Source organism: Hymenobacter psychrotolerans DSM 18569, from assembly GCF_900142395.1.
Taxonomy (GTDB): Bacteria; Bacteroidota; Bacteroidia; order Cytophagales; family Hymenobacteraceae; genus Hymenobacter; species Hymenobacter psychrotolerans.
Genome location: NZ_FRAS01000016.1, coordinates 1 through 57,671, shown reverse-complemented (window position 1 = coordinate 57,671; position 57,671 = coordinate 1). Strand labels below are relative to the sequence as shown.

52 protein-coding genes and 1 tRNA gene (1 of these 53 running past the window's edge) are annotated in these 57,671 nt (G+C 56.5%); 8 read left to right on the top strand and 45 right to left on the bottom strand.

All coding sequences use genetic code 11. The features are described 5' to 3' along the window. Together BUE15_RS14565 and BUE15_RS14560 are read right to left on the bottom strand one after the other, a co-directional pair. Positions 1 to 1,445, bottom strand: partial view of a glycoside hydrolase family 97 protein gene (locus BUE15_RS14565; protein ID WP_073286573.1) — the 5' portion only. Its footprint begins 664 nt before the window's first position; only the first 1,445 of its 2,109 coding nucleotides appear in the window; the start codon lies at positions 1,443 to 1,445; its stop codon lies off the left edge, out of view. 95 nt (positions 1,446 to 1,540) lie between these two features. Next, positions 1,541 to 1,963 (bottom strand): GNAT family N-acetyltransferase, encoded by a 423-nt coding sequence (locus tag BUE15_RS14560; protein WP_073286570.1) that lies wholly within the window; start codon positions 1,961 to 1,963, stop codon positions 1,541 to 1,543. Between the two features lie 129 nt (positions 1,964 to 2,092). On the opposite strand from BUE15_RS14560, the gene BUE15_RS14555 reads away from it, so the two are divergent. Beyond that, positions 2,093 to 3,679: a glycerol-3-phosphate dehydrogenase/oxidase gene (locus BUE15_RS14555; RefSeq protein ID WP_073286568.1), complete on the top strand. Its 1,587-nt coding sequence runs from the start codon at positions 2,093 to 2,095 to the stop codon at positions 3,677 to 3,679. A 2-nt stretch (positions 3,680 to 3,681) separates the two neighbouring features. Here the strand turns inward: BUE15_RS14555 and BUE15_RS14550 are convergent, their stop codons facing one another. From BUE15_RS14550 to BUE15_RS14490, 13 genes are all read right to left on the bottom strand, one after another. Beyond that, positions 3,682 to 4,317: a hypothetical protein gene (locus tag BUE15_RS14550; RefSeq protein ID WP_073286565.1), complete on the bottom strand. Its 636-nt coding sequence runs from the start codon at positions 4,315 to 4,317 to the stop codon at positions 3,682 to 3,684. 25 nt (positions 4,318 to 4,342) lie between these two features. Beyond that, entirely contained in the window at positions 4,343 to 5,224 is an 882-nt protein-coding gene (locus tag BUE15_RS14545; protein ID WP_073286562.1) for a ChaN family lipoprotein, read from the bottom strand. 102 nt (positions 5,225 to 5,326) lie between these two features. Next, entirely contained in the window at positions 5,327 to 6,694 is a 1,368-nt protein-coding gene (locus BUE15_RS14540; RefSeq protein ID WP_073286559.1) for an ABC transporter permease, read from the bottom strand. A gap of 39 nt (positions 6,695 to 6,733) precedes the next feature. Next, the gene (locus tag BUE15_RS14535; RefSeq protein WP_073286556.1) at positions 6,734 to 7,675 is read right to left on the bottom strand and encodes an ABC transporter ATP-binding protein; all 942 of its coding nucleotides are present in this window, start codon (positions 7,673 to 7,675) and stop codon (positions 6,734 to 6,736) included. A gap of 123 nt (positions 7,676 to 7,798) precedes the next feature. Continuing rightward, positions 7,799 to 8,362, bottom strand: a complete 564-nt coding sequence (locus BUE15_RS14530; protein ID WP_073286553.1) for a hypothetical protein — start codon at positions 8,360 to 8,362, stop codon at positions 7,799 to 7,801. Between the two features lie 86 nt (positions 8,363 to 8,448). Next, entirely contained in the window at positions 8,449 to 8,955 is a 507-nt protein-coding gene (locus BUE15_RS14525) for an RNA polymerase sigma factor (protein WP_073286550.1), read from the bottom strand. 268 nt (positions 8,956 to 9,223) lie between these two features. Beyond that, positions 9,224 to 10,363, bottom strand: coding sequence for a molecular chaperone DnaJ (gene dnaJ / locus BUE15_RS14520; protein WP_073286547.1), 1,140 nt, complete (start codon positions 10,361 to 10,363; stop codon positions 9,224 to 9,226). A 93-nt stretch (positions 10,364 to 10,456) separates the two neighbouring features. Then, the gene (locus tag BUE15_RS14515) at positions 10,457 to 11,053 is read right to left on the bottom strand and encodes a nucleotide exchange factor GrpE (protein WP_073286544.1); all 597 of its coding nucleotides are present in this window, start codon (positions 11,051 to 11,053) and stop codon (positions 10,457 to 10,459) included. A gap of 208 nt (positions 11,054 to 11,261) precedes the next feature. Then, entirely contained in the window at positions 11,262 to 12,338 is a 1,077-nt protein-coding gene (gene obgE / locus BUE15_RS14510; RefSeq protein ID WP_170865272.1) for a GTPase ObgE, read from the bottom strand. A gap of 230 nt (positions 12,339 to 12,568) precedes the next feature. After that, positions 12,569 to 13,192, bottom strand: coding sequence for an adenylate kinase (locus BUE15_RS14505; RefSeq protein ID WP_073286541.1), 624 nt, complete (start codon positions 13,190 to 13,192; stop codon positions 12,569 to 12,571). 120 nt (positions 13,193 to 13,312) lie between these two features. After that, positions 13,313 to 13,852 (bottom strand): hypoxanthine phosphoribosyltransferase, encoded by a 540-nt coding sequence (gene hpt / locus BUE15_RS14500; protein ID WP_073286538.1) that lies wholly within the window; start codon positions 13,850 to 13,852, stop codon positions 13,313 to 13,315. 147 nt (positions 13,853 to 13,999) lie between these two features. Further along, the gene (locus tag BUE15_RS14495; RefSeq protein WP_073286535.1) at positions 14,000 to 16,231 is read right to left on the bottom strand and encodes a sodium-translocating pyrophosphatase; all 2,232 of its coding nucleotides are present in this window, start codon (positions 16,229 to 16,231) and stop codon (positions 14,000 to 14,002) included. Positions 16,232 to 16,455: 224 nt separating this feature from the next. Further along, positions 16,456 to 17,370, bottom strand: coding sequence for a M20/M25/M40 family metallo-hydrolase (locus BUE15_RS14490; RefSeq protein ID WP_073286532.1), 915 nt, complete (start codon positions 17,368 to 17,370; stop codon positions 16,456 to 16,458). Between the two features lie 109 nt (positions 17,371 to 17,479). Between BUE15_RS14490 and BUE15_RS14485 the strand changes: the two genes are divergently transcribed. Further along, a complete protein-coding gene (locus BUE15_RS14485) occupies positions 17,480 to 18,721 on the top strand; it encodes a tetratricopeptide repeat protein (RefSeq protein WP_073286530.1) in 1,242 nt (413 codons plus the stop codon). 10 nt (positions 18,722 to 18,731) lie between these two features. Then, positions 18,732 to 20,066, top strand: a complete 1,335-nt coding sequence (locus BUE15_RS14480) for a hypothetical protein (protein WP_073286527.1) — start codon at positions 18,732 to 18,734, stop codon at positions 20,064 to 20,066. A gap of 14 nt (positions 20,067 to 20,080) precedes the next feature. Here BUE15_RS14480 and BUE15_RS14475 read toward each other — a convergent pair whose 3' ends face one another. The 26 genes from BUE15_RS14475 to asnB all read right to left on the bottom strand — a co-directional run bounded on the left by BUE15_RS14475 (position 20,081) and on the right by asnB (position 47,670). Then, entirely contained in the window at positions 20,081 to 21,148 is a 1,068-nt protein-coding gene (locus BUE15_RS14475; RefSeq protein WP_073286524.1) for a glycosyltransferase family 4 protein, read from the bottom strand. 41 nt (positions 21,149 to 21,189) lie between these two features. After that, positions 21,190 to 22,317 (bottom strand): dTDP-4-amino-4,6-dideoxygalactose transaminase, encoded by a 1,128-nt coding sequence (rffA, locus tag BUE15_RS14470; protein ID WP_073286521.1) that lies wholly within the window; start codon positions 22,315 to 22,317, stop codon positions 21,190 to 21,192. Between the two features lie 93 nt (positions 22,318 to 22,410). Then, a complete protein-coding gene (locus BUE15_RS14465; RefSeq protein ID WP_073286518.1) occupies positions 22,411 to 23,052 on the bottom strand; it encodes a NeuD/PglB/VioB family sugar acetyltransferase in 642 nt (213 codons plus the stop codon). 7 nt (positions 23,053 to 23,059) lie between these two features. Then, positions 23,060 to 23,989, bottom strand: a complete 930-nt coding sequence (locus BUE15_RS14460) for a glycosyltransferase family 2 protein (protein WP_073286516.1) — start codon at positions 23,987 to 23,989, stop codon at positions 23,060 to 23,062. Continuing rightward, a complete protein-coding gene (locus tag BUE15_RS14455) occupies positions 23,986 to 24,693 on the bottom strand; it encodes a WbqC family protein (RefSeq protein WP_073286513.1) in 708 nt (235 codons plus the stop codon). The genes BUE15_RS14460 and BUE15_RS14455 overlap by 4 nt, the downstream gene beginning before the upstream one ends. Positions 24,694 to 24,720: 27 nt before the next feature. Beyond that, complete coding sequence (locus BUE15_RS14450; protein ID WP_073286510.1) at positions 24,721 to 25,920, bottom strand: glycosyltransferase; 1,200 nt, start codon at positions 25,918 to 25,920, stop codon at positions 24,721 to 24,723. Between the two features lie 40 nt (positions 25,921 to 25,960). Continuing rightward, entirely contained in the window at positions 25,961 to 26,863 is a 903-nt protein-coding gene (locus BUE15_RS14445) for a glycosyltransferase family 2 protein (RefSeq protein WP_073286507.1), read from the bottom strand. A 20-nt stretch (positions 26,864 to 26,883) separates the two neighbouring features. Further along, positions 26,884 to 28,299, bottom strand: a complete 1,416-nt coding sequence (locus BUE15_RS14440) for a lipopolysaccharide biosynthesis protein (RefSeq protein ID WP_073286504.1) — start codon at positions 28,297 to 28,299, stop codon at positions 26,884 to 26,886. A gap of 174 nt (positions 28,300 to 28,473) precedes the next feature. After that, positions 28,474 to 29,586 (bottom strand): GDP-mannose 4,6-dehydratase, encoded by a 1,113-nt coding sequence (gene gmd, locus BUE15_RS14435; protein WP_073286501.1) that lies wholly within the window; start codon positions 29,584 to 29,586, stop codon positions 28,474 to 28,476. A 37-nt stretch (positions 29,587 to 29,623) separates the two neighbouring features. Then, positions 29,624 to 30,574, bottom strand: a complete 951-nt coding sequence (locus tag BUE15_RS14430; protein WP_073286498.1) for a GDP-L-fucose synthase family protein — start codon at positions 30,572 to 30,574, stop codon at positions 29,624 to 29,626. Positions 30,575 to 30,609: 35 nt separating this feature from the next. After that, positions 30,610 to 31,608, bottom strand: coding sequence for a glycosyltransferase family 2 protein (locus tag BUE15_RS14425; protein ID WP_073286496.1), 999 nt, complete (start codon positions 31,606 to 31,608; stop codon positions 30,610 to 30,612). 16 nt (positions 31,609 to 31,624) lie between these two features. Continuing rightward, entirely contained in the window at positions 31,625 to 32,629 is a 1,005-nt protein-coding gene (locus BUE15_RS14420; protein WP_073286493.1) for an STELLO glycosyltransferase family protein, read from the bottom strand. A 142-nt stretch (positions 32,630 to 32,771) separates the two neighbouring features. After that, complete coding sequence (locus BUE15_RS14415) at positions 32,772 to 33,968, bottom strand: glycosyltransferase family protein (protein WP_139252315.1); 1,197 nt, start codon at positions 33,966 to 33,968, stop codon at positions 32,772 to 32,774. A 111-nt stretch (positions 33,969 to 34,079) separates the two neighbouring features. After that, positions 34,080 to 35,051: a glycosyltransferase gene (locus BUE15_RS14410; protein ID WP_073286487.1), complete on the bottom strand. Its 972-nt coding sequence runs from the start codon at positions 35,049 to 35,051 to the stop codon at positions 34,080 to 34,082. Between the two features lie 34 nt (positions 35,052 to 35,085). Further along, a complete protein-coding gene (locus BUE15_RS14405; RefSeq protein WP_073286484.1) occupies positions 35,086 to 35,646 on the bottom strand; it encodes an acyltransferase in 561 nt (186 codons plus the stop codon). Positions 35,647 to 35,676: 30 nt separating this feature from the next. After that, positions 35,677 to 36,444: an acyltransferase gene (locus BUE15_RS14400; protein ID WP_073286481.1), complete on the bottom strand. Its 768-nt coding sequence runs from the start codon at positions 36,442 to 36,444 to the stop codon at positions 35,677 to 35,679. Next, positions 36,425 to 36,841 (bottom strand): sugar 3,4-ketoisomerase, encoded by a 417-nt coding sequence (locus BUE15_RS14395; RefSeq protein WP_073286478.1) that lies wholly within the window; start codon positions 36,839 to 36,841, stop codon positions 36,425 to 36,427. The genes BUE15_RS14400 and BUE15_RS14395 overlap by 20 nt, the downstream gene beginning before the upstream one ends. A gap of 122 nt (positions 36,842 to 36,963) precedes the next feature. Further along, positions 36,964 to 37,752 (bottom strand): enoyl-CoA hydratase/isomerase family protein, encoded by a 789-nt coding sequence (locus BUE15_RS14390; RefSeq protein ID WP_073286475.1) that lies wholly within the window; start codon positions 37,750 to 37,752, stop codon positions 36,964 to 36,966. Positions 37,753 to 37,822: 70 nt separating this feature from the next. Then, on the bottom strand, positions 37,823 to 38,932 hold the full coding sequence (locus tag BUE15_RS14385; RefSeq protein ID WP_073286472.1) for a DegT/DnrJ/EryC1/StrS family aminotransferase: 1,110 nt from the start codon (positions 38,930 to 38,932) through the stop codon (positions 37,823 to 37,825). A gap of 61 nt (positions 38,933 to 38,993) precedes the next feature. Further along, positions 38,994 to 40,997 (bottom strand): hypothetical protein, encoded by a 2,004-nt coding sequence (locus BUE15_RS21640; RefSeq protein WP_139252314.1) that lies wholly within the window; start codon positions 40,995 to 40,997, stop codon positions 38,994 to 38,996. A 20-nt stretch (positions 40,998 to 41,017) separates the two neighbouring features. Continuing rightward, entirely contained in the window at positions 41,018 to 41,968 is a 951-nt protein-coding gene (locus BUE15_RS14380; RefSeq protein ID WP_073286469.1) for a glycosyltransferase family 2 protein, read from the bottom strand. A gap of 24 nt (positions 41,969 to 41,992) precedes the next feature. Beyond that, positions 41,993 to 42,949 carry a GNAT family protein gene (locus BUE15_RS14375; RefSeq protein WP_073286466.1) on the bottom strand — a complete coding sequence of 319 codons (957 nt, stop codon included), beginning with the start codon at positions 42,947 to 42,949 and terminating at the stop codon, positions 41,993 to 41,995. Next, on the bottom strand, positions 42,937 to 43,341 hold the full coding sequence (locus BUE15_RS14370; protein WP_073286463.1) for a sugar 3,4-ketoisomerase: 405 nt from the start codon (positions 43,339 to 43,341) through the stop codon (positions 42,937 to 42,939). Before BUE15_RS14370 ends, BUE15_RS14375 begins: the two co-directional genes overlap by 13 nt. Beyond that, positions 43,338 to 44,288 carry a UDP-glucuronic acid decarboxylase family protein gene (locus BUE15_RS14365; RefSeq protein WP_073286460.1) on the bottom strand — a complete coding sequence of 317 codons (951 nt, stop codon included), beginning with the start codon at positions 44,286 to 44,288 and terminating at the stop codon, positions 43,338 to 43,340. Before BUE15_RS14365 ends, BUE15_RS14370 begins: the two co-directional genes overlap by 4 nt. A gap of 79 nt (positions 44,289 to 44,367) precedes the next feature. Beyond that, complete coding sequence (locus BUE15_RS14360) at positions 44,368 to 45,705, bottom strand: UDP-glucose dehydrogenase family protein (RefSeq protein WP_073286458.1); 1,338 nt, start codon at positions 45,703 to 45,705, stop codon at positions 44,368 to 44,370. 24 nt (positions 45,706 to 45,729) lie between these two features. After that, positions 45,730 to 47,670: an asparagine synthase (glutamine-hydrolyzing) gene (gene asnB, locus BUE15_RS14355; RefSeq protein WP_073286455.1), complete on the bottom strand. Its 1,941-nt coding sequence runs from the start codon at positions 47,668 to 47,670 to the stop codon at positions 45,730 to 45,732. Between the two features lie 128 nt (positions 47,671 to 47,798). Between asnB and BUE15_RS14350 the strand changes: the two genes are divergently transcribed. Further along, entirely contained in the window at positions 47,799 to 48,302 is a 504-nt protein-coding gene (locus tag BUE15_RS14350) for an acyl-CoA-binding protein (RefSeq protein WP_073286452.1), read from the top strand. Positions 48,303 to 48,414: 112 nt separating this feature from the next. Beyond that, positions 48,415 to 50,397 carry a peptidylprolyl isomerase gene (locus tag BUE15_RS14345; protein ID WP_073286450.1) on the top strand — a complete coding sequence of 661 codons (1,983 nt, stop codon included), beginning with the start codon at positions 48,415 to 48,417 and terminating at the stop codon, positions 50,395 to 50,397. A gap of 86 nt (positions 50,398 to 50,483) precedes the next feature. On the opposite strand, the gene BUE15_RS14340 is transcribed toward BUE15_RS14345, so the two are convergent. Next, positions 50,484 to 50,822: a cupin domain-containing protein gene (locus BUE15_RS14340; RefSeq protein WP_073286447.1), complete on the bottom strand. Its 339-nt coding sequence runs from the start codon at positions 50,820 to 50,822 to the stop codon at positions 50,484 to 50,486. 190 nt (positions 50,823 to 51,012) lie between these two features. On the opposite strand from BUE15_RS14340, the gene BUE15_RS14335 reads away from it, so the two are divergent. Both BUE15_RS14335 and cysK read left to right on the top strand, forming a co-directional pair. Further along, positions 51,013 to 51,852: a serine O-acetyltransferase gene (locus BUE15_RS14335; protein WP_073286444.1), complete on the top strand. Its 840-nt coding sequence runs from the start codon at positions 51,013 to 51,015 to the stop codon at positions 51,850 to 51,852. Positions 51,853 to 51,954: 102 nt separating this feature from the next. Next, entirely contained in the window at positions 51,955 to 52,878 is a 924-nt protein-coding gene (gene cysK, locus BUE15_RS14330; protein ID WP_073286441.1) for a cysteine synthase A, read from the top strand. A gap of 132 nt (positions 52,879 to 53,010) precedes the next feature. On the opposite strand, the gene BUE15_RS14325 is transcribed toward cysK, so the two are convergent. From BUE15_RS14325 to BUE15_RS14315, 3 genes are all read right to left on the bottom strand, one after another. Next, positions 53,011 to 53,084: transfer RNA gene (locus tag BUE15_RS14325), tRNA-Ala, on the bottom strand. Positions 53,085 to 53,258: 174 nt separating this feature from the next. After that, positions 53,259 to 54,140, bottom strand: a complete 882-nt coding sequence (locus BUE15_RS14320) for a DUF4397 domain-containing protein (protein ID WP_073286438.1) — start codon at positions 54,138 to 54,140, stop codon at positions 53,259 to 53,261. Between the two features lie 36 nt (positions 54,141 to 54,176). Then, the gene (locus BUE15_RS14315) at positions 54,177 to 57,332 is read right to left on the bottom strand and encodes a TonB-dependent receptor (RefSeq protein WP_084549071.1); all 3,156 of its coding nucleotides are present in this window, start codon (positions 57,330 to 57,332) and stop codon (positions 54,177 to 54,179) included. 84 nt (positions 57,333 to 57,416) lie between these two features. Between BUE15_RS14315 and BUE15_RS14310 the strand changes: the two genes are divergently transcribed. After that, on the top strand, positions 57,417 to 57,671 hold a 255-nt coding region (locus tag BUE15_RS14310; RefSeq protein WP_139252313.1), incomplete at its 3' end, for a transposase family protein.

The window sequence follows — 57,671 nt, the reverse complement described above, 5'->3', positions numbered from 1 at the left end:
GGGCGCACCGACTCGTGCATGTCCACCATAATCTGGTTTTCGCCGGTTTTCTGGGCGGTGCGGTTGTAGTGGTTCACCATCCACTGGCCGTCGTGGTGCTCCCCTCTGGGGATAATGCGGCCCACGTAGCCGGTTTTCACGGCGTCGTAGCCGTACTGCTTCATGAAACGGTAGGCAGCATCCTGGCGGCGCTCGTAGTTCGTAACGGAAGAGCTGGTTTCGTGGTGCATCATCAGCTTCACGCCTTTGCCGGCAGCGTAGGCCTGTAGCTCGGGCACGTTGAAGTCTGGATAGGGCGTCACGAAGTCGAATACCTCTTCCTTCCAGTTGTTGGCCCAGTCCTCCCAGCCTACGTTCCAGCCTTCTACCAACACGCTGGCCAGGCCATGCTTGGCGGCGAAGTCGATGTAGCGTTTTACGTTGGCGGTGTTGGCGCCGTGGCGGCCGTTGGACTTCAGCTTGCTCCAGTCGGTGCCGGCCAGCTTGATGTTGCTGGTGTCGGCGTAGTTCCAGCTGGCTTTGTTCACGTGCATCTCCCACCACACGCCCACAAATTTCTGGGGCTTAATCCAGTCGGTGGTAGCAAAAGCAGTTGGCTCGTTGAGGTTAAGGATAAGCTTGCTGGCCAGCACTTCAGGAGCTTTGTCGCTGACCACGATGGTACGCCAGGGCGTGTGCTCGGGCGCTTGCAGATAGGCGGCGGCCCCGGTAGCGGAAGGCACCAGCTGGCTCGTCAGCCCAAAGCTCTTGGTGTCCACGTTCAGCATCATGGCCGGGTAGTTCACCAGCGCCGCCTCGTGGATGTTCACATACAGCCCATCATCCGACGTAAGCATGAGCGGCGTTTGGATGCGCTGCGCTGCCGACTTGAGCTGAATAGGCTCAATGGGCGTGGTATTGACCTCGCTCAGGCGCGTATGGCTGTAGGTGTACTCGTTGGAGTCGTAGTCGCCCGGAATCCAGAAGGCCTTGTGGTTGGCCGGCAGGTTGAACTCAGTTTTCTCCTCCTGCACCACGAAATACGTGAGGCCGGGCTGCTGGGGAAACTCGTAACGGAAGCCCATGCCATCATCGTAGAGGCGGAAGCGCACCACCACGCGGCGGCCGTTATTGGCGGGCTGCTGCAGCGTCAGGGCCAGTTCCTTGTAGCGGTTCCGGATCTGTTTTACCTCGCCCCACACCGGCGCCCACGTGTCGTCGTGCTGGCTGGAATCAACTCGGGCAATGGTCAGGCCCTTGTCGAGTGCCGGCTGGCCTTGCAGCAACATGCCGAGGCGGCTGGGCTTCAGTACTGGCCTAGCGCCGAACTGAAGCTGATAGGTTGGCTCGCCGCTGGGGCTGAGTTGAAAGCGGAGGGTGAGCTTGTTGCCGGGCGAGTGAACGGTTTGCGCCTGGGCAGCGACACCCACAAAACCGACCAACAGCAGAGAGAAAAAGCGTTTCATAAACGGGGCAGGAATGGAATAGGCAAGGTACGCCACCGCTTTCCGGGCCCGCTAGGCCGGGGTTGGCCGCTTGTGGTTGTGTATTGCTTATACACTCAGTCGGCTTCCCTTTCAAACCGGATTTTCCCGCTCTTGGTGCGGCCGGTTTCGTGCCAGCCCTGGCGGCGGTAGAATGCTGCGGCGCGGGTGCCGGGGCCGGTGCTGAGCCAGATGGCGTGCCTAGTCTGCTGGAAGTACCAACGCAGCAGCAGGTCGTGGAGGCGCTTGCCGATGCCCTGCCCCTGGTAGTCAGGGTGCACAAACAGGGCCCAGATGCTGTGGTCCTGTAAATCAGCAATGGCAAAGCCGACGACCGTGCCCCCGACCTCGCAGAGCCAGCCTTTCCCGCGCCGGCTGAGGTAGTCGTGGTAGTGTTGTGCCGTCACCAGGGCCGGGTTAGACAGGCGGTTTTCCTGCACCGACAGCCGCACTTTGCTGAGTTGCGGAATATCCGTAACCTGTGTTTCGCGGAATAGCATAGAAGTTTGGGTTAGCCTGTCATCGGGGCCAGCCAGCAGCCGGGAACGGCTGAAATTATCTATTTCCGCCGCAATCCGTTGATGCAGGAGCATGCCCTTGGCCGTCAAGCCAGGTTCACGACCTCTCTTATGCACCAAAACCCACCCGAATTTCTTTTCCAGCGCAGCACGCTTCTGCAGCAGCTTACAGAGCAGCCCGTTTGGGATGTACTGGTAATCGGGGGTGGCGCAACGGGCCTGGGCGTGGCCCTTGATGCCATCAGCCGGGGCTATAAAACGCTGCTTCTGGAGCAGGTGGATTTCGCCAAAGGTACCAGCAGCCGTAGCACCAAGCTGATACACGGCGGCGTGCGCTACCTCGCGCAGGGCGACGTAGGCTTAGTCTGGGAGGCTCTGTATGAGCGCGGGCTCCTGCTGCAGAACGCCCCCCACCTCGTCAGGAACCAGAATTTCATCATTCCTAGCTACAGCTGGTGGGGCGGGCCGTTCTACACGTTTGGGCTGAAGCTGTATGACGCGCTGGCCGGCAAGCTGAGCCTGGGGCCCTCGGTACACCTAAGCAAGGCCGAAACGCTGCGGCGCCTCAGCAATATCAAACCGGCAGGACTGCGCGGCGGCGTACTCTACCACGACGGACAGTTTGACGACGCCCGGCTGGCCATCAACCTGGCCCAGACGGCCATTGAGCGGGGCGGCACTCTGCTAAACCACCTGCCCGTAACGGGCCTGCTGAAAGACGCCGACGGCCAACTACGAGGCGTGAAAGCCACTGACGCCGAAACCGGCATTACCTACGAAGTGCGGGCCAAAGCCGTGATAAACGCCACCGGCGTATTCGTAGACGATATTCTGCAGCTCGACCAGCCCGATGCTCCTAACCTGGTACGACCGAGTCAGGGCGTGCATATCGTTGTGGACCGGTCGTTTTTGCCGGGCGAGGATGCCCTGATGATTCCCAAGACGGAAGATGGCCGCGTGCTGTTTGCGGTGCCCTGGCACGGCCGCGTGGTGCTGGGCACCACCGACACGCCGCTGCCGGCGCACAGCCAGGAGCCGCTGGCGCTGGATGAAGAAATAGAGTTTATTCTGCGCACTGCCGGCCAGTATCTGACCCGGACTCCGAAGCGGCGCGACGCTCTGAGCATTTTCGCAGGCCTGCGGCCTCTGGCAGCCCCCCAGCACGGCTCAGAAAAAACCAGGGAAATTTCCCGCAGCCACAAACTCCTGGTGTCGGCTTCGGGCCTGATTACCATCACCGGGGGCAAGTGGACCACCTACCGCCGCATGGGCCAGGATACTATTGACAAGGCCATTGCCCTGGGCAAGCTGCCCCCCGCCACCAGCCAGACGGCCACCATGCCCATTCACGGCGCGCAGCCCACGCCCGACCGTAGCAGCCACCTGTATGTGTACGGCACCGACCTGCCCGCGCTGCAGCAGCTCATCACAGACGAGCCCGCACTCGGCGAAAAGCTGGACGCGGCGCTGGAATTTGTGCTGGCCGAAGTAGTGTGGGCGGTACGCTACGAAATGGCCCGCACGGTGGAAGACGTGCTGGCGCGCCGGGTTCGGGTGCTGTTCCTGGATGCCCGCGCCGCCATTCGGATGGCCCCGACGGTAGCGGCGCTGCTGGCTCAGGAGCTAGGCCACGATGCGCAATGGCAGCAACAGCAGGTAGCCGACTTCGCGCGGCTGGCGCGCAACTACCTGCCCTGACGCTACCCGAAGCTGTACGGGTAGCCGATTTCCTGCAGGTCGGCCTCCAGCTGGGACCAGTCTTCGAGCGGGTCAATCAGGTCCTGCACCAGGGCTTTGGTGAGCGGCTCGTGTTGGTAGATGCGGGCCACTGCTTCGGTGTCTATTGGGTCCCGGTCGGTTTCGTCGATGAAGTACTCGTTGGCCCAGTCGGCGTAGGTTTCGGGGTTGTTGTCGAAGATGTACAGCAGCTCTTCGGAGCCGTCGTCTTCGCTTTCCACCACGCCGGTCTGCCAGCCGTGCGCGGGCGTGTACCACAGGCAAAACGTCGTGCCGATAGAGCTGACCGGCTCCCCGAACATGAACTCGTCAAACGCCTCCGGCAGGCCGCGCGTCACCTGGGCTTTGTCGGGCTGCTCGTACTCGGAGAGGTAGCCGCTGATGCAGCAGCCTTCGGGCCGGAACAGCACCAGCATCTGGTCCCCTTCCCCGTCGCTCATCTCAAATAGCGCCTCGCCCAGGTCCCAATTGGGGTTGTAGGTGTAATAGCGAAATTCGGGGTCCTGCGAGTTGATGGCATCCAGCACGGCCAACGACTGGCAGAGGCGTTGCAGTGTGGCCATATCGGGCAGCGCGGTGAGGTCTTGGGTGGAAATCATGGCGGGGGAAGTAGGCGAAGAACTGCTAATACGTTTTGGTCATGTCCTGGGGTACTACGAGCACGAAATCGGCTTTCCGCTCGTGCTCCTTTTCCAGCTTGCCCAGTTGCTCCTGCGAAACCGTGCTGATGGTGAGCACCTTCAGTTTCGGGTTTTGCTGCCGCTGATAGGCCAGGATACCGTCGTGGTTGTCGGAGTGGTAGGCGCCGTTGAGGTGGAGCAGCAGGTGGCCTTCGGGGCGGGCCTGGTGCAGGAAGTGGGCCATGGTGGCATCTTTCAGGGCCTGCGCCTGAATGATGTTCTGCACGCCGGCCGCGTGGGCGGCATCCCCACCAAACATTTTCGCCATGTTTTTGTAGCCGGGCAGCTCGAAATCCACGGTCAGCGGCAAGGGCGCCATCCAGGCCTTTTCTGAGGCGGGCAGCGCCTCCAGGGCCGCAAGGCTGCCTTTCGCAACCTGCGAGGCGTAGCGGCGCGGCACGTTGGTGCCCACCACCCGGAACTTCTGCTGCCGGGCCAGCTGCAGCAGCGGTTTGTAGTCGGTGGCGTAGTTGGGCCAGGGGCGGCTCTGCTCCTCAAACGCCTTGTCGTCCAGCTCGCCGGTGGTGTACTGGTCTACCAACGGCTGCACGTCGCGCTCAAACATTTCCAGCCCCAGCACCAGTTGGCCCTGTTTCAGGCGCAGCAGGTCCTTGGCAAGCTGTAGCTCCAGCCAGTGCGCAATGGGGTCGTTGTGCTGCTCCCCGAAGAATACGACATCGGCGGCGGCCAGCTCTTTCAGCATCTTGTCGTAGCTGGTGGCTTTGCCGGTGGCCGTAAACAGGCGGTAGGCGGGCTTGTCGTCGGCTTTCAGCGTGAAGCTCATCAGCACAAGCAGCAACGGGAGCAGCAGCAGTTTTGGCGTCATTGTCGGGAGCGGGTGAGGCGGGCCGCAAGGTAGCAGAAAGCCCCGGCAGCTGCTACGTCGCAACTACCGGGGCCTGCTTTGCTCAGCGGCTGAACGAACGGGTTAGCCTTTATAGAACATCCACTTCGACAGCTCGCCATAGGTGATTTTCTTGCCGTACATGAGCACGCCCACGCGGTAGATACGAGCGGCCAGCCAGGTTGTAAATATGAAACCGGCCACCAGAATCACGCCCGACAGCAGCAGCTGCCACATCGGCACCCCGAAGGGCAGGCGCATCACCATGGCAATGGGCGAAGTGAGTGGCACCATCGAGAGCCAGAAGGCCAGCGGGCCGTTCGGGTCGCCGTTGATGATGACGTTGATGCTGACGATGTAGCTCAGAATGAGCGGCACCGTAACCGGGAACATGAACTGCTGGGCGTCGGTCTGGTCGTCGACGGCGGCCCCGATGGCGGCAAACAGCGACGAATAGAGCAGGTAGCCACCCAGGAAGAAGAACAGGAAACCACCAATGATGCTGGCAATGGGCAATCCATCGAGGAAAGCCAGCGGGCTGCTGTCAGCAGCGGGCGCCGCGGTAGCCGAAGCCGTGGCCGGTGCATCGGCGGCCGGGGTTTCGCGGGCAGCGGCAGCTTCCTGCACGCCGGCCGCAGCCGCCACCGGCGGCGACTTCCGGGCCGAGTCGGTGAGCAGCGGCGCCGCTATGCTGGTCAGGCCCCACGACAGCACAGCCCACAGCGCAAACTGCGTGAACACCACGGCCGCAATGCCCAGAATCTTGCCCATCATCAGCTGAAACGGCTTCACCGAGGAGAGCATCACCTCCATAATCCGGTTGGACTTCTCTTCGCTTACGCCGCGCATCACCTGCACGCCATAGATGAAGATGAACATGTACACCAGAATCGAGAGCAGATAGGCGGCGCCGGTGGTGGCGCCCACATTGTTTTTGCGGCCGCCTTCCTGGGTCAGGTCCACGGCGCTCAGCTCCACGTTGGCCTTCAGGTTGTCGATGGTACTCTGGTTGAGGCCGGAGCGGCTCAGCTTCAGGTCGCCTACCGTTTTGTTTACGGCCTTCCTGATGGCGTTCTGCCGCTTCAGGCTCACGTTGCCGTTGGCCAGCAGCTGCACGCCCGCAGCACTATCGAGCGTGAAGTTGGGCGGGAAATACAGCAGGGCATCCTGCCTGGCTTTGTCCTTGCGGAACGCCTCGGTGGCGGCAGCCAGCGAATTGCCGGTGGCGGGCACAAATTTCAAGTCCTCGGTAGCGGCCAGGCGCGTCAGCATTTGCTGGCCGCTTTCGTCGCGCACGGCCACCACATCGGTTTTCGAGGAACTAGAGAGCATGGCAATGCCCACCATGCTGCCGGCCAGCAGCAGCGGGGCCAGCAACGACATAATCAGAAAGCTCTTTTTGCGTACCCGGGTCAGGTACTCGCGCTGCACTATCAGCCAGATTTTATCCATGAGAGGGAAGAGTAGTCGTGGGCAATAAAGTCGGTTGCGTTAGGCCGGCGTGGTTTCGAGCAGGCTTTCGGGCATGGTTTCCTGCACGCGCCGGATGAAAATGTCGTTGATGCTCGGAATCAGCTCCCGGAAAGCGTGCACCTCCACGTTGCCGATGAGGTAGCGCAGCAAGTCGTTGGGCGAGGTGCCGGCGTGCAGTCGGATAACATCGTAGAAGTGGCCGTTTTCGCGGTCCTTGTGTTCCAGCACCTCAAAATCGGGGTGCGTCACCATCAGCCGGCCGCGGCCTTCCACTTCGTAGGTCTGCGAGCGGAATGTGTTTTTGATGTCGCGCACGGAGCCGTCGAGCACCTTGTGGCTGCGGTTGATGAGGGCAATATTGTCGCAGAGCTCCTCCACCGATTCCATGCGGTGCGTGCTGAAGATAATGGTAGCGCCTTTGTCGCGCAGGGCCAGAATCTCGTCTTTGATGAGGTTGGCGTTGATGGGGTCAAAGCCCGAAAACGGCTCATCCAGAATGATGATGCTGGGCTCGTGCAGCACGGTGGCCACAAACTGCACCTTCTGCTGCATGCCTTTGCTCAGGTCTTCCACGTTTTTCTCGGCCCAGGGCTTCAGGTCGAGGCGCTCCAGCCAGCCTTTGATGCGCTGGGTGGCATCGGGGCGGCTCAGGCCGCGCAGCCGGGCCAGGTACAGCAACTGCTCCCCTACTTTCATCTTCTTGTAGAGGCCGCGCTCTTCGGGCAGATAGCCGATATCGGCAATGTGGCCGGGATGCAGCTTCTGGCCCCGCACCCGGATTTCGCCCTCATCGGCGGCCGTTATCTGCGTGATAATGCGGATGAGCGAGGTTTTGCCGGCGCCGTTGGGGCCCAGCAGTCCGAAAATGCTGCGTTCCGGAATGTCGAGGCTCACGTCGTCGAGGGCAACGTGCGCGGCGTAGGCTTTGCGCACGTTGATGGCTTGGAGAATGGGAGTCATGGGAGGAAGGAGTGGTCGTGGCGTAATATTACAGGAACCGCATAAACAAGTCACCGAAATCTTCCCCAAGCTGCAAGCTACTAGGGCCGAACGGGAATAACTACCGGCTGAACTGCAGGGCCTCTACTCGGGGCGGCCCGTTTCCTGCAGCTCCCGCAGGGCCGCTTCCAGCCGGTCAAGGTGCTGGCCGTAGCGGCGCTGGTGCTCCATTTTGCCCACGGCATACGCGGCATAGAGCAGCGCCAGCACGGCTACCGCCCCCACGCCCACAATCAGCAGGTGCCGGCCCTGGTCGGGGTTGGCGGGGCTGAGGTACTGCAGCAGGTCGGCCTGCCGCACCAGCAGCGCCGCCAGCACCAGCAGTATCAGGCCCATCACGCCCACGTAATCGTGCAACCGCATCAGGCGGCGAAACCGGGTGATACGGCCTTTCAGAGACTGAACCAGGTTGTCGTGCTGCTGCTCCATTTCGCGCAGCACCCGCAGCCGCTGATACACAATGCCGCCCACCAGCACCAGCAGCGCCATGACGGCCAGCACAAACAGCTGCAGATTAGTGGAGTTGCGGGCAAAAAACAGGGCATTGAAGCCGCTCACGGCAAAGGCGGCTATCACCCAGCGGAGCTCCAGGGAGGCATTCTTTTTCAGGCGGAGCAGCGGACTTGTGGAGGCGGAGGAAGTAAGCATGGTACGGAGTTTTTGTTCGGTTAGGGAAGATTGAGTGGGTTCAGTTGGTTGCTGCTGCCAGCGGCGGCGAAGATCATCGAGTTCCATCAGGCGGGTTGGGTTAGCAGTTGGCGAAGCTTGTCCTGCACGCGGTGCATTTTCACGCGCACATTGTTCTGGGTGATGCCGAGGATGTCGGCCATTTCCTCGTAGGTGCGCTCTTCCAGGTACAGCAGCACGAAAGCCTTTTCCACATCCGAAAGCCGCTTAATGGCCCGGTAGAGCTCGGCCAGGTCGTCGGCATCGGGGCCGGTATCGGGCGGCAGAGCCACTTCGGGCAGCGCCGGGCCCAGCCGCTCGGGCGTGGGGTGGCGGGTGCGCTGGCGCAGGTTGCTGATGGCTACGTTCAGGGCCACCCGGTAGAGCCAGGTGCTGAGCTTGGCCGCGCCGGGCTGGTACTGCGGCCACGCCCGCCACAGCTGCAGCACTATCTCCTGGTAGAGGTCCTGCTGGTCGTCGGCATCGGGGCAGTACATGCGGGCCACCCGGCGCAGCAGGGGCTGAAACTGGTTCAGGGTGGCGAGGAAGTCCGATGAGAGAGAAGCGGCAGACATGTGGCGGGGAAGTTTGCAGAATATATCGGCGCTTCCCGCCCGGCATTACAGCCGCCCGCACATATTTTTTCAGGGTCCGGCAGCTACTATCTGTTCGTAGCTTATTCTTTCATTTCTAAAAATATGCTACACCCGTTTGTAGCATATTTTTAGAAATGAAAGAATAAGCTACCGAATCGTATGGACAGGCCGCAAACAGAACCGCCCGCTTTCCTGAGACAGGAAAGCGGGCAGTTCATCTGGTGTGCCAGCGGTTTTGCGCCGGTTCTTACTGGAAGTACTCCTTCACTTTCTCGAAGAAGCCTTTCTCGTTTTTGCCGGGGTTGGGCGTGAAATTGCGGGCGTCGCGCAGCTTTTCCAGCAGCTCACGCTCCTCGCTGGTCACGTTTTTGGGTGTCCAGACGCTGAGGTGAATGAGTTGGTCGCCGCGGCCGTAGCCGTTGATGTCCTTAATGCCTTTGCCGCGCAGGCGCAGGATTTTGCCGGGCTGCGTGCCGGGGTCCACCTTGATTTTTACCTTGCCCTCGATGGTCGGCACCTCGATACTGGCGCCCAGCGCGGCATCCACGAACGAGATGTACTGCTCGAACATGATGTTGTTGCCGTCGCGCTTGAGCTGCTCGTGCGGCTCCTCCTCAATCTGAATGAGCAGGTCGCCGGGCACGCCGCCCCGCTCGGGGTAGTTGCCTTTGCCGTTCATGCTCAGCTGCATGCCCTCGGCCACCCCGGCCGGGATGTTGATCGGAATAACTTCCTCGTGCAGCTGGCGGCCGTCGCCGTGGCACACGTCGCACTTGCTGGTTACCACTTTGCCTTCGCCTTCGCAGGTGGGGCAGGTAGAGGCGCTTACCATCTGGCCGAGCATGGTGTTCACCACGCGCTTCACCTGGCCCTGGCCGTTGCAGGTGCCGCAGGTTTTGAGGTCGGTGCCGTTTTTGGCGCCAGTGCCCGAGCAGGTGTTGCAGGCCACGTAGCGCTTCACCTTGATTTTCTTCTCGACGCCGTTAGCTACTTCCTCCAGGTCCAGCTTGAGCTTGATGCGCAGGTTGGAACCCTTGCGCACGCGCCGGCCACCCTGGCCGCGCCCGCCGCCCCCGAAGAAGCCCTCGAAGCCGCCGCCCCCGAAGATGTCGCCGAACTGCGAGAAAATGTCCTCCATGTTCGGGCCGCCGCCGTTGCCGCCCATGCCCTGGTGGCCATATTGGTCGTAGCGGGCCTTCTTGTTGGCGTCCGACAGCACTTCGTAGGCCTCCGCGGCTTCCTTGAACTTGTCTTCGGCCGATGGGTCGTCGGGGTTTTTATCGGGGTGATATTTGATGGCCACCTTGCGGTACGCCTTCTTTATCTCGTCGCCCGAAGCGTTTTTGGCCACGCCCAGCACCTCGTAATAATCTCGCTTCGTTGCCATTGCAGTAGTGAGTAATAAGTATTGTGTATTGAGACAAGTATCGGGCAGCTTTCAGCGAACAGCGTCTTGCTACTCAATACCTATTACTCAATACTAAGCGCCCAGCACCACCTTCGCGTGGCGGATTACCTTGTCGCCGAGGTAGTAGCCTTTCTCCACTTCGTCCACGATTTTGCCTTTCAGCTCTTCCGACGGGGCCGGAATCTGGGTGATGGCCTCGTGCAGGTCGGGGTCGAAAGCGCCGCCCTTGGCTTCCATCGGGGCCAGGCCCTTTTGGTTCAGGGTTTTCTGGAGCTTGTTGTAGATGATGTCGATGCTTTCCCGCACGGTGTTGGCATCCTCGGTGTCCTTGGTGTGGTGGCGGGCCCGGTCGAAGTCGTCGAGCACAGGCAACAGCGCGACCATCAGCTCCTGGTTGGCGCTCTTGAACAGGTCGGCGCGCTCCTTGGTGGTGCGGCGCTTGTAGTTCTCAAACTCCGCGGCCAGGCGCAGGTACTTGTCTTTCAGATCGGCCAGCTCGGCATCGGTTTTCGAGCCGGTTGCGTGCGGAGCGCCTTCCGAACCTTCTACTTCCCCGATTTCGGGGGCAGTGGGCTCTTCGGTCAGCTCGCCGGCCACGTGGTCAGCGGGAGCACCGTTCTGGTCGAGTTGCGTGTCGTCGGCGGGTTGGGTGTTTTTATCGTCAGCCATTTTCGCTTGAAATCGTCGGAATGGGTTGAATCGGGAAGACATAGAGCCTTTGCGGATTACAAGGAGTTTGCCAAAGCGCCACCGGCTGCCATTGTGGCACGGAAACCGCAGAACCTAAGCAGTTAGTTCAGACGCCCTGACGCAAAGCAGCACCGCGGCGTCTGAGGTGAAGATGCGGCGGCCACGCCTTCGGGCCGCCCTGCTCAAGCTATGACGCCTGCTCGTCCTGGTTTTCCGGCTCGTCGTCTTCGGCTAGGTAGCCGGCGCGGGCAGACTCCGGAGCATCCCGGCGCACTTTCTGCAGCGCCTCCCAGATCAGGTCTTTCAGCTTCTGGATGTTCTTATTGGCCAGGCTGGAAATAAAGACCGTGGGCAGGTCGGTGGGCAGCGTTTCCCGGATTTCGGCTTCCAGCTCCTCGTCCAGCATGTCGGACTTGGTGATGGCCAGCAGGCGCTGTTTGTCCAGCAGCTCCGGGTTGAACTGCTCCAACTCGCTCAGCAGCACCTCGTATTCGCCGTTGATATCCGGCGAGTCACAGCTGATCATGAACAGCAGAATGGAGTTGCGCTCTACGTGGCGCAGGAAGCGGTGGCCCAGCCCCCGCCCTTCGGCCGCGCCCTCAATAATGCCCGGAATGTCGGCCATCACGAAGGACTTGTAGTCGCGGTATGCCACCACACCCAGATTGGGCGTGAGGGTCGTGAAGGCGTAGTCGGCAATCTTGGGCTTAGCGGCGGATACGACCGACAGCAGCGTGCTTTTGCCGGCGTTGGGGAAGCCTACCAGGCCCACGTCGGCCAGCAGCTTCAGCTCCAGAATCACCCACTCATCAATGCCGGGCTCGCCGGGCTGGGCGTAGCTCGGGGCCTGGTTGGTCGCCGATTTGAAATGGTCGTTGCCGAGGCCGCCGCGGCCGCCGGGCGTCAGGATGAGGCGCTGGCCATGCTCGGTGATTTCCAGCTTTTTCTCGCCGGTTTCCGCATCGCGCGCTACCGTGCCGAGGGGCACCTGGATGATAATATCTTCGCCCTGCGCGCCGCTGCGCAGGTTTTCGCCCCCGCCTTCGCCGGGCTTGGCAATCAGGTGCTTCTGGTACTGCAGGTGTAGCAGCGTCCAGAGCTGGGAGTTGCCTTCCAGGATGATGTGGCCGCCCCGGCCACCGTCGCCGCCGTCGGGGCCGCCGTTGGGCAAGCCTTTGGCCCGGAAGAAATGGTGCGAGCCCGCCCCACCCTTGCCCGAGCGGCAGTTGATTTTGACGTAGTCGATGAAATTATTGGAAGCCACTTCTGAGAAGTTAGAATTTAGAAGCTAGAAGTCAGAAGCCGGTGTGCTTCCTTGTTCAGCCTGCAAAGTGATTTGTCTGAAAAACAGCTGTCATCCTGAGCGAAGCGAAGGACCTTATGCCGGTTGAACGATAATCGTGGTGACGACTCGCTCAGATGGGATAAGATCCTTCGCTTCGCTCAGGATGACAGATGGTTCTGCCACTACCCATGCGGGTAGCAGCGGCAAAGTTACGCTTTTACTTCGTCGGTTGCCTGCTTGCTGCTGGCGGGCGCTGCCGCCGCGTGCTGGTCTAGGATGCCGCAGATCTGGCCGAAAATGTCTTCGATGGCGCCAATGCCGTTCAGGGCGTGAAATTTCTGCTGCTGGGCGTAGTAGCCGGCTACCTGGGCGGTTTCGGTGTTGTACACCGTCACGCGCTTGCGGATCTTGTCTTCGTTCTGGTCGTCGGGGCGGCCGGAGGTTTTGCCGCGCTCCAGCAGGCGCTTCACCAGCTCTTCCTCGGCCACTTCCAGCGCCACCATGCACGACACCTTGGTTTCGTGCTCGGCCAGCAGCCGGTCGAGGCTTTCGGCCTGCGGTACAGTGCGCGGGAATCCGTCGAAGATGAAGCCGGCCGCCTGCTTGTTGTCTTTCAGGGCGGAGCCAATCATGCCAATCACTACTTCATCGGGCACGAGCAGGCCTTCATCCATGAGCTTTTTGGCGCGCAGCCCCAGTTCAGTGCCCTGAGCAATCTGGGCGCGGAGCAGGTCGCCGGTAGAGAGGTGCACCAGATTGTAGCGGGCAATCAGCTTCTGGCTTTGCGTTCCTTTGCCGGCGCCGGGCGGGCCGAAGAGCACGAGATTCAGCATGAGTAGCGAAGTGTTACGCGGGGAATAAAAAGGAGTGGGGTTCTGGAAAGATAAGCAACGAATGGGAAAGCCTCTACGGGTGCGGGCGGGTTTTAGCTGCCGCCGCCGGAAGCACAATTCCTATACTGCTTTGTAAACGTCGGGGTAGTTGCGGCCTAAGCCATCAAAATCAAGCCCATACCCAACGATAAAATCATTGGGAATACTGAGCCCGATGTAGCGAATAGGCAGCTCGTGCTGCAGGCACTCGGGCTTGAGAAACAGCGTGGCTACTTCCAGCGAGGCGGGCTGACTGGCTCCCAGCGTGTCGAGGAGCATGCGCATGGTGTGGCCGGTATCCACAATGTCTTCCACGATGATGACGTGGCGGCCTTGCAGCTCTTCGGTGAGGCCGAGGACCTCCTGAACGGTGCCGGTGCTGCTGGTGCCCTGGTAGGAAGCCACCCGGATAAAGGTGATTTCGCAGGGAATTTGCAGCGCCTTCATCAGGTCGGCGGCGAACATGAACGAGCCGTTCAGGACGGCCACCAGAAGGGGCTGTTTGCCAGCATACTCCTGGTTGAGGCGGTCAGCCACCTGCTGGATGCTGGCCGACAGCTCTTGCGCCGACAGATACGGCTCGAACTGCTTGCCGTGCAGGGAAATATAGTCCGGGTTCATCCGAATTGGGTTGGGCCGTGGGTGAGCGGGCGGGCAAAGGTAACAGAAAAAGCCGCCCCCCCGGTGCAGGAAGGCGGCTTGCCTGGTTTTGCCTGCTCGCCCGCGGCGCTATTCGGCCGCTGACTACAAGCCATTTGGGTGCAGCAGCTAGCGGTTGCGCAGCAGCATGAACACGGCCTCGGCGGCGTGGTCGGTTACATCAGCAAAGCGCACTTTTGGGCGGGCATCCAGCTCTACACGGGGGTGCAAGTCTACTGGAGCTACGCCGCGCTCCGGGGCCGCAATGTGGGGCGCAATTACCAGCGACACGATGCTCATCAGCTTGATGAGAATGTTCATGCTCGGGCCGGATGTGTCCTTGAACGGGTCCCCCACGGTGTCGCCGGTGACGGAGGCTTTGTGGGCGTCGGAGCCTTTGTACTCCATTTTGCCGTCAATCATCACGCCTTTCTCGAACGACTTTTTGGCGTTGTCCCAGGCGCCACCGGCGTTGCTCTGGAACATGGCCATCAGCACGCCGCTCACGGTCACGCCGGCCAGCGTGCCACCTAGCACTTCGGGCCCGAAGGCGAAGCCGACAATAACGGGCACAATGAGGGCAATGGCGCCCGGCAGCATCATTTCGCGGATGGCGGCCTGGGTGGAAATGGCCACGCATTTCTCATACTCGGGGCGGCCGGTGCCTTCCATAATGCCGGGTATCTCGCGGAACTGCCGACGCACTTCCTGCACCATAGCCATAGCCGCCCGCCCTACTGCCGAAATAGCCAGGGCCGAGAAGATGAACGGAATCATAGCGCCCACGAACAGCCCGGCCAGCACGCGGGCATTGCTAATGTCGATGCTGTTGATGTTGGCGGTGCCCATGAAGGCGGCAAACAGCGCCAGCGAGGTAAGTGCGGCCGAAGCAATGGCGAAACCCTTGCCGGTAGCGGCCGTGGTGTTGCCTACAGCGTCCAGAATGTCGGTCCGTTCGCGCACTTCCTTGGGCAGCTCGCTCATTTCGGCAATACCGCCGGCGTTGTCGGCAATGGGGCCAAACGCATCAATGGCGAGCTGCATGGCGGTGGTGGCCATCATGCCGGCCGCCGCAATAGCCACCCCGTAGAGGCCGGCGCACTCAAAGCTCAGCACAATGCCGGCCGCCAGCACCAGAATCGGGAGCACCGTGGACTCCATGCCTACGGCCAGCCCACCGATAACGGTAGTAGCGTGGCCGGTGGAACTCTGGCGCACGATGCTCAGCACCGGGCGCTTACCCATAGCCGTGTAGTACTCCGTGATGATGCTCATCAGCGTGCCCACAATCAGCCCGACCACTACGGCCTGAAACACATCCATCGAATCGAAGGTGATGCCGCGAATAACCAGCGGCTCGGCCGGCAACATCCAGCGGATGATGAAGTAGGAGGCAATGCCGGACACAATGACTGACACGTAGTTACCCAGATTCAGAGCACTTTGCACGTTACCGCCTTCCTTCACCCGCACGCACAGAATTCCGATAAGGGAGGCAATGATGCCCATACCGGCAATAACCATGGGCAGTAGAATGGGCGAAAGTCCCTGAAAATCGTCGCCGCGGGCCACCACTTCGCGGCCCAGCACCATTGTAGCCAGAATAGTAGCCACGTAGGAGCCGAACAAGTCGGCGCCCATACCGGCTACGTCGCCTACGTTGTCGCCCACGTTGTCGGCGATGGTAGCGGGGTTGCGGGGGTCGTCTTCCGGGATGCCGGCTTCTACTTTGCCTACGAGGTCAGCGCCAACGTCGGCTGCTTTGGTGTAGATGCCGCCTCCTACTCGGGCAAACAGCGCAATGCTTTCAGCGCCCAGCGAGAAGCCGGTCAGCACTTCGAGGGCAGTTTCCATTTCGATGCCGTTAGCCCCCCCGCCTCTGCTCACCACAAACATCTGGTAAAAGGCAATGAACAACGAGCCCAGGCCCAGCACGGCCAGGCCCGCTACGCCCATGCCCATCACCGAGCCACCCGAAAACGATACGCTCAGGGCCTGGCTCAGGCTGGTGCGGGCAGCCTGGGCCGTGCGCACGTTGGCTTTGGTGGCAATCTTCATCCCGATATAGCCCGCCAACGCCGAGAAAATGGCGCCGATCATGAAGGCAATGACGATGACCGGGCTGGATTTTTCGCCGGTACTGCCCAGGTAGAACAGGAAGGCCGAGGCAATCAGGCCGAAGATGGCCAGCACTTTGTATTCAGCTCTCAGAAAGGCAATAGCGCCGTCGGCAATGTAGCTGGCAATGGTGCGCATTCGGTCGTCGCCGGGGTCCTGGCGGCTCACCCAGCCCGAACGGACCCAAGTGTAGACCAACGCCAGCACGCCCAGCGCGGGCACTGCGTAAAGAACATTCATCATAGAACGGTGGAAAAAGATGGGAGTTAGGTTGGGAATAAGGCATTTGGGCGGGTAAAATAGAATTTATTGCCTAATCCTCAACCTGCTACTGTCAATTCCCGGCACGTTTCTTTGCACTGGCAGCCAGCTACATCCTGTTTTCCCTATTTGACCATGCAAAAGAGCCGCCCCAGCATTCCGGAAGCGGCTCTTGGCAGTATGTTTCGGCTTTGCAGTCCGGCTCGTTATAGTTGCCGCATCAGCTCCTGATACAAGGCCAGCATGCTTTCGATGTCGCGCTTATCTACTATTTCGTCGGGTGAGTGCACGTTATCTTCCGGAGCGCCTACAAAGCACCAGTCCCAGGGCTGGGCGCCGTGCTGCAGCTCTTTGGCGTCGGAGCCGCCGCTGCCCTCTACTTCCAATTGATGCGGAATACCGGCAGCCTCAGCAATGCGCCGGATTCGCTCCACGTAGCTGCGCCGCGGAATTAGGGAGTCGCGCAGGGAAATGGCCACGCCTTGGCCTGCGTGCACGCCTTCCGTCACCCAGGTAATATCCGAAATCAGGGCCTGCCGTACGCCGTACGTTTCATAGATGTATTTGGCCAGATACGCCACGGCCCCACCGCCGTGCTCTTCCCAGCAGCTGAAGACCACTATGCCGTTTTCCAGCGTTTCGCAGAGGCGCAGCGCGTTCCAGACGCCCAAGCGGTTGTCGAGGTAGCAACTTTGCACCGTAGTTTCCGTTTCGCGGAAGTCGCACTGAAAGGTGAGTTCGGTGCCCCGGTCAATGTCGCGGGTGAACTCATATGTGGGTTGCCCGGTTTCCTCGTCAATGACAAGCGTGCACTCAATGGCTCCCTGCGAATCATGGCCCACTAGCCGGGTGCCGGTTTCCAGTACGGGCCCGCCAATCCGGACCAGTTGCCGGCCATAGCGCACCGTGAAACCGATGCTATCCAAGTGGGCAAATACAGCTGTGCGCGGGGCGCCAAAAATCAGAATAATGCAATCCTGCCATTCTTCACCTGCCAGAACAGCTGGCATTGTACGCCAAGTGGGACTTTCAGTACGGATGTGCTTTAGCAGAAACTGAGTAAGTGTGGCTTCGTTTCCAGCAGGGGCCGGTATACGGCAAAGGGTGTGTAAAAGCTCCATGAATCACCTATTATTTGTCCAAAACTAGGATAAAAGTCATACTTTAGCCTTTCCGTTGGGCGGTGCGTAGGAAAGTAGAATCCGGCCGCACCCGCAAGCAAACGTATCTATGATCCTCCGACTCCGATTTATCCTGTTGCTGACCCTGTTGCCTTTCCTGGCACAAGCCCAGCGGCCTGATACTGCTCGTACCCCTATCCGCACTATCGAAACCGAGAATGTGGACGTGCTGCCCAACGCAGTAGACACCAAAGGCTGGCTGCTGCTTGACAAGGATATTCAGACGGAACTGGAGGGCGCGGTGCAGAACCTCTACAACTGCCGCTATGAGAAAGCCGAGAAGCAGTTCCGGTCGTTGCGCCGCCGCTACCCCAACCACCCCATGCCCTACTTCCTGCTGGGTTTGAGCCAGTGGTGGAAAATCGTCCCGACAAACATCAAGACCAAGCAGTACGACAAGCTTTTCTTCGCCTACATGGATTCGTCCATCACGAAGGCCGAGGCCCTGTACAGCGCGGATAGCAAAAACTACGAAGCCTGCTTTTTTTTGGCCGCGGCCTATGGATTTGATGGCCGCCTAAATGCCGAACGCAGCAACTGGCCTAAAGCTACGGTAAGCGCCAAGCGCGCCCTCAAATACTTGGAAATCAGCAAGGAAGCCAACGGATTAAGCCCGGAATTCCTGTTTGGCCAGGCTCTGTTTAATTATTACGCCGTCTGGATTCCGGACAATTATCCGCTGCTGAAACCGGTGCTGCTGCTTTTCCCGAAGGGCAACAAGCAATTAGGCCTGCAGCAGCTGCGCAACGTAGCGGACAACGGCTTTTACGTGGGCCCGGAAGCCAAAGTGTTTCTGATGCGCATTCTCAACAACGAGGAAAACAACCCGGAGGCTGCCATGCCAATTGCGCGGAGCCTGGCCAAATCGTACCCCGATAATGGCTACTTCCAGCGTTTCTACGCGCTGTTGTGCTTCAATATGGGCGAGTTCCGGGAGAGTGAGCGGGTGAGCCAGGAAATTCTGACTAAGCTCAACCAGGGTATGCCCGGCTACGAAGGTATCAGCGGGCGCTACGCCACCTATTTCCTGGGCTGGCTGATGCAGAACCGCTATAAGGACCTGACCAAGGCCAAGGATTATTATCAGCGCTGCATCGTTTTTGCCGAAAGTACTAACGAAACCAAGGGCGGCTTCTACCTGCACGCCAACTACAACCTGGCCCGCATTGCCGAGAAGGAAAAGGACTTAGGAACTGCCCGCCGCTACTACACTGTTGTGCGCGATATAGCCGACAGCAAATCCGACCAGGCACGGGAGGCGAAGGCATTTCTGAAGAAGAACAAGAAGTAAGAAACCGCCTATGGAACTGAAGGATCTATTCCTGACTCCTTTCTATCTAGGGCTGTTTTATGCGCTGGCTTTTGCTGTGCGCCCACGGGTTACCAACATTTATACACGCCAGTACTTTATTCCTGCTCTTAGCCTCAAGTTTGCTGGGGCAATTGCCCTAGGATTAATCTACCAGTTTTATTACGGTGGCGGCGACACTTTTAATTATTTTCATCATACCAGCATTATACAGGAGGCTTTTGGAGAATCATTTTCCACAGGCTTAAAACTCCTTACCGCAACTGATAAATTCGACCCGGAAATTATTCGCTACTCTGGCCGTATGTTCTGGTTTGGCGACAACACGGAGTTTTTTGTTGTTCGTATTGGCGCTATTATCGGCCTCCTGTGCTTTAATACGTACTCTGTTGTAGCCCTATTTTTTGCCCTGATAAGCTTTACTGGGATGTGGGTCATGTACATGACTTTCGCACGCATTTATCCGGCTGCTTACAAGCAATTGGCTATTGCCGTATTTTTCCTTCCATCAGTGTTTTTCTGGGGTTCGGGCTTTCTGAAGGACTCGCTGTGTATCGGGGCGTTGGGCTGGGTGTTCTATGGCTTTTATAATGCCCTGATTGAAAAGCGAAACATTCTCTTTTCGGCTATAATGGGCCTGCTGGGTGCCTATCTACTTGTTGAGGTCAAGGTGTATATTCTGATGTCCTTTTTGGCGCCTGCCATTTTTTGGGTGTTCAATGAAAACAACAGGCGAATTAAAAACGCAACTGTCAGAATGCTGGCCAAGCCCTTCTTCATCGTTCTTGGAGCTCTGATAGGGCTACTCGGAGCTACTCAGCTGACGGAAGGCGATGAACGTTTCGACGTCGACCAAATTGGTGAAAGAACCCGCATCACCCAGCAAGCCCTTTATAGCCGCACAAAAGACGAGGGCTCGGGCTACAACATCGGCAATATTGACGGGAGCCTAAGTAGCATTGTGAGTGTGGCACCACAGGCTGTATTTGTCTCTATTTTCCGGCCATTCCTCTGGGAAGTGCGCAACCCTGTAATGCTCCTTTCAGCACTCGAGGCATTCTGGTTTACTGTGTTCACCCTGCGTATATTTTTCCGCACGGGTTTTTTGCGCACAATAGGCCTGATTGCATCTCGCCCAATAATATCGTTCTGCTTTATCTTTACTATTATTCTTGCTATTGGCGTAGGAACCAACAGTGGCAATTTTGGCACATTGGTGCGCTATAAAATTCCGCTAATGCCATTTTACCTGGCAGCGCTCTACATTCTGCAGGCAGAAGCTGCCAGGCAGGCAAAACCAGCCCGCCGCATAACGGCGGCGGCGTAGCTACAGAGTAGCAATCAGGAAAACAGTTTCAGGAAATTCTGCTTATTAGCCAGCACTGAATACCGGTCTACGATGGTGGCACGAGCGGCCTCTCCAAGTCTGATCCGTAGATGTGGGTCGCGCAGAAGCAGTTCCAGCGCCGAGCGCCATTCTGCCGCTGTAGCGCAGACATAGCCATTCTGCCCCTGCTGTACCACTTCCGTGTTCATACCGACTGGGGAAACCAGCGGAGGAATACCAAGGGCCATGTACTGCAGCGCTTTAAAGGCACATTTTCCTTTCGCCCATGGGTCATCTTCCAGCGGCATCAGGCCAATGTGCAAGCCCGCAAGGTCTTGTATCTCCGTTTCTTTGCGCCAGGGCTGGAACTTAAGGGAGTTCAAGGTAAAGCCCGGAGGCTGATTGGAGATTACCCGAAACTCGAAGTCGTATTCAGTTTCCAGCTCAGCTAGCACCGGTACAATCTGCTCTAGGTATTTCAGCGTAGAGTGTGTGCCTGTCCAGCCGATGACAAGGCGCCCGGGCGCACGCTGGTCCCGCACTTGGTTATGCAGATTCACAGTATCAATCGTTGTCGGATTAACGACGGCATTGGAATTAAACCGCCCCGCATAGTCGCGCAGATACCCATTTCCGCAGCTAACCTTATAAGCCCAGCGGCAGATACTATCAACCTTATGGTGCCACTTCACTCCTGCTACTATGCTGTTGGCAGCAGACGTATTGGCTATCCAGATAGCATCATCGAAGTCGTAGATAATCTTTTTGCTCAGCACTTTGGCGATAATCCATTCGAATACCGGTGGCCCGATGGGCGACGCTTCGCGGTGGATGAAAACGTAGTCGTAGGCCGGAACAGTAAAGAGCAGAAAAAACCGCCGCACAAACCCAGCGAGTATGCCCAGCGCCTTCGCCAGCATGTGCCCCGGCTTGTACAGAATTGCCCAGGTATCGTCGGAAAGGAAAGGTGCCAGCTTGTACGACCAGCCCTTTTCCGTCAGGAAATGTAGGTACTGCTCGAAGCGGAAGCGTTGGGAGGGTGCCTTGCCGGAAGGGTAAGGCACTAGAAACAGAATGCGCATAGAAGTAGATAAGGCGGAGCAGTGGCCGGCCAGAGGCGCGGCTACTGCTGGTAGAAAGCCAGCACCTCACGCGTAATGCGCTGCTGCTCGGCTTCGTCCAGTTCCACGTACAAAGGTAGCCGAACCAAACAATCCGCGTACCGGTCGGCACGGGGAAGCGGGCGGCCGTCGTGGCGGGAAGCGTAGTAGGGGCTGCGGTGCAGGGGCTGGTAGTGAAAGATGGCTGCTATACCCTGCGCTCTGAGGTGCGTGATGAGGGCCGTACGTTCAGCCAGTGAGCGGCATACGAGGTAATACAGATGCCCATTGTTGGTAGCGTAAGCCGGCACGGTGGGCAGTTCGACTCCCAACGCTGCCAGCGGCTGCAGCCCCTCATGATAGCGCTGCCAGATAGCACACCGCTGCGCCTGAATGAAGTCCAGCGCCTCCAGCTGCGCCCACAAAAACGCCGCATTGATATCTGCCGGCAGAAAAGAAGAACCAACATCCACCCAGCTGTACTTGTCAACTTCGCCCCGGAAGAAAGCTGCCCGGTTAGTACCTTTTTCACGCAGGATTTCCGCCCGGCGCACTAACTCAGGATCATTGATGGCGAGCAGACCGCCCTCCCCGCCTGCCGTGACGTTTTTGGTTTCATGGAAGGAAAATGCGCCCAGCGCACCCAGCGTACCCAGCGGCCGGCCCTGGTAGCTGCTACTGATGGCCTGCGCGGCATCTTCAACCACTGCCAGCTTATGCTGCCCGGCTACCCCCAGCACAGTGGCCATGTCGCAGGCAGTGCCGGCGTAGTGCACCGGCACGATGGCCCGCGTGCGGGGCGTCACTAATGCAGCCAGGGCGGCGGTATCCAGCGCCGGGGAAGTGGGGCCGCAATCCACAAATACCAGCTTCGCGCCGCGCAACACGAAGGCATTAGCCGTGGAGGAAAACGTGAAGCTGGGCAGCAATACTTCGTCGCCGGGCTGAATATCGAGCAGCAGCGCCGCCAGCTCCAGTGCATCGGTGCAGGAAGTGGTGAGGAGCGCCCGGGCAGAACCAAGATGCTGCTCAAACCACGCCTCGCAGCGCCGCGTGTAGGTCCCGTCGCCGGAAATCTTGCCGGAGCGCACCGCATCTTCAATGTAGCGGGTTTCGGTTCCGACGAAGTAAGGCTTGTTGAACGGGAGCATGGCGGAGTAAGGCGCGAGCCACAAAGCTAGCAGAATGCCTCCTGCTTTGCGTGCCAGCCCGAAGCACCCGAACCCGACTTGTAGTATCTGCCGCTACCGCAGGCGCCGGGCCGGCACTCCCACGTAGGTACCCGGTTCCGGCAGATCTTGTATCACCACGGTGCCGCCCCCGGTGCGTACGTCAGCCCCCAGTTCCAGCGAATCGATAACCGTAGTGCCAATACCGAGGAAGCACCGGGAGCCTACCTGTACGCGCCCCGCCAACCGCACTCCAGGCCCCAGCAGCGTGTGCGCTCCTATGTGGGTATCGTGGGCAACGACACACCCCGTATACAGCAGCACGTTGGCCGCCAGCTGCACATTCAAATCGAGGACGCAGCCCGGTGAGATGAACGTACCGGGCCCCAGCTGCACGCTGGCATCAATATAGGCACTGGGATGCACAAATTGCCCGAAAGGCACTCCGGCAGCCGCCAGCTGCTCGAACAGCTGCTGACGCTGCTCTAAGTGCTGATAGCCGACACCGAGGAGCAGCTCGTCAAATGCCCCGGCAGCATGCAAGTCGGGTGCCGCCGCAATGGGCCCTAGCACTGCGCCAGCAGCCGTAGCGCCACGTGGCAGCGTGTCATCAAAAAAGCCCGCAACCCTTCTCCCCTGCTGCCGCAGATGCTGTGCCATTTGCTGGCCCAGGGCACCGCCCCCGATGATGGCAATCCGGGAATCAGGCTGTGGCATACGGCAGTTAGTCCAGAATTTCGACCTCCACGAAGTTGGGGCGCCGGGTGGTTTTTAGGTTGATTCGGTGAATATACTCGCCCAAGATGCCCATGCCCAGCAGCAGCAACCCCACGCCAAACCCGATGGCAATAATCAGGGAGGCGAAGCCGGGCAGCAGGTCATTATATACCAGCTTACGCACCAGAATATAGCCTGAATACAGTGTAGTAAGCAAAAACACCACCACCGACGCGTAGGAAAGCAGCCGGACCGGCGCATCCGAAAACGTGATGAAGATGTTGAGCGAGTGGCGTAGCAGCTTGCGGGGAGTATAAGCACTCTGCCCCGTGGCCCGCGGCCCATGCGACACGGGCACGCTGGCTACCTGCGCCGTTATCCAAGTCAGGTATCCATCCAGGAAGGTGTAGGAATTGCGCATTTCCAAGCAATGCCGCGCCACACTGGCCTTCAGCAACCGGAAAGGGGAATAGTCGGGGTGCAGGTCGGGAATGCCGTAGCGCAGCAGCTGCCGCATGAGCCGCGAGGCCAGGTTGCGCGCGCCGGAATGCTGCCGCGCTTCGTAGCAGCCGTACACCACATCAAAATCCGCTTCCTGCTGCCGCCGGATGAGCAGCGCAATATCGGCCGGGTCGTGCTGCAGGTCTTCGTCGAGGGTAATAATGAACCGGCCACGCGCCTGCCGGAAACCGCACAGCAGCGCATTGTGTTGGCCAAAGTTACGGGCCAGCCGCACCGCCCGCACCACTTCGGGGCCCAGTTGCTGCCGCAGTTCCTGAATCACGCGCCAGGAATCGTCGGGGCCGTGGTCGTGCACAAACACCAGCTCAAATGAGTACCCTGCGGCCTCGAAGAACTGCCGTAACCGCTGCGCCAACACTGCCAGCGTCGCCTGCCCCTGGTACACGGGCACTACCACCGAATAGTCAGGTGTCATAGGGCGGTCTGGCGTGAGAAGGAAAGCATGTAGCGGGATGCCTCTGGTCCTTCGTTCAGCAGCAGGTCCAGCACGCTTACGTGGTGCGCAAACGGGCCATGCAGCTGCCGGTATTCGGGGTATCCTTCGTAGCTCATCCAGGTCAGGCCGATGCCCGCCTGGGCAAACCGGTCGGCCTCAAGATACACCTTCGCCGCCGGACCAGATACATACTCCGTGCCCCCAACGGCCTGTACCAGCTGCACGAGCCGGGCAGTCCGGTCACCGTGCACGGCAAAATCGGCCGCCGAATGCAGGCGCGCCCGGATTCCCAGCAATTCGTTCAGCACACGAATAAAGCGTTGGTTTATCTGGCTGAGAAACTCGGGATTCGGGCCGCAATACAACTCCTGTAGTTGGCTTCGGTACAGTTCGAAATACGGAGCGTGGGAATAGTTTTGTGCCAGTGTGCGCCAATGGCGGGTGCTCCAGTCGGGACTGTATACCCGCGTTTCGCTGATTTTCTGGGCCAGCCGCTCCTGCCGTACCGGAATCGTCAGCCATTGTACGCCCTGCGCCGTTTTGATTCGATTCCGGTTGCGCCAGTCGTTTTTGGTGTACTGCACCTCATCATAAAAGATGAAGTCATCGACGCTGTTAAGCAGGTCGAAGTAGCCTTTCCAGGGAATGTAGTTGGACTGCAGGATGGCTACTTTTTTCGACATACGACTGCCTGGTGAAGATATCAGCTGCTAACCGGCTGAGGGCAGTAGCTGCGCGTATGCCTCACGGGCCCGCTCTACACTGCGGTAACGCTCGGCTAAACAACGAATGGAAGCCCGGTAATCGGGTTGCTGCAGTACTTCGGCTATCCGCTGTAAGGCCGCCGGCACCGTATCTGGCCGGGTCAGATCGAATATGGCTCCTCCTCCCTCCTTCTGGATAATATCACTGTCGTCGCCGACACCTGCGGTTAGTAGAATGGGCAGGCCAGCGGCCCAGTACTCGCCTACCTTTATAGGAGAGCAGAAGCGGCGACATTCAGCGGGCTTGATCGTGGCAAAGGCAAAATCAGCAGCTGACAGATAACCAGGCACTTCCGCATGCGGCGCTTTTGTCACAAACACCTGCTTTTCTGTAAACCCTACAGCCGCCAGCTTGGCCTGAACTTCCGCCACCGGATTGGGAGTGAGCACAATCAGCACGAAATCGGGGCCAAATGTGTTGGCAGCAGCCCGAAACAGATCGAATGCCTCGGCATCGTAGTAGATGTCGCCGAACTTGCCTACGTAGATTCCTACCGGAGCCTCGGCCCCTATATTCAGCCGGGCACGGGTTTGGGCACGTAGCTGCTCATCAAAGCCAAAGCTCTGCAGGTCAACCGAGCAGGGAACCGTCACGATATTGGCAGCCGGCACGCCCTCTTCTATAAGTTGCTGCCGGTAGTTTTCAGCTACTGGCATCAGGCCCCGGGCCAGCTCTTTCTGCTTTCTTTCCCAGTACCGTTGAAACAGGTAGCGTGGGTCGAAACGCTTCCACACACCAGATTCCAGCATATAATCGGCATGAGGCTCAAACGACTCGACGTAGAAAGGCAGCTTGTTCTGTTTCCAGACTAAATAGGCTAAGGCACCGGCTGGTGCGCCGCGGGCCACTATAAAGTCGCTCTTGTGCTCACTTGCCAGCGTTACAAGCTGCTTGGGAAAACGCAGGAAATCATCCGTCTTCGTAATCAAGACGTTGCGCCCGGGCTCCGATACCAGAGGCGCGTACACTACTTTACCGGCTTCGAAGGCCGGCTCAAATGCAGGTGCCCCCCCATTACGCTCAATGGTTACCAACAGAATGCTTTCCACATCGGACCGCTGCTGCAAAATCCGGAGGTGCGGAAATACAGTTGATATAGTAAGCGGGTCGTCCAGCCCCCAATAACTCAGAAACAGAATGCGCATACGAGCAAAGAATAGCGGGAGAAAGGACGGAGAATTAGGATCAGGCGCGGAGTTTTTTCAGCCATTCTACGGCTCGCAACCCAATCAGGCAGCGTACCAGCAGCACTGCTGCCTGCTTGGCGGGCAGATGTGGCGCGGCTTGCTGTGCAAACTGCAGCGCTTCGCGTCTGTGATTGTCGGCGTAGGCATGAATGGCACAAAGGTAATACACCCGGCCCGTGAGGATGCGCTGCTGCAGTTCTGTTAGCCTAACGCGGGCCAGCATCCATTCCAGCGCCAACTGCAACTTGCGCACCAGCGCCGTATTGTCGGAACGCATGGAGCGGGTATCGTGGTCGTTCATAGTGAGCGTTACGGCATCCACGATGTAGACCCGGTCCTGCTGCATATTTTCCAGCATAAACATCCAGTCCTCGACGGCAGCGTAACGGCGGTCTTCTTCGAATGGGCGTAACCCTGGGTTTTCGCGCCGCACACAAATGTTGCAGGCCAGCGCATTGCCACGCACAAAAAGGTCGAGGCCGTACCACCCCTCGCTCAGCCCAGCCATATCACTTTCGGCACGCACTCCGTCCCGGTTGAAGTCGTACTTCGTCGCAATAAAGTTGGGCTGTAGCTCCACGATTTTCGCGTGTAGCGTAGCCAGGTGGGTGGGGTGAAACAGGTCGTCGGAGTCCAGAAACAGTACGTATTCGCCGCGGGCGCGCGCCAAGCCATAATTACGGGCGGCGCCACGCTCCCCATTGGCTTTGGGCATGTATTGGACACGCGGGTCCGTAAACCGCTCTACTACTGTGGCCGTCTCATCTTTGCTACCATCATCAACCACGATAATTTCCAGTTCCGTGAAAGTCTGCGCTAAAACGGAACGAAGCGTGTCTGCAATAAAGCCAGCCCGGTTGTAGGTAGGAATGACGATGGAAAAAAAGGGGGTAGTTTCCATAAATGGTTTTGACAGACTGATCAAAAAGCGTTAATGGATAAGTACTCAAATGCTACACGAGATAGTTTTAAGACAAGAATAGTACCTCCCATCAATAACAAGCTTCTTAAGCCAATGCGTACTACCGGTAGTTTCAATAAATGCAGGATATGCATATCTATCATGAATACAGCAACCAAGCTACCAATACCGAATAGAAGCAAACCTGTATTTACGTCCTTCATATATATACCGATACCTAACGCAGCAGCCCTCACCAATAACAGCAGTACGTTAGTAAGGAGCATATATCGTTGTTTACCAAGAACGGTATATATTGACGCTGTCGACTGTGAAGTCAATTTAAATATATAATAATACCCCAAGTAGCCGGTAAATACACCGGCCATTTCCCACCTTGCTCCAAATACAAATTTAAAGATAACGTCCCCATATATTGTGATAATACCAAAAGGCAGAAGGCCGATATATAAGAGCTTATTAAATATCTGCAACGTTATGTCCTTCAAACCACCTGGGTTATCATTATAAGTTTCAGACGCTTTCTGGTAGAAAACAGGAGCTACAGCATTACCAATCAGGTTTACAGGTATTTCCAGAAGCGAGACCGAAAAAGAGTAAAGCCCTACAACTGTAGAACCGAAGCTACTGGTCAGCAAAAAGATAGGCAGTTGGGCTGATAAGGTGTTGATGTAGCCACCTGGCAGCATATACAGAGGAAACTCACGGTATTCGCGAGCTACTGCACGAATGGCTTTCCACGAAAAGCTACGGCGCATCTCCCCTAGTTCACGGTAGATACCGCTACGCAGCAACCCTATAAACAGGGTTGTTTTGCTGAAAATATCGCCAATAACAAGTCCTGCAACTTGGCCGCTGACAAAGAACCCATATCCTAATGTGAACAGCCGCCCCGCGACGCTTGTTAATACATCATTCCCAGCGCGTGTCTTAAATTCCTTGGTACGGGTATACCAACTATTCATTGCCATACTCAGGTTGAACAGCAACAATATTACTGGTATACTATAGAACCAATAGCTAATTGCCGTTACCTGCATTCTGTCCATTATCCATTTTCCAAATACTAAACAGGCAATAGATGATAAAACAAAATACCCGAAAGACAGCACTAATATCAGCTGCAACAGGGCAAGGGCTTTATCTTTCGTTTTGGGCAGCGGAATGGCATTAGGATAAGCCATGGTAGATAGTAGCCCCAGGTTACTTATAATAGAATTAAATACTGCGAATTGTCCGTATGCTGCCGGCGTATAGATGCGTGCCATAACTGGAGTCAATAGAAACCCCAAAGCAGTAACAATAACCGACCCTGAAAGAGAAATAGCAAAATTCTGCGCAAAAGATCCTTTAGCTTTCACCTGCTGCAGATTACTCAGAATAATGCTTCTTAGCTGCTTGAACAAAACAATCATTGATTGATGAGTAACGTTTTCAGTACAACAGAACAACTAATTTACACATGTTATATTATCTGCTATACCAAATTCAAACCATTATTTATATAGAGTCAATCAGTACATAGCTTCGTAAAAAAACCGGCCTGAGCCGGTTTTTACTTTCTCAAATCTGAATATAGGCGGTGTGTTCTACTCGTGATAGTTATACACTTTATGGCCGCCTTTGAGTAGATAAGCATCACGCTTGAACAATGCCACATCCGCTTGCATCATGTCCTTTACCAAAGCAGGCAAATCGTATTTGGGTATCCAGCCAAGCTTTTGCTGGGACTTGGTCGGGTCTCCGATAAGCAACTCCACTTCTGTAGGACGGAAGTATGTCGGATCTACCTCAACTACCACCTGGCCTGCTTCTACCGTGTACTCAGGGTTGCTGCAGCTGACTACGCGGGCTTTTTCCTCAGAGCCTTCGCCCTCAAAAGCCAGTTCTACTCCGACCTCTGCAAAGGCCATTTTCACAAAATCACGGACTGTGGTGGTTACTCCGGTAGCAATAACGAAGTCCTCAGGCTCGTCCTGCTGTAGGATACGCCACATTGCCTCTACGTAGTCCTTGGCATGGCCCCAGTCGCGGCGAGCGTCCAGGTTACCAAGGTATATCTTTTGCTGCAGGCCCATGGCAATACGCGCTGTGCCGCGGGTAATCTTACGCGTTACGAATGTTTCGCCACGTAGAGGGCTTTCGTGGTTGAACAGGATGCCATTGCAGGCAAACATCCCATACGCCTCACGATAGTTTACCGTAATCCAGTAGGCGTACATTTTCGCTACCGCATACGGAGAGCGAGGATAGAATGGTGTGGTTTCGGACTGCGGTACCGCCTGCACCAGCCCGTACAATTCAGAAGTACTGGCTTGGTAAATGCGGGTTTTCTTGGTAAGCCCGAGGAGCCGGACGGCTTCCAGAATGCGTAGCGTACCGATGCCATCCGCGTTAGCAGTGTACTCAGGCGTATCGAACGACACTTTCACGTGCGACATGGCCCCGAGGTTGTAAATCTCATCAGGCTGCACTTCCTGAATGATACGAATCAGATTGGTAGAATCCGACAAATCACCATAATGCAGCTTGAAGCGCACATTCGTTTCGTGTGGATCTTGGTACAGATGGTCGATGCGGTCTGTATTAAAGAGCGAAGACCGGCGCTTAATACCGTGCACCTCATAGCCTTTTTTCAAAAGAAGTTCGGCCAAATACGCTCCATCTTGGCCGGTAATACCGGTAACCAGCGCTACTTTCATCGTCGTCTGCGGAAATTGATTTCTATTATTTATTTTTTCAGGAGTTCACGGCACCGGTCTGATGAGCGGTGGCTTCAAACTCCTCATACACGGCCCGAATACCATCGGGCAGCTCAATGGAAGAGCGCCAGCCGGCCGCAGCCAGTTTGCTAACGTCCATCAGCTTGCGGGGCGTGCCATCCGGGTAGCTGCTATTGAAACGGATGTTTCCCTCGTAGCCCACAATCTCGCGCACCAGCTCAGCCAACTCGCGAATGCTCAGGTCTTCACCGGTACCCACATTCACCAAACCCGGCTCGTTGTATTCGCGCAGCAGATAGTAGCACGCATCCGCCAAGTCGTCTACGTGCAAAAACTCCCGCTTGGGCGTGCCTGTACCCCACACTTCCACTTCCGGCGTGCCATTTCGTTTGGCTTCGTCAAACTTACGAATCAAGGCCGGCAGTACGTGTGAGTTCTTCAGGTCGTAGTTATCATGCGGGCCATAGAGGTTGGTGGGCATGGCTGAGATAAAATTGCATCCATACTGACTGCGATAAGCATCGCACATCTTGATGCCGGCAATTTTAGCAATAGCATATGGCTCGTTTGTTTCTTCGAGCAGGCCCGTCAACAAGGCATCTTCTTTGAGTGGCTGAGGCGCCATTTTCGGATAAATGCATGATGAGCCCAAAAACAGCAGCTTCTGCACATTGTGCAGAAAACTCTGATGAATCACGTTGGTTTGAATCATCAGGTTTTCATATATAAAGTCGGCCCGGTATGTATTGTTGGCCACAATGCCGCCTACTTTAGCGGCAGCCAACACGACATAAGCCGGTTTTGTCTCAGCGAAGAAGTCAGCCACAGCCGCCTGATCACGCAAGTCCAACTCCTGCGAGGTACGGAGAATGAAATTGTCGTGGCCAGCCCGCTTAAGACGGCGAAGTATAGCCGAACCAACCATGCCCCGGTGCCCAGCTATATATATGGGTGCGTGCAAATCCATGTAAACGGAGTGTGAGGGTACAAAAATGGGCTGGCTTACTTGCTTGCCTCCGTATTTCGCCACCAGTTGATGGCCACCTCGGCTTGATCCTCAGCGGTGGTGTGTTCGGCAGTTGGCCGAAGCGAGTTGATAACCGTTTCAGGCAGCACTTTTCGCAGGATAGGGGTAATTGTGTTGCCCAGAATCATGCGGCGGGTACGGTTGCTATAGCTGAGCAGGCCGGGCAGGCGTCGGAAAGCAATGGTGCGCGCCTCTTCCGGGTCACGCTTGCTGGTCCAGTTGATTTCCCAATAGGTGTACAGGTTGCGGCGCTCCTCTTCATTGAGGCGGAATTTCTGACTGTATACCGGGTGTTGCTCGCAGGTTTCCACCATCTTCACCAAGTTGCTGTACCACTTAGGTGAGGTGGCAGTGCGCTGGTCAGGATGCAGTTGATAAACGGCCATGTAGTCAGGAATAGCCTGGCCAGCCGCCAAGTGCGATACCCGGTACCACAAGTCAATGTCGGCGCACATATCCACTTCTTTGCGCATCCCTTCTGTCTGCTCCAGCACCGTACGCTTCACAAAAGTGGCGTGTTGCGGCGGCACATAATCGAACAGAATGGAATGGGGCGTTATAGCACCGGCTGTTGTGTTGCGGTAAATGACGTTGTCCTGCAGGTCGATGCCTATCTCGCCACCCGATACAAACCCGGCCTCAGGAAACTGCTGAAATGCTGCCGCCATCTTTCGGAAAGCGCCGGGCAGGTAGTAGTCGTCGCTGCTCTGGATGGCCAGCACGTCGCCGGTGGCCTTGGCCAAGCCTTTGGTAACAGCGTCTACGAATCCCTTGTCAGGTGCGGACCACCAGATAAGCTGGTCGTCGTATTTTTTAAGGATATCTACCGTTTCGTCTTTGGAGCCGCCATCTGACACAATGACCTGCACTTGCCCCGGGTAGTCCTGGTGCAGAATACTAAGCAACGTCCGCTCGATAAAGCGGCCCTGATTCCAGGACGGAATAATGATGGAAAGAGAAGGAAACTCCTGCATACATCTGTGAGTCAAGCTAAACGGCTAAAGCAGCTACATCCTGCAGCCACAGCTGCAGCAGCTCCACTTCCTGTGCGGAAACGATGCCCACTTCCTGCAGGCCCTGGTAGGCACGCAGCAGATTTTCGCTCACGCTGTTATCGGGGCTGATACGGCTCTTTACTACTTCAATCACCTTGTTGGGGTGCAGATAGCAAGGAATTTCCGACTCGAAGTCCTTCACGTAATCATGCGGGTTGCGCTCCTGCAGCACAGTAGCTTCAGTGAAGCCCAGGCGGTAGCCGTGCGCCCATAGTATGGGCTGAGCTACCAGCCCACGCAGAATGTCAGTGAAGCGGAACGTTACGTAAGCCGGCAGGTATAGCAGCGGAAACAATTCGCGGCGTACAGCAGTGTTCTGGGAATTAAACGGGCAGAGTGTACCTTCAGCCAGCACAATCGGCGCACGCTTATCGAAGAACACCTCAGTGTTGTCAACCAAGCGGTAAATGGCGTCAACGTCTGGGTCACTGTCAGCCAAGCCTTGCCAGATGCCGATTTTGGCTGCCTGCGGCGTCAGCTCGTCTTCTTTGATGTTATGATCCTGATTGAGGATTAGATCCAGCGGGTAGCCGCGAGGCCAGATATGATGGCTCGTGAAGTTCTTGTAGATATTAACGAAGCCCCTGTCAGCCTGTGATGTAGCAAATTCGCCTTCCATGGCCGGAAACTCCCACCCATCATACGGGATGTTGTCATCGTCCGTGTCGATAATGATTTGCGCGCCTTGCTGCATTGCATGCAGGTAGCCCATCATTTTACGGCCATAGTGGTTGAACGGCAGCTTTTCAGCCATCCGCATTCCCATATTCTCCTGGTCCTGCACCGAGAGGTACACCACATTTTCGGCTTCCCACTGCGCAGGCGACTTACGGTCTCCTGCCACTACTAACTGATAGTCGGGCAGGGTTGCAAATTTGTTCACCGCCTTTGTCGGCGCGAAAATGGACGTAATAACGATGTGCGGTTTGGAAGATGACATGGAGGAAACGTGAATTAAGAGGTCCGCATACGGATACGGTGGCAAAAAGGCCAACGCTGTGACCCAAAAGAAGCCAGTTGCCACGATTATGGCGCCGCAAAGGTACACGATTTTGCTAACCCGTGCTTAGACACCGAGCAGATTACAGTTCCAGCCGGTCAAGTAAGGCCGCAAAGCTCGCAGCATACGCAGGGCGCGTATGGTGCTGCAACGCAAACTGCCGGCAAGCATCCGAACGGCTCAGCAGTTCATCATCGGATTGTTGCATCAGGGCACGGACGTAGTGCTGAATATCGGTGATGATGGTTGCGGAATCCTGCGCCGTTATTTCAAACCCTAATGATGCGGAGCGTACTGCCGCAGTTTCCGTAACAATTGGAATCAAACCGAAATGCAGCAGCTGTGCTACTGACCCAGGCCCCCCTTCCGAGGCACTTGGGTAAATTTGCCCGATACAGTTGTTAGCTACCTTCGCGAATGATGCGGAAGTGACATCTACCCAGCCCAGATACCGGAGATTTGGATGCTGCTGCAGCAACGGTTCCAACCACTGCCATAGCCGCTCTTCACGCTTGATATTGCCTGCAATGTACAACGTGGCCTCCGGCAGACCCCGGAAAGCCTCAACTGCCACATCGAGGCCTTTCAGGATGGCACCGCCGCTCCCAAGCCATACGAAATTGTAGCGGGCGCCCGCTACTTCTTTAGGCGAATGAGCGGGTTGCTGCGCAACAGATATATCTAGTTGATGGCGCTCTGCCCCTGTATAGTAGAACTGACGTTGAAACGGAGTCCCGAATGACGTGATAATGTCAGCATGCTCATCAGAAAAGCTGATTCGGGTTTGCCGCTCAGGTCTGACCCAAATTCCTGTGCGTTGATGAAAGTCGCGCAAGCGGGTCATCTCAGCTAGATTTTGAAAGGCCCAATAGTTCTCCGTGCAGTAGAACACCTTCTTAATTTTGACCGACGACGGGCACTCAGCTAGTCGGTCGTTTTGCACGAAGGCTACTTCATATTTATCCCATTCTATTGGCTCGGCGCAGTGTACATCATAGAAATCGACTACATAGCCCCGCTCATTGAGCTGGCGCACCATTTCCACGGTTTCCCAGTACATGGAGTGCTCGTTGAGCATAGGAGCTTTCTCCAAATTTCCGGCGACGTAGTACGGGATGACATGTAGAACATACACGATGAGTGCCCTCTTGGCATCCGGCCCAAGCTGCTCCTGGCCAATGTCTCGGATGGAGCCTCCTCCAGGTGGCACGAATAACCGCTCGGCCGCTTTATGCAATACCTGCGACAACCGGTAACGAACTCCTCTGATAGTTGGCATTTTTGTTCTACAAGTGTGTGATTTATCTAAATAAGTGCGGTATTACGCAACGCCTATACTGAGGCGTCTTCCATTTTATATCTATCCTGTTTCCTACACTTAGCTCATAGATCAAGAGCTAATGCCTCTTATCTTTTTTACCCAGGAGGAAACCCGCTGCATGGTATGGGCAGGAATTCCTAGTTTGGCCAAAGACAATAAGGCGAAGCTTCGCATGTCGCGCTTTGATTTCCAACGACGGGCCAACCATTCACTACTCGCTGGACTGCCGAGCAGGTACAATACCTCCGCATAATAGGCAGTGTGCTCGTTTATAATTTCATCTCCTTCAGCACTGATCCCAACATGTTTTTGCAGCAACAAAAGGCTAGATTCAGCCACCTGAGCACGCCTTTTGTGCATGGCCGACCCACCATGAATCCGGTATAAAGCTGTTACTTCTGGTTGGTACAGGAATTCATACTTACGAGCCAGCCGCAGCCACATGTCCCAATCTTCGTAGGCGAGTGATTCATCATAAAGACCGACTACATCAAAGCAGCTACGGCGAATGAGCGTAGTCATGGCTGGAATAAAATTGACGCGCAACATGGGCAGCCAGATGTCGCCGGCGAAAGGAACAACTTCTCCTGTACCATAGACGGAGGGCACAGTTATTTTTCCATGTGGGTCAATCTTGGCGACGTCGCTGTATACCACTCCTACCTTTTCAGACGCTGCTTCCAGCATAGCAACTTGCGTGGACAGCTTGTGAGGCAGATAAATATCGTCGGAGCCAATAAGGCATACATACTTGCCGTGTGCCTCAGTGATGAACCTGTTGCATACCCGGCACACTCCCTGATTAGTTGCATTGGCAATAAGACGCCCCGGAAAATCGGAATTCTGAGTAAGCCACGCTTCAATTGCAGCAACGGAATCGTCGGTTGAACAATCATCTACTACCAACAGCTCCAGATTGGGATAGTCTATAGCCCGAATACTATCGAGGGTAGCCCCGATGTAGCTGGCGTTGTTGAAGGAAGCAACCCCGACTGTTACAAGCGGCGCAGTGGTAGTGTACTGAGAAGTAACGTCAGACATGTGTTGTAATCGAATGCAGGGCTCCTATGGCTCACTAAAGCTGCAATTGCAGTCCGTCAACGGTTTCTGTGTAAAGGTCGCCATTTCTCGAGCGCCAGAGCTTGGGCTCTACTGGTATCATCTTCTCCCCACGCTCATCTACCCAGCCATGCTGGCGGGCCGGGTTTCCGTATACCAGAGCATATGCTGGCACTGAGCGAGTCACAACGGAGCCAATGCCCGTCATAGCGAAACGCCCGATTTTCACGCCTGCCAATATGGTGGAATTGGCTCCTAGGGATGCCCCATAGCCAATAAGCGTAGAGGCTAACTCAGTGTCGTATTGCTTGCTGCGAGGGCGTAAATCATTGGTAAAAACCACATTGGGCCCCAAAAAGACATTGTCTTCTATTACGACACCCTTCCAGAGATAGATACCACTTTTCAGCGTTACGTTGTTTCCTATAGAAACCCCGCTTTCGATAAAGCAGAAATCACAGATGTTGCAGTTGCTCCCGACGGTAACGTCTGGCAAAATATGCACGAACGCCCAAATGGTGGTGCCAGAACCGATTGTCTTAGTTTCTACCAGCGCCGATGAATGAATGGAGGGCATAACAAACAGGAAGTTCGTAAGATGTTGCTGTTAGTGCTGCTGCTGGCTCCAGGCATCAAACCCTATGCCTTGCCAAGGCATACCACGCTCGAAGTTGTACATCCACGGGTACTGTGCGCCCTCCTTCTCGCGCGAGCCAATCTCCCGAATATCGCGCGTTACTTTAGCAGGGCTGCCTACCGCAAAGCTAAAATCGGGAATATCCCGGCTAACCACGGAGTTGGCACCAATAAGGCAATTGCTGCCAATGGTTACGCCCGGCAGTACTACTGAATGCACAGCAATGATGGTGTAGTCGCCCACGGTGGGCCCCATATAATGGTTGGAAGGTGGCCGGGAATCGTTAGTGAATATGGTATAGGGGTAGATGAAAACGTGATTGCCAAGTTTAGAGAATTCACATATATGAACATTGCTATATAAACGGCAATAGTCACCGAAAGTAGCATTGCCCTGAATATCAGCAAGTGTGCTTATCAAGCAGTTGGTTCCGAATTCAGCGCCTTCCCGTATTGTCACACGATGGCCTGTATTCAGATTGTCGCCAAAAGTGCTGCCAGCATAAATAATAGCATGGCTTCGCACGAAGGAATTTGCGCCAATAACAGTGGCCGGATTAGAGTAGCCACCTTGGAAATAGTAGGCGTGTTGCGGTTCGCCAATGACACTGTCGTTGGCAATAATTGTATTGTCGCCAATTTCCACGTTGTCATAAATCGTGGTGTTGTCGCCAATTCGTACATTCTTTCCTAACCGGACGTTAGCTCCGAGTACTACGTTACGATTGTTGAATTTCATAGGAGCTGATTTTTTTGAATTCCTCGTAGGAGCGAATGTAATCCTGCTCGTCGTACTCCATCGATGTGAGGCACATCAGTACGGCGTTATGCGAAAATTTAATGGTGCGCCAATACATTCGGGGAATATACAGCCCCTTGTTCGGCGCGTCAAGGATATACTCGCTCACTTGCCCGTACATATCCTCCAGCGTGAATTCGATACGGCCGGTGGTGGCAAAAATCAGCTGCTCTAAATCACGGTGCGCATGATGCCCCCGAATAACGGAATCGGGGGTGAAGTATGTCCAGTATACACGTTTGATAGCAAACGGTAAGTGACTATTCTCCGCCACTGAGATATACCCCAGTTCTAGGGAGCCTATCTTGGCAACCTCAATAAGTTTGGGAATCGACATGGCAAAGCAGTGAATGATAAAGAGCGTGCCAACCAGTAAGGGTTAACAGCTCGTTTGAATATTTGGTGAGTAACTGCACGACGACGCTTGGTCATGGTCTGCACCCACGAGAACTATCCCGGCTACTGGCTGGAGAAGCGCGCAGGCCGCTTCTCTAAGAAGGCCTGAACTCCCTCCCGGAAATCCTGAGTCTGGCAACAGGCTTCGAAAGCTACAGCTTCTGCTGTGTAGCCATCCTGCAAACTTCCTTGCTGCGTGGCCGCTACAGCCTGCAGAACTCCACGCAGAGCACGGGGCGCACGCTCCAGCATTTGCTGCAGCAGTTTAATGCTAACAGACAGTAGCTCTGCCGCCGGAACCACACGGTTTACCAATCCAATCCGAAGGGCCTCCTCTGCTCCTATCGGATTGCCTGTGAGCATCAGTTCCAAGGCCTTACCCTTGCCCACAAGATGCGTCAGACGCTGTGTACCGCCGTAGCCTGGAATAATTCCAAGCTTCACTTCCGGAAGTCCTAACTGAGCGTGTTCACAGGCTATACGGATGTGACAAGCCAAGGCCAATTCACATCCCCCTCCTAAAGCAAATCCGTTGATAGCCGCCACTACAGGGATTGGCATATCCTCTAATAGTTGCAAAACTCGTTGGCCTCGCTCAGCGAAAAACCGGCTTTCCTCAGGCTTTACCTGCTGGAATTCATTTATATCTGCACCAGCCACAAAAGCCTTATCGCCGGCTCCAGTCAACAGGAGCGCCCGTACCTGAGGCTGCTGCTTTGCTTCTAGCAGAATGGACTCTAATTCGGTTAGAGTAGCAATGTTGAGTGCGTTGTATTGGGCAGGACGGTTTATGGTCAGTGCCAGAATACCATCTGCCCGCAACTCAAGCTGAACAAAGGAAGTGCTAATCATTCGAAGACCTAAAGACCTTGTATGCCTCCATACCCATCAGGCTACCTGCGGAAGGAATGAAGACGTTCCTCTATTTCTGTTCGAAAAAACCGCGCACAGCTGTTGTAACAGCCAAAACGTGGGCTTCTGTCATGCCAGGCCACATAGGTAAGCTGAGGCTAGTGGAAGCCAGCTCCTCTGCAATAGGATAGGAACCTGCAGCAATATTCATGTGCGCGTACGCCTGTTGCAGGTGTGGCGGCACCGGATAGTGAATCAGGGTGCCGATATTCTGCTCAGTAAGGTATTGCTGAAGTTCATCACGGCGCGTAGTCCGCACTATATACAGATGGTATACATGCGTAGCACCCTCCGCTACAGCAGGCAGTACCACCCCATCAAGGCCGGCCAGATGTTGGTCATATAGGGCTGCTATATCCTGGCGCTGCTTTGTCCAGGAAGGCAGTTTGGCAAGCTTCACGCTCAGCACAGCGGCCTGCAGCTCATCTAGGCGCGAGTTATGGCCAATAACTTCGTTATAATATTTCTTCTGCGAACCATAGTTGCGCGACATCCGGATTCTGGCAGCCAGCGCCTCATCATTGGTCGTAACAGCTCCTGCATCACCAAGCGCACCCAGGTTTTTGCCTGGATAGAAGCTTGTGCCATTTGCATTGCCAAAGCTACCGGTTAGTTCTCCCTGCCAAGTAGCTCCTTGCGACTGCGCATTGTCTTCTACTACCCACAGACCATGCTTACGGGCTACTTCCATGATGGGGCCCATCTCGCACGCTTGCCCATACAGGTGCACAGGCATGATACCTTTCGTACGAGGCGTAATGGCAGCCTCCAGCCGAGCCGGATCGATGTTATAAGTAGCTGGGTTGGGCTCTACAGGAACCGGAGTAGCGCCTACAAAGGAAATAGCCAGCCAAGTAGCAATATACGTGTTGCTCGGCACCAATACTTCGTCGCCAGGGCCAACCTGCAAGGCCTCCAGGGCCAGGTGAAGAGCATCGAGGCCATTGGCGACACCAATGCAGTGTTCCACGCGGTTGAACTCAGCGTATGCAGTTTCAAACTCCCGCACTTGGTCACCCAGGACGTACCATTGCTTGTCGTATACGTTAGCAATGGCGTTAAGCACATCTTCCCGTATAGGGTCGTGCTGCGGTGCGAAGGATAGAAAAGGAACGTTCATGAAGCAAGGTAAAGCGAAAGATCAACGGGCGCAAAGATACTACTGCAGGCCTAATAATGGACTAATAGTAGGCGTTGCTAAGAGTTTTGCTGGAAGGGCGGAGTACGTAGAACATCTCCCCTGAATAAGAATCACGGTATGACCGATCAACTAAAGGCTGTAGAACAAGAGGAAGAGTAGCTCGCTTTGAAGTACAGATAAAGCTTATCCCATTCTCTACTACAAACTGGTATTTGGCGCTATCAAGTGCGAGCTTCTGCCCTTGCATTTGTTTAAAGCGCTGAAACCGATAAAACGATGATTTACGTGTTGCTTGTTCGGCCTGTATAGAGTCTCGCTGAAAATGCGGTTCGGCTCTTTTATGTTCTAGATCAAGAGCTGACAGTGTGGTGAAAGCGTAGTCATTCTTAAAATTTGAAACGTATGTTCCACAGACATACGAATCAGGAGACATCATATACACATTCTCATAATCATCCGGAGACATTATAAAAGCTCCGCGTGGTCCTAGATTTTGCAACTCGCTTTGTACGACGCGTAAAAAAGAAGTGGAATAGCGCGTCGCTGACAAAGTCTTGGTTCTTTCAAAAAACAGTGTGTAATTATTTATTACCGCCAATACTAACAGAACCAAAGCTGTTAAAACGTAATGACGCTGTGTTTTAGCTGTCAAGGCAATACCAATAAGCACTGCAATTACTATAGCAGCAAACGGAATGATAGTATTGGCAAAAAATTGAAAGCTGTCTATGTAATGACTACCAAATGCTCGTAACGCAGTTGCCATAAAAACGCTAGCCCCAAACCATACCAATACTTCTTGCTGCGTATACGCAATTTTCTTGATTCGTGAACGTAGTAGCAGGAACAACAGCAGGGCATACGGAGCGAAATAAAAGCCAAAATTGAGCAGGGTTCCGAACCCGATATTAATAAGCGTACGGTACTCGCTCCAGCTTGGAATGATGGTGCTTAAAGCGAAGGCACGGCCAGTAGCAGGAAATTGGTAAGGCTCAGGCTGCAGGACATAAAACCCTGCTATATATAGGCTGGCAAATAACGTAGGGGCTACCATTTTCAGAGCACCTGCAAGTGTAACACGGTGGCGCAACCACAGAAACAAAGCCAAACTAGCGACTCCCAGCCCAATAGTAGGGGCCGTGGACACGTATACAAGCGGCAGCGTAGCTAATGTAAGCCCCACAATTGTGTAGCGCCCCTGAAGCAGCGCCAAGACCGCCAGAATTAAGAAAATGTAAACTGGCGCTAGTTTTGGTAAAACTGGCAGTGTGCTGCTGGCAATAAGTGCGCCGTTTCGAATGAAATCTATTTCCGACACCACAGGCCAACTGATTCCCGTTACTGTCAGCAGAAGCAGCGACAATACAGGTATCCATTTTTGCTTAACGCCTGCACTATATGCCAATAGCGCCATAAATCCCGTCGCAACCACTACGATTAGAACGGAATATGTTGTAAGGTATAGCGCCCACACAGATGGTACACCTGTGCATTTTACTAACAATGCGTTCAGCCAAACATCAAAATAGTGGTAAGGCTGTTCCGTGATAAACTGAGGATATATGGCTTCCAGCACATTTGTTTCGATGCCGGCTATATTAAGTGGCTGTGTAAGTCTTCCATAATAGACGTAGTCTTGAAATGGCGTAACCAGAAACTCCGAGCTAGAGTCATATAACAAAAAATACCGGGCAGAGAATATCAACGTACCTGTCCCCAGTATCGTAATTAAATCTGTGCTCCAATGTGAATTATCAACTAACTCATCATTTAGGGATTTTTTATTATTCCATAAGAAGAGAACAGCTATTATGATTACTGCAACTGGCAAAAGTATGGTAACGCCCCGAGTAGCCATACTAGCGTAGGCTACAATTAAAACAGTTAGCCCAGACAGCAGGCTGAGAAATATGCGCACGTTGCGCTCTGGCAGAAACACATTAGCAAGTCGCAACAATACTCGTCCTAGCAAATAGCCGATGAGCAGCGTTCCAGCAAAAGCTGAATATAGTTTCGCAAATAGTAGAATAGTTGAACCTGCCATTTCGAGTGTAGTAGCCGGAATTAGTATTTCGGCCCGGCTTCAGAAGGATATACAGTTTTCACCACGTACAGCGGCCGGTTTCGCGCAGCATCCATTCCTCGCCAAACGTATTCGCCGATAACGCCCAGCGCAATCATTTGGAAGGCGGAAACAAATAGCACAACCACCATCAATGCGGTCCATCCTTCAGGCCCCTCAGGAGCAAGTATTTTAAGCCCGATAACATACAAGCCGTACAAAAGCGCAATTGTACCCAGCACAATACCCGTTACCGAAATAGCACGAATAGGGAAATAAGAGAAGGAAAGCAAGGAGTCTATCAACAGCTTGACTTTTTTCTGCAGCGTCCAGCGGGACTTTCCTATTTCACGCTTGCGACGCACGTACGGGATATTAACGTACTCGTAGCCCAGCCACACCATCAGATAGAAGATGTTGCTATTACGTTCCTTCATGCGGACAATGTCGTCCCGTACCTGCCGGTCGAAGAACACGAAGTCGAACCCGCCATCCGGAATATTCCGCAGGGCTAGGTGCTTCATAAGCCAATGGAATGTTTGCGCCAGCGTTTTAGAAAGCCCGGTTTCTTCCCTGTCCTGCCGGTTGCCAATCACGAGCTTGAAACCTTTGGTCCAATAGTCATACATTTTGACCATCAGTTCCGGCGGGTCCTGCATGTCGGCCGTGATAATGGCTAGGCAGTCGCCGGTAGCCTGCTCCATGCCTGCTACTATTGCGTTGTAAGAGCCCACGTTACCGACCAACTCTACTACTTTAATCCGGTCGGGGTACTGGTTGCGGGCATGCAGCAGAGCAGCCAGCGTCTGGTCTTGTGAGCCATCATCAACGAAGATGTATTCGAACTCTACCCCGGCCGGAAACAGTGCCTCATTTTTGATGAGCTCTGGAACGGTGACCGGAATATTGTCTTCGTTGAAGTAACAGGGGACTATAACAGAAAGCTTGGGCACGATGAGGGTATTGAAAGAGACTTCCTAGACTGTATCACTAGCATGGCAAGCCAGAATATGACTGCTGCCCCCTAGTTTGAAGCCTAACTTTTCACAGGTCCGAAAAACGGCACGGTTGGTTGCCTGAGTGGTCATCAGCACGTACTGGGCGCCGTTCTGGCGCGCGCGCTGGATAGTTTCGGACACCAGCCGCAGGTGCCATCCCCTATTCTGCGAGCCGACTGCCGTCAGCGCTACGCGCGACAATCCTACGCCTAAAGCCGCCGCGTCCTTATGCAGGTCGCTGATTGCCAGAAAAGAATCCACCGGCAGCTGTGGTTCGTCCGGAACTAACACTGCATCACAGTATCCTTGCACCGCGGCACTGGCATAGCGGGCCAGAAAAGCGTCGGCGCGCTCCGTGCCGAACCACGCGTCGGCATGAAAACGGTCATATGGGTTTCGCGCCGCCGCTGAAACACGGCCAATGGATTCGGCCTCTGTCGGTTGCGCCATGCGAACCGGATACCGGGGCTGCTCAAATGCCGCTAGGTTGTCGTGGTAGAACAACAGCCGGGTTTCAACCAACCGCCACCCACTGGCCGTAAGCATCTGCAGTAAGGCCGTATCCTCGGTAGGTACTTCACTGAAGCAGTAGTAGGCACCGGCAGAGGCTAGCTTTTTCTGCAACTGTTCTACCGCCTGCATACGGCCCTGCAGAGAAGCATCGGGTCCGAAAAGGCCCGTATGCAACCGATAAGTAGAAGTACCGAAGAACTCGGAATCCCACGGCAATTCTGTATACAGGAGTTGAGTACGGTCCGCACCCTGGCCGGTCGTGACGATATGGTTACGGGGGTTCTGGACAAAATTCACCACATGCCCAACCCCAAAATGCTGCTGTTGTAGTTCTTCTGGAATTTCGCGCAGGAAATTATACGGAGAGTAGAAAAACAAGGCCTCCGCCCGCTGCGCCAGCAGACCCGCATCTATGGTTTCCATACTTCCCGAAACTTTTCATACTGCCGGATATAGTCCTGCTCATCATAAGGAAGGGAAGCAAACACCAGTTGCACCGCTGAATGCGAATACTGCATCGTATGCCAGGCATGTGGCGGCACGTACAGCCCAACGTGTGGGTCCTCTAAGCGGTACACCTCCACAGTACCATCCGGCAGTTCCGTCGTGACGATGATACGGCCCGATACGGCCACCAGTACCTGTTCGGTTTTGTAATGAGCGTGCCGACCACGCACTATGCTCTCAGGAGTATAATACGTCCAGAAGGTACGCTGCACCTCAAAAGGAATCTGCTTCAACTGCTCCGTAACAGATATGTAGCCGATTTCAGGCGCGCCAAGCTTAGGAAATTCAATTAAGTAAGGCTGTTTCATACACGTTGCACGTGCTCTTTAAAATACTCCAAGGTACGGCGCAGGCCTTCGGCGCGGTCTACTTTGGGCTCCCAACCCAGAATTTCCTTAGCCTTAGAAATATCTGGCCGGCGCTTCATGGGGTCGTTTTCGGGTAGCGGGCGGTAGTCGGGCTTGAACTCTACGCCGGTGAGGCGCGCAATTTCTTCGCCGAACTCCTTGATGGTAATTTCTGATGGGTTACCGATGTTTACGGGCATGTGGTAGTCGCTGAGCAGCAACCGGTAGATGCCGTCCACAAGGTCATCAACGTAGCAGAAAGACCGAGTCTGCGAACCGTCGCCGAACACTGTGAGAGCTTCGCCACGCAACGCCTGCGAGAGGAATGCCGGCAGTACGCGGCCGTCGTCGAGGCGCATACGGGGGCCGTAGGTATTGAAAATGCGTACAATGCGCGTTTCCAGCCCGTGGTGGTTATGGTAGGCCATCGTAATGGCTTCCTGGAACCGTTTGGCTTCGTCGTAGCAGCCGCGAGGGCCGACTGGGTTTACGTTGCCGAAATACTCTTCTACCTGCGGATGGATTTCCGGGTCGCCGTACACTTCTGACGTGCTGGCAATCAGCAGGCGGGCATTCTTCACGCGAGCCAGGCCCAGCAGATTGTGCGTACCCAGCGAGCCAACCTTCAGTGTCTGGATCGGAATCTTGAGGTAGTCGATGGGAGAAGCCGGCGAAGCAAAGTGCAGGATGTAGTCGAGCTTGCCAGGCACGAACACGAACTTCGATACATCATGGTGATGGAACTCGAAGTCCTCGCGGGCAAATAGGTGCTCGATGTTCTGCAGGTCGCCGGTAATAAGGTTATCCATGGCAATGACATGGTAACCTTCGGCCAGAAACCGCTCACATAAGTGTGAGCCCAGGAAACCGGCGCCACCGGTGATGAGTACACGTTTTTTATCAGACATTGTAATGCTGTTTTAAGTGAATAACGCCTTATGACCTAACCCAATGGTTTTCAGAGGCGTTTTGAAGCTCCGCCTCGGGTTAGACTGGCTCCTGGTGAGCGGTCCGGATGCCAATGCAGTGATAAGCGAAGCCGGATTCCTTCATTTCGATGGGGTCGTAGATGTTGCGGCCATCGAAAATGACTTTCTGCTTTAGCAGCTTGCCTACTACCTCGAAGCTGGGCGACCGGAACTCGGGCCACTCCGTCACTACCAACAGTGCGTCGGCGTCTACGAGAGCGTCAAACTGGTCTTTCGCGTAGGTGATGCGGTTGCCGAGCGAGTGTTTGGCTTCGTCCATGGCCACGGGGTCGTAGGCCGAAACCGTGCAGCCTTCCGCCAGCAGCTTCTCGATGATTACCAACGACGGAGCTTCACGCATGTCGTCGGTTTTGGGCTTGAACGACAAGCCCCACACGGCCATTTTTCTGCCGGTCAGGTCGCCACCGAAGTGTTTCTTTACTTTATCGAAAAGCACTTCTTTCTGCGCCTCGTTTACGCTTTCTACGGCCTGGAGCACCTGCATCTGGTAGCCGTTCTCGGCAGCCGTTTTGATGAGGGCTTTTACATCCTTGGGAAAGCAGGAGCCGCCGTAGCCGATGCCGGGATAGATGAACTTGGTGCCGATACGAGCATCAGAGCCGATGCCTTTGCGCACCATGTTCACGTCGGCGCCCATGATTTCGCAGAGGTTGGCAATGTCGTTCATGAACGAAATTTTCGTGGCCAGCATAGAGTTGGCGGCGTATTTCGTCATTTCCGCCGACGGGATATCCATGAAGATAATGGGGTGGCCATTGAGCAGGAACGGCTTGTAAAGCTTGCGCATTACCTCCTCGGCCCGCTCCGACGAAACGCCGACCACAATGCGGTCCGGCTTCAGGAAATCGTCGATGGCAGCACCCTCTTTCAGGAACTCGGGGTTAGAGGCCACGTCGAACTCTATGGTTACGCCGCGCTTGCTCAGCGCTTGCTCCAGCTCGGTGCGTACTTTGGCAGCCGTACCTACGGGCACCGTGCTCTTGGTTACGATAACCCCGTAGTCATTCATGTGCTCCCCGATACCGCGGGCAACAGCCAGAACATACTTAAGGTCGGCGGAGCCGTCTTCACCGGGAGGCGTGCCCACCGCAATGAAAGCTACGTCGGCATCTTTAATGCCTTCGGCCAGACTGGTAGTGAAGGTCAAACGGCCGGCCGCTACGTTGCGGCTCACCATTTCCTCTAAACCCGGCTCATAGATGGGAAGAATGCCCTGTTTGAGGTTATCAATCTTCTTCTGGTCGATATCGATGCAGGTTACTTCGATGCCGACTTCGGCAAAGCAAGTTCCTGTAACCAGCCCGACGTATCCGGTGCCTACTACTGCTATTTTCATGGAATATTGGGAGAGCAGAAACTTCTATTGAACTACAGTTTTTGGGGCCTGCGCCACGGGGGCCATCATGTAGCGTTTCCACCAGTGCTGGAACACGATAAGGGCCCAGATGCGGGCGTGCACGTCGCCGGGGCTGCGGGAGAACAGCTGGGTTTTCAGTGCCCGGATGGCGTCTACGTCGAACACGCCCTGCGCCTCAATGAAGGCATCGGACAGCAGATCATCTTCGATAAGGGGCCGCAACTCGCCCCGGAACCACTTGAGCAGCGGCACTTCAAAGCCGTGCTTGGGGCGCTTGTACAGTTCTTCAGGCAATAGTGGCCGGAAGGCGTCCTGCACAATCCGCTTCTTCATGTTCGCGTCGATTTTGCTTTCGACGGGCAACGAGAAGGCAAAGCGTACCACATTGGGGTCGAGGAAAGGCGGCCGCACCTCCAGCGAATTGGCCATGCTCATCATGTCCACCTTGGCCAGCATGTCGTAGGGCAGCACCAGCGTGGTGTCGGTCAGCAGCACCTCATTCAGGTCGCCGTCGGCGTGCAGGTTCACCAGGATGTCTTTGCGGCGCTTCTCGGCCAGCTTCTTGCCTACTTTACGGCGCGAGGCGGCGCTGAGCAGGTTGCGGGAGTCTTTTTCGGAAGCAAACGAGGCCCAGTCCCAGTACCTGTCTTTGGGCCCGTTGAGCATGCCGCGCGAGAAGCGTTGAAACTGCCGGACTTTGTTGCCGAAAAAGGAGTTGCGCGACTTAGGCAGAATTTCCCAGAGCATGTTGAGGCCGGTTACGGCTTCGGCCTTAAAGCCGCCCTGCCGCACCTGGAACTCGCCCATGTGCTTGTTGTAGCCCGCAAACAGCTCGTCGGCACCGTCGCCGGAAAGGGCGACGGTGGCCTTTTCGCGGGTCCGCTTGCTCAGGATGTACACGGCCAGCGCCGACGAGTCGGCAAAGGGCTCATCGATGTAGTCGAGCACATCAAAGATGTGCTCGTAGAGGTCCTGGTTGGTGAGCGAAAAAACCGTATGGTTGGTCTTGTAGCGCTCAGCTACCAGCTTGGCGTATTTCGTTTCGTCGAAGAAGGGCTCGTCGCGGTAGCCGATGCTGAACGTGTTCAGGTGCTCGGTGTGGCGCGAGGCCAGGGCCACTACCACGCTGGAATCGATACCGCCGCTGAGGAAGGCCCCCACCGGAACGTCGGCAACCAGCCGGCGCGCGGTAGCGTCATCCATCAGCTCTACCAATTTCGCCTGCTGCTGCTCGTAGGTGAGCTTGTTTTTGGCGACTTTCTTGGCATCGTAGGGCACCTTGTACCAGCGCTTGCGCACTACCTTCTTGCCTTTGATGAAAAGGTAGTGGCCGGGCAGCAGCTTCTTGACGCCCCTGAATATGGTAGCGGGGCCGGGGATGTAGTTGAGCTGCAGGTAATGGCTCAGGGCCACATAGTCGAGCTTGCGCGGAATGCCCAGGGCCAGCAACGACTTCATTTCGGAGGCAAAAAACAGCTTGTCCTCGTCGCGGTAGATGAGCAGCGGCTTCTCCCCCATCCGGTCGCGCGCAATGAAGAGCGAATCCTCTTCCTTGTCGTAGATAGCCAGCCCGAAGAAGCCGTTCAACTTCTTGAGAAAGCCGCGCCCTTCCGTGATGTAGAGGCGCAGAATCACCTCCGTATCGGTTTGGGAGTGGAATTTGTGGCCTTTGCTTATCAGGCGCTGCCGCAACTCGCGAAAGTTGAAAATCTCACCGTTGAAGACAATGGTGTAGCGGCCCGACTCATCGGTCATGGGCTGGTTGCCATCGGCCGAAAGGTCGAGAATAGCTAAGCGCCGAAAGCCCAGCCCGCAACGGTCGTACACAAAGTGTCCCTGCGAGTCGGGGCCGCGGCTGACAATAGCGTCAGTTGAGGCTGGTAGCGCGGCGAGCGAGCTACGGCCTGTGTCAGTAAAGGCGAATAAGCCGGTGATTCCACACATAGAGCGCGCAAAAGTACGAAGTATCAGCAGACTTGTTGGCGCAACTTACGGAACTGTGCGGGCACCGTAACCAAAGCCCGGCCACCCTAGTACACCGTATAGTTTCCACTCTCAGCTCCTTTTCGACTATGAATCTTCAGCAAAATATGGACCTCCAGCAACAATTTGAAGCCGCCGTTTCCCGCGTAGATGGCCTGCCCGGCGACAAAGCCGCTCCCCATATGACGGAACTGTACGGCCTCTACAAGCAGGCCACCGAAGGCGACCATGACGCCAAGCACGAGGATGTAGGCGACGATATGCCCGACAACCCGAATGGCCCACAAGGTATGTCGCAGGCGCAATGGGACTCCTGGAGCAAGTTTAAGGGGGTGCCGCAGGAGGATGCTCGCCGCCAGTACATCGAAAAAGTAAACGAGCTGGCCGGCCCGGTTGGCGAAATGCCAACCGTCATCACCGGCAACGGCCAGCCCGCTACCGGCTCGCAGGTAAATGCTGACCAGGAGCGCAACAGCACCACCGCCCAGCAACCCGGCACCGGGCCGGGCGCTTCGCAAGGCGGCCTGCGCGGCGACATTACGGCGGGCGCCCCTTATGGCGGCGAAGACCATTTGAAGGACGAGCAGTCCTAGCCTGCTTCCGTTCCGGATATTCTGATTCAGGCAGCCCGCTCCGTACACTACGGAGCGGGCTGTTGTTTTAGCGCGCCAGGCTCAGGCTTATTTTGGCTATTTTCGGCCAGCCATGACCTACTCCGTTTCTTTGCGCGCTTTTCTGGCCCTGAGTTGCGCGGCCACTTTGCTGGCGGCCTGCGCACCTGCTATCCCCAAAACGTCCGCCGCCACGGCAGTGCCACCGCTCAACCAGTTTGCGGATGCCACCCTGCGCCTGATTGGCACGGCCCAGGATGAGCGCAATACCACGGCCTTACTCCCTTATCTGGCGCACCCGGAAAGCCGCTACCGCCAGGCCGCGGCGCTGGCACTGGCCTCAGTGCAGGATAAAGCAGCTACTGCGGCTCTGCTGCCGCTGCTCGGCCAGGAGCAGAAAGACGCTGTGCGGCGCGCAGCGGCGTATGCGCTGGGCCAGACCGGAGACAGTACCGCGGCTGAGACGCTGGCCGGGCACATCATGACGGCGACTACGCCGCAGCTACGCCGCTACTTATCCGAAGCGTTGGGGCGCTGCGTTACTCAGAAGTCGTTGCGGCTGCTGGCGCAAGGCACCTTTTCCCGAACGGATACTGTGTTTTCAACGGGCCAGGCCTGGGGGCTTTTCCGGGCGGGCAGCCGGGGCATTACGTCGGAAGCAGCCGTAGCGCGGGCAGTAGCATTGCTGGCAACCCGGCAGCCCGTGGCAGCCCGGCAAGGAGCCGCCTTCACGCTGGCCCGCACGCCCCGCCTCGACCTGACTGCCTATCAGGCAGCACTGGTTGCTGCCACCTCCGACGCTGACCCTACTGTGCGGGCTATGTCGGCCAGTGCCTTGGGCAAGGTGAAAACGCCATCTGTAGCACCTGTTCTGGCCAGTCTGGCCCGGCGCGATGCTGACCACCGCGTGCGGGTAAGTGCGCTGCGGGCCATGAATGCCGGTATGTATGCCCCGGTGAAAGAAACCGCCTGGCAGGCCCTCACCGACCCCAGCAGCCAGGTAGCCGTGACTGCGGCCGAGTTTTTCCTGACGCATGCGGCCGGGGAGCCGGGCATTCTGTTTCTGGAAAAAGCCAACAGGATCAACAGCTGGCGCGTGCGCTCTACCTTGCTGGCTGCGGCTCTGAAGCTGGCAGGTCCGGAGCGCAACGCCATCCGGACAGCCGTGCAGCAACGCTATTCGGCCGCCACCGACCCGTACGAAAAGGGCTACCTGCTCAAGGCGCTGGGCGAGGACCCGGCAGCGTATGAGTTTGTGGAGCAAGCCACCTTTGCGTCGGGCCAGCCGCTGGTAGTTGGGTCTTACGGCATGGAGGCCCTGGTAGCTATGCGCCGCCGCCCTGGCTTTCCGGAAGCCCAGCAGGCTGCTTTTGCCCTGACGCTTCGGCGGGCCATAGCCGGCGGCGACGTAACGGTGATGGGCACTGCGGCCGAGGCACTGCGCGACCCACAGCTGAATATGCGCCGACTGCTGCCCAACCCGGATTTCCTTGTAGCCGCTCGCGACAAACTGGTGCTCCCGCGCGACCTGGAAGCCTGGCAATCCTTGCAGCAAACCATCGACTATATGCAGCAGAAACCGGCTGCCCCTGTACCGGTGGCCAAAGCAGCCAGCCACCCGATTAATTGGGAGCTGGTCCAGACGATTCCGGACCGACAGCGGGTACTCGTACGCACCACTCAGGGTGATGTGACGATGGTTTTGCTCGTAAACGATGCCCCCGGCTCAGTAGCCAGCTTTGTGGAGCTGGTGCGGCAAGGGTTTTATGATGGCAGGTTTTTTCACCGGGTGGTGCCCAATTTCGTGGCGCAGGGCGGCTGCCCGCGCGGCGACGGTTCCGGCAGCACCGACTACAACCTGCGTTCCGAGTTCAGCGACCTGCGCTATGGCGAGGGAGCCGTCGGCCTGGCTTCATCAGGCAAGGACACCGAAAGCTGCCAGTGGTTCATCACGCACGCCCCTACCCCGCATCTCGACGGACGCTACACCATTTTCGCGCAGGTAGTGCAGGGCATGGACGTAGTGCAGCGGCTGGATATCGGCGACAAAATCATGCGGGTGGAGCTTGTCCGCTAGCCATGCGGCAAGGCTACCGACGCAAACCGCCCGTCCGCTGTATATAAAGCAGCGGACGGGCGGTTTAGCGTTGATGGTTCTGGCAGTTATTTGTCCCGGCCATGCACCTGCGCGGGCGGCGTGGTAGCTTCTACGGCCGAAAACGCCTCCAGAATCTTGTAAGTATGCTGGGCTCCCTGAGGTACAACCCACGAGTTGCCCGGTTCCAATAGCACCATCTGGCCTTCCAGATGCAGCTCGGCGCGGCCGGCCAGCACATAACCGACCGTTTCGTAAGGGCGGCTAACCGCTTCTTTCTGCTCACCGGGCTGCTCGTTTTCCCACATGCGCATGGAAACGTGCGTGCCGAAAGCCAGGTATTTTTCGCCGTCGGGGCCTTTGGGCGAGTGTCTTGAATCGACTTTAGTGATGGTAGTGTCTGCCATGGGTTGAAAAGTAAGGGGAAGAACTGCCGGCAGCAGCCGGCGGCATCTGTGCAAACGCAACCCCGCACCCCAGGTTGTGGTGAACAAGCAGCGCAAAACTTTCCCTTCGCTACGTAGTTAGAAGGTATTGCGGGATGGCTGCCGCTGCCGCTTCGGGCCCGGTCGCGCGGCCTCTGTGCTTTTCTCTCCTATGTTGTTTTCCTCTGATTCTTCCTTTGTGCTGGCCTTGGCGCAGGCCCATCAACAGGTGGCGGCGCCGCTGCCGGAAGCGGCGTTTTGCCAGCTGGCCGACAACCTGCTGCAACTGCTCTTTCCCGAACGGGGTGGCCAGCCGCTGCTACGGGCCGATGCCATTGCGGCAACGCTCATTCAGCAGCAAAACGACCTCGCGGCCCTTTTGGCCCATGTACCGCTGCCCGAAGCTGCGGCGGCAGTAGCGGCCGGGCTGATGAGCCGGCTGCCTGCCCTGCGCGACGCGCTCCTGCAGGATGCGGCGGCTATTTTGGCCGCCGACCCGGCAGCACAGGGGCTCGACGAGGTCATCAGCACCTATCCGGGGTTCTACGCCATTGCGCTGCACCGCATTGCGCATGCTCTCTACCAACTGCAGGTGCCGCGCGTGCCGCGCATCATCAGCGAGTTTGCCCACCACCGCACCGGCATCGATATTCACCCGGGCGCTCGGATCGGGGCATCGTTCTGCATCGACCATGGTACTGGCATCGTTATTGGCGAAACGGCCGTTATTGGGGCGCACGTGAAGATATTTCAGGGTGTGACGCTGGGCGCGCTTAGCGTCCGGAAGGAGTTGCAGGGCATCAAGCGCCACCCTACCATCGAAGACCATTCGGTGATTTACGCCGGCGCTACTATTTTGGGGGGCAACACGGTGGTCGGTAGTCACAGCATTATTGGCGGCAATGTGTGGCTTACCGATAGTGTTCCGTCGCACTCCCGCGTCTATCATCAGGCGCAGCTGCACGTAACGCGCACCGAAGACCCGGCCGCCGACATCATGTTTTCCATCTGACCGGTCAGAAAAGCAGGCGCGCTCCTCACTGGCCGTTGTTTCACTGAGTGCGCGGCCTGCTGCCCGGTTTTCTGTTTCGTTTACTCACTTACTTCCTTACTCATGAAAGCAACTTCCATTCTGGATACCATCGGCAACACGCCGCTTCTGCGCCTGAACAAGCTTTTCGCCAGCCGCCCCGACGTGGAGGTCTGGGTGAAGCTGGAACGCGCCAACCCCGGCGGCAGCATCAAAGACCGGATTGCGCTCAGCATGATTGAACAGGCCGAAAAAGACGGTATCCTGACGCCGGACTCGCTGATTGTGGAGCCTACTTCCGGCAACACGGGTGTAGGCCTGGCCATGGTAGCGGCCGTGAAAGGCTACAAGCTGACACTGGTGATGCCGGAGTCTATGTCGATTGAGCGGCGGCGCCTGATGGCGGCTTACGGCGCCAACCTGGAACTGACCCCACGCGAGAAAGGCATGAAAGGGACCATCGAAAAAGCCCACGAGCTGGTGCGCGACACGCCCGGCGCCTGGATGCCCATGCAGTTCGAGAACCCCGCCAACATCAAGGTACACGCCGAAACCACTGCCCAGGAAATCCTGCGCGACGCCCCGGAAGGCGGCTTCGATTTCCATATTACCGGTGTAGGCACCGGTGGCCACATCACGGCCGTGACGCAGGTGCTCAAGCCGCATTTTCCGAACATGAAGACTTTCGCCGTAGAGCCCGAACTCTCGCCCGTGATTAGCGGCGGCGCTCCGGGCCCCCACCCTATTCAGGGTATTGGCGCCGGCTTCATTCCCGCCAACCTGCACACTGATGTTCTGGATGGCACTATTCAGGTGTCGCAGCAAGCCGCCTTTGATATGGCCCGCCGGGCAGCTCGTGAGGAAGGGCTGTTCGTGGGCGTATCGTCCGGGGCGTCGTTGGCAGCAGTGGCGCAGAAGCTGGACGACGTGCCCCAGGGCGGCCGCGTGCTCACCTTCTGCTACGATACCGGCGAGCGGTATCTGTCGGTAGAAGGCTTGTTCGTGTAGCAGCAACCTAACCCATTTTACAGCAAACGGCGACTCTCGCAGGAGAGTCGCCGTTTCTTTTTCCTGCCATTCGCGCAAAACAGGCAGACGGTGTAAAAACAAAAAGCCCGACCGGTGGGTCGGGCTTTTGAGTGGAGAATATCGGAGTCGAACCGATGACCTCTTGCATGCCATGCAAGCGCTCTAGCCAGCTGAGCTAATCCCCCGTTTGGTAAGCACCATCCGCCGGTTGCGTTTGGTGTGACAAAAGTACGGCGCGTTTCGGTTTGTGCAAGTAGGACAGCGAAAAAAACCGAAAAAACTTTCCTCTCCACGCATAAAAAAAGCGGCTGGAGAAGCTCTCCAGCCGCTTTTTTCAAGTCAACCTAAGTCAGAATCAACTAGTTGTGCGTAACAACTGATAGACCCAGTGGAGTAGCACTGCCAGTAGCATTGGTGCCGCGGCTATACACCGTGTAGATTTTGCCGGAGGCAAAGGTCAGCGCCGTAGCAGGAATAATCACCTGTGAGGGGTTGGCAGCGGCCCGTGGTGAACGACGTACATCAAACGAGTACGTTCCAGCCGGGATATCTGTGAAATTAGCAAAGTTCAGGCTACGGGCCGGACGGGCCGGAGTTGTTGGAGTAGCGGCCACTGCAGCTACCGTAAAGGCAATTGAGCGGTACGTACGACCAATCGGTGCAAACAGGAACTTACCAATTGCTGCCGGATCGGGGCTCACGAGCGTGTACAAGCCGAGGCTGTCCACGCCAGCCGAGTAGCTCGGCGACAGATTCACAAAACGTACCCGAGCCCGGCCCGCTGCCGGAGCCGAAAGGTTATCGGACAGAGCAATGGCACGCATGCCACCGATATCAGAGCCGGAAGCAGCGCGGGTAGGAGCATCGGTCGAGAAAACCGTGTAGGAGCTACCCGATGCGAACTGCTGCCGCACGACACCAGGCGCTACTTCGCCGTTGGCATACTTCACGTTGTTCGGCGACACAACACCGATCTGGCGCTGACCGGCCGGCACTGCGAAGTAACCTGTAGTCGAGCTGAGGTAGCCCACCGACTGCCCCGACGCGACGTTGTCAATCGTGATGGTGCTGGTCTGGGAGCCGGGCGAGGCATTCACGACCAGAACCCGGGCCGCGCTTACCGTAGAAGCTGTTACGGGCGACGGGGTCGGATAATCCGGGTCGTCGCAGCCAGTCAGCACGGCTGCTGCCGAAGCAGCCAGCGTGAGCTTGGCAAAGAGTGAAGAAGAAAGGAATTTCATGAGTTGATGCGTTTAGCGAAGTCTACTGACGACTGATTAAAACAGGTAACGAACGCCAAACTGAGCCTGCCAGCGCGAGGCCAGCTGATCTACCTGATAGCCAACCGTGGGAGTGGTAGAGGTGCCATTGCCGAAGCCGAAGGTTGGGCGGCCCGTGGTGCCGTTTTCCAGACCCTGATAACGCAGCAGGCCGTAGTTGCCGTTCGCTACGAAGTAGTCGCGTCCCCACTCTTTGTTCAGCAGGTTGCCGAAGTTGATGATGTCAACCGACAGCTGGATGGTGTGCTCTTTGCCACCGATGGTGGTGTAGATATCCTGCAGCAGACGAACGTCAATCTTGTGCTGCCAAGGCGTGCGGGCGCCGTTGCGGGCAGCGTACTCACCACGGTGCTCTTTCAGGTACTCATCGTTCTCGATGAACGAGTTCAGCTCACCCCAGATCTGCTCGGGAGTACGGCGGTCGTTCGGGCCGTCGGTCACCAGTACGATTTCGTCGCGGGTGCGTGGGATGTAGATCAGGTCGTTGGAGTTGCTGCTGAACTGGCCACCATCGTTGTTGAGGTCGCCGCCATAGTAGCTATACGAGAAGGGCGTGCCCGACTGACCATTGTAGAAAGCCGACAGCGTGGTAGCGAAGTGCTTGGCGTAGGCTTTGCGGTACGAGAACGAACCCAGCACGCGGTGGCGCAGGTCGAAGTTCGAGTACGACAGGGGCAGGTTGTTCGGGCCGGCTACGTGGGGGTTGAATTCCCAGATGGAAACAGCCGTGGAGCTGGAGCCCGAGTACAGGTCACGCGACTGGCCGTAGGTATAGGCAGCCGTAGCGAACAGGTCGCTGTTTACCTGCTTCTTCAGTTCACCCGTGATGCTGTACTGGTAGCCTTTGCTGGTGTTGGTCAGCAGAATCACGTTGTTGAAGTCGCGGCTGTTGCGGTAGCGCGCGGTGCCCGTGGGGTACACCGGACGGCCGTCGCCCTGGATTACACCGGTCGGGTTCGAAAGGTTGATGTCAACCGGCAGCACGTCGTTCAGCGACTTGGAGTAGATACCTTCCAGCGTGGCTACGATGCCGGCGGGCAGGCGGTAATCCACTGCGAAGTTGGTACGGATCAGCTGCGGGTTGCGGAAGTTTTTGTCCGTTACGGCAATGCTGCCCTTGGCGGCGGCGGCCGGCGTGCTGGCAATCTGGTCGCGCAGCGTACCATAGTTGCTGCTCAGGCCGAGGCCGGCTTTCGAGGTGCTGTTGTTGGAATCGTAGGTAGCAAAGTCAACACCGGTGTTGCCGTACTGGTTGGAAATCCATACGTAGGCCGGACGGCCGGTGAACACACCCACACCACCACGCAGCTGGAAGGTCTGGTTTTTACGCACGTCCCAGTTGAAGCCGATACGCGGCGACACCTGCAGGCGCGACTTGGGCAGACGGTCGGTCTTCACGTCGTAAGCACCACCGTTGGCCGTAGCAATGGCGAAAGTGGAGTCAACCCGCTTGTTGTAAGAAGGCTTGTCGAAATACACCGGCAGGTCAACGCGCAGACCCGTCGTGAAACGGAAGTTGTCCGTGATGTTGTATTCGTCCTGGATGAAGGCACCGAACTGAGCAGCACCAAACTTAGCGGTTGGCTTACCGCCGGGCAGGGCGTAGTTCTGGCGGTAGCGGAAGCCGCTGGCATCCACGTTGTTGTCCAGGAAAGCCTGCAGCGTCGGATAGTTGTAGCGGCCTTCGGTGCTCTGCACGAACAGGTTGTCGAAACGGAAGATTTCGTTGTTCGTGCCAACCGTGATGACGTGCTTACCGGCGAAGATATTGAAGTTGTCGTTGATTTCCAGGATGTCCTGGTCGAGGCGGTTAGCCACGGAGCTGAGTTCCGAACCGGCGAATACCGAGCCATTGCCTACCGAAATTTCGATAGATGGGAACCGGTCGCCCACCAGCGAGCGGCTGTCGCGGATGCGCGAGTAGCCTACCAGCAAGCTGTTGGCGAAGCGGTTGCCGAAACGGCTTTTCAGTTCAGCTACCGTCGTGTTGGTTTTGCTCAGGAACTGGTAGCCGTTGTTGGCGAAGCGGAAGTTGGTCAGACTCCGGGTGATGTTGTCATCGGAAGCGTCCACGAAGTTGTGGCGCAGCGTGAGCTGGTGGTTCTGGCTGATGTTCCAGTCGAGACGAGCAAAGGCCTTGTTGCTGCGGCGCTCGGCGTTGATTTCACCGAAAGCACCAGCGTTATAACCGTAACGGTCACGCAGTACGTCCGAAATCTGCTGCAGCTGCTCCGTGCTTACGAAAGTCAGCAGGTCAGAGCCCGGGTTGTTGCGGATTTGGTCCTGCGAACCAGTGCGGAACAACAGCGGAGCCGTGCGGCGGGTAATTTCGCCGTTTACGAAGAAGAACAGCTTGTCCTTGATGATCGGACCGCCGAGGCGAATACCAGCCTGGTAATCGTTGAACTTGTCGAGCTTGGTACGCTCACCGGCCGAGTTAGGCGTTGGGCTTTTGCCGGCCGTGTTCTGGTTGCGGCCAAATACGAAAGCCGAACCCGAGAAGTCGTTGGTGCCGGAACGGGTAATGGCGTTGATACCACCACCGCTGAAACGGCCCTGGCGCACGTCGTAGGGGGAAAGGACTACCTGGAATTCTTGGATTGCGTCCAGCGAAATCGGGTTAGTGTTGGCTTGTCCACCGGGAGCACCGGTGTTGCCCAGACCGAACAGGTCGTTGTTGGAAGCACCGTCAATCTGGATGTTGTTGAAGCGTGCGTTCCGGCCGCCCAGCGAGCTGCCGTTGGCCTGCGGCGTGAGGCGCGTGAAGTCCTGGAAGCTGCGGTTGATGGTGGGCAGGCGCTCAATCTGCTCGCGTTGCACGTTGGTGGCAGCACCATTGCGCTCCGAGTTCAGCACCGGGTCGCGGCGGCCCGAAACCGTTACGCCGGCCAGCTCCGTGGTGGCGTCGCTCAGGTTCAGGTCGAGGCGCAGGTTCTGGCCCAGGCTCAGGAAAATACCTTCGCGGCTGGCGTCTTTGTACCCTACGAATGTTACACGTACGCTATAGGGACCACCTACGCGCATGTTCTGAATGTTGAAGCGGCCTTCCGAGTTGGTAGGTGCTACATATTGGGTGTTGGTAGGCGTGTGAACTGCTATGACCGTAGCCCCCGGCAAGCCGGCGCCGTCCTTGTCGGTAATAATACCGTTCATGGCCGACGTCAGGGCTTACGCATCAAATTTAGGGTGACATATTGAGGGCTGACCTTTGTCTTTTCAGACATTGTCAAGTTCTTCATGTTCAGCCAACTGCTTACTTCTTTTGCCACCCTTCCAGACCCGCGTTGCGCGGGCCGCACCCGACACCGATTGCGCGATATACTGGTCATCGCTATCTGTGCCGTCGTGGCCGGAGCCGAAACGTGGGTGGACATCGCCCACTACGGCCAGTTGAAGCAGACGTGGCTGGCTACGTTTCTGGAGTTGCCGAGCGGAATTCCTTCGCACGACACGTTTCGGCGCGTGTTCTCCCTGCTCGACCCGCAGCTGCTC

Bases quoted from the DNA above. Each gene is read 5' to 3' on its own strand.
- BUE15_RS14505 (WP_073286541.1), bottom strand. From the start codon at position 13,192: ATGCTGAATCTCGTGCTCTTCGGCCCGCCCGGCGCCGGCAAAGGAACG.
- BUE15_RS14385 (WP_073286472.1), bottom strand. From the start codon at position 38,932: ATGAACGTTCCTTTTCTATCCTTCGCACCGCAGCACGACCCTATACGG.
- BUE15_RS14395 (WP_073286478.1), bottom strand. From the start codon at position 36,841: ATGTCGATTCCCAAACTTATTGAGGTTGCCAAGATAGGCTCCCTAGAA.
- BUE15_RS14390 (WP_073286475.1), bottom strand. From the start codon at position 37,752: ATGATTAGCACTTCCTTTGTTCAGCTTGAGTTGCGGGCAGATGGTATT.
- BUE15_RS14375 (WP_073286466.1), bottom strand. From the start codon at position 42,949: ATGGAAACCATAGATGCGGGTCTGCTGGCGCAGCGGGCGGAGGCCTTG.
- BUE15_RS14545 (WP_073286562.1), bottom strand. From the start codon at position 5,224: ATGACGCCAAAACTGCTGCTGCTCCCGTTGCTGCTTGTGCTGATGAGC.
- BUE15_RS14560 (WP_073286570.1), bottom strand. From the start codon at position 1,963: ATGCTATTCCGCGAAACACAGGTTACGGATATTCCGCAACTCAGCAAA.
- BUE15_RS14455 (WP_073286513.1), bottom strand. From the start codon at position 24,693: ATGTCGAAAAAAGTAGCCATCCTGCAGTCCAACTACATTCCCTGGAAA.
- gmd (WP_073286501.1), bottom strand. From the start codon at position 29,586: ATGAAAGTAGCGCTGGTTACCGGTATTACCGGCCAAGATGGAGCGTAT.
- BUE15_RS14365 (WP_073286460.1), bottom strand. From the start codon at position 44,288: ATGTCTGATAAAAAACGTGTACTCATCACCGGTGGCGCCGGTTTCCTG.
- BUE15_RS14535 (WP_073286556.1), bottom strand. From the start codon at position 7,675: ATGACTCCCATTCTCCAAGCCATCAACGTGCGCAAAGCCTACGCCGCG.
- hpt (WP_073286538.1), bottom strand. From the start codon at position 13,852: ATGAACCCGGACTATATTTCCCTGCACGGCAAGCAGTTCGAGCCGTAT.
- BUE15_RS14340 (WP_073286447.1), bottom strand. From the start codon at position 50,822: ATGGCAGACACTACCATCACTAAAGTCGATTCAAGACACTCGCCCAAA.
- BUE15_RS14405 (WP_073286484.1), bottom strand. From the start codon at position 35,646: ATGCCCTCCATTCATTCATCGGCGCTGGTAGAAACTAAGACAATCGGT.
- BUE15_RS14345 (WP_073286450.1), top strand. From the start codon at position 48,415: ATGACCTACTCCGTTTCTTTGCGCGCTTTTCTGGCCCTGAGTTGCGCG.
- BUE15_RS21640 (WP_139252314.1), bottom strand. From the start codon at position 40,997: ATGGCAGGTTCAACTATTCTACTATTTGCGAAACTATATTCAGCTTTT.
- BUE15_RS14410 (WP_073286487.1), bottom strand. From the start codon at position 35,051: ATGTCTGACGTTACTTCTCAGTACACTACCACTGCGCCGCTTGTAACA.
- BUE15_RS14450 (WP_073286510.1), bottom strand. From the start codon at position 25,920: ATGCGCATTCTGTTTCTGAGTTATTGGGGGCTGGACGACCCGCTTACT.
- BUE15_RS14490 (WP_073286532.1), bottom strand. From the start codon at position 17,370: ATGGAGCTTTTACACACCCTTTGCCGTATACCGGCCCCTGCTGGAAAC.
- BUE15_RS14415 (WP_139252315.1), bottom strand. From the start codon at position 33,968: ATGCCAACTATCAGAGGAGTTCGTTACCGGTTGTCGCAGGTATTGCAT.
- BUE15_RS14425 (WP_073286496.1), bottom strand. From the start codon at position 31,608: ATGCAGGAGTTTCCTTCTCTTTCCATCATTATTCCGTCCTGGAATCAG.
- BUE15_RS14530 (WP_073286553.1), bottom strand. From the start codon at position 8,362: ATGCTTACTTCCTCCGCCTCCACAAGTCCGCTGCTCCGCCTGAAAAAG.
- BUE15_RS14550 (WP_073286565.1), bottom strand. From the start codon at position 4,317: ATGATTTCCACCCAAGACCTCACCGCGCTGCCCGATATGGCCACACTG.
- BUE15_RS14540 (WP_073286559.1), bottom strand. From the start codon at position 6,694: ATGGATAAAATCTGGCTGATAGTGCAGCGCGAGTACCTGACCCGGGTA.
- rffA (WP_073286521.1), bottom strand. From the start codon at position 22,317: ATGCTCCCGTTCAACAAGCCTTACTTCGTCGGAACCGAAACCCGCTAC.
- BUE15_RS14370 (WP_073286463.1), bottom strand. From the start codon at position 43,341: ATGAAACAGCCTTACTTAATTGAATTTCCTAAGCTTGGCGCGCCTGAA.
- BUE15_RS14360 (WP_073286458.1), bottom strand. From the start codon at position 45,705: ATGAAAATAGCAGTAGTAGGCACCGGATACGTCGGGCTGGTTACAGGA.
- BUE15_RS14335 (WP_073286444.1), top strand. From the start codon at position 51,013: ATGTTGTTTTCCTCTGATTCTTCCTTTGTGCTGGCCTTGGCGCAGGCC.
- BUE15_RS14430 (WP_073286498.1), bottom strand. From the start codon at position 30,574: ATGGATTTGCACGCACCCATATATATAGCTGGGCACCGGGGCATGGTT.
- BUE15_RS14400 (WP_073286481.1), bottom strand. From the start codon at position 36,444: ATGAAATTCAACAATCGTAACGTAGTACTCGGAGCTAACGTCCGGTTA.
- dnaJ (WP_073286547.1), bottom strand. From the start codon at position 10,363: ATGGCAACGAAGCGAGATTATTACGAGGTGCTGGGCGTGGCCAAAAAC.
- BUE15_RS14350 (WP_073286452.1), top strand. From the start codon at position 47,799: ATGAATCTTCAGCAAAATATGGACCTCCAGCAACAATTTGAAGCCGCC.
- cysK (WP_073286441.1), top strand. From the start codon at position 51,955: ATGAAAGCAACTTCCATTCTGGATACCATCGGCAACACGCCGCTTCTG.
- BUE15_RS14465 (WP_073286518.1), bottom strand. From the start codon at position 23,052: ATGCCACAGCCTGATTCCCGGATTGCCATCATCGGGGGCGGTGCCCTG.
- BUE15_RS14440 (WP_073286504.1), bottom strand. From the start codon at position 28,299: ATGATTGTTTTGTTCAAGCAGCTAAGAAGCATTATTCTGAGTAATCTG.
- asnB (WP_073286455.1), bottom strand. From the start codon at position 47,670: ATGTGTGGAATCACCGGCTTATTCGCCTTTACTGACACAGGCCGTAGC.
- BUE15_RS14460 (WP_073286516.1), bottom strand. From the start codon at position 23,989: ATGACACCTGACTATTCGGTGGTAGTGCCCGTGTACCAGGGGCAGGCG.
- BUE15_RS14480 (WP_073286527.1), top strand. From the start codon at position 18,732: ATGGAACTGAAGGATCTATTCCTGACTCCTTTCTATCTAGGGCTGTTT.
- BUE15_RS14555 (WP_073286568.1), top strand. From the start codon at position 2,093: ATGCACCAAAACCCACCCGAATTTCTTTTCCAGCGCAGCACGCTTCTG.
- BUE15_RS14445 (WP_073286507.1), bottom strand. From the start codon at position 26,863: ATGGAAACTACCCCCTTTTTTTCCATCGTCATTCCTACCTACAACCGG.
- BUE15_RS14420 (WP_073286493.1), bottom strand. From the start codon at position 32,629: ATGTCATCTTCCAAACCGCACATCGTTATTACGTCCATTTTCGCGCCG.
- BUE15_RS14315 (WP_084549071.1), bottom strand. From the start codon at position 57,332: ATGAACGGTATTATTACCGACAAGGACGGCGCCGGCTTGCCGGGGGCT.
- BUE15_RS14525 (WP_073286550.1), bottom strand. From the start codon at position 8,955: ATGTCTGCCGCTTCTCTCTCATCGGACTTCCTCGCCACCCTGAACCAG.
- BUE15_RS14485 (WP_073286530.1), top strand. From the start codon at position 17,480: ATGATCCTCCGACTCCGATTTATCCTGTTGCTGACCCTGTTGCCTTTC.
- BUE15_RS14475 (WP_073286524.1), bottom strand. From the start codon at position 21,148: ATGCGCATTCTGTTTCTAGTGCCTTACCCTTCCGGCAAGGCACCCTCC.
- BUE15_RS14320 (WP_073286438.1), bottom strand. From the start codon at position 54,140: ATGAAATTCCTTTCTTCTTCACTCTTTGCCAAGCTCACGCTGGCTGCT.
- BUE15_RS14495 (WP_073286535.1), bottom strand. From the start codon at position 16,231: ATGATGAATGTTCTTTACGCAGTGCCCGCGCTGGGCGTGCTGGCGTTG.
- BUE15_RS14515 (WP_073286544.1), bottom strand. From the start codon at position 11,053: ATGGCTGACGATAAAAACACCCAACCCGCCGACGACACGCAACTCGAC.